Annotated in this window: 51 protein-coding genes (2 of these 51 only partly in view); 26 read left to right on the plus strand and 25 right to left on the minus strand. The window is 73.5% G+C overall.

Annotated elements, in window-relative coordinates; all coding sequences use genetic code 11:
- A protein-coding gene (locus ACIPAE_RS18135; protein ID WP_402446184.1) for an MFS transporter crosses the window boundary here: on the minus strand, positions 1–324 show its beginning. The gene continues 1461 nt to the left of window position 1, outside the view; 324 of the gene's 1785 nt are visible here — the first part of the coding sequence; its start codon is at positions 322–324; its stop codon lies beyond the left edge, outside the window.
- 171 nt (positions 325–495) lie between these two features.
- On the opposite strand from ACIPAE_RS18135, the gene ACIPAE_RS18140 reads away from it, so the two are divergent.
- A complete protein-coding gene (locus ACIPAE_RS18140; protein WP_328473349.1) occupies positions 496–1005 on the plus strand; it encodes a peptidylprolyl isomerase in 510 nt (169 codons plus the stop codon).
- A gap of 128 nt (positions 1006–1133) precedes the next feature.
- Here the strand turns inward: ACIPAE_RS18140 and ACIPAE_RS18145 are convergent, their stop codons facing one another.
- Positions 1134–2336 carry an alanine--tRNA ligase-related protein gene (locus ACIPAE_RS18145; protein ID WP_366413150.1) on the minus strand — a complete coding sequence of 401 codons (1203 nt, stop codon included), beginning with the start codon at positions 2334–2336 and terminating at the stop codon, positions 1134–1136.
- A 341-nt stretch (positions 2337–2677) separates the two neighbouring features.
- Here ACIPAE_RS18145 and ACIPAE_RS18150 point away from each other — a divergent pair, with 341 nt between their 5' ends.
- Together ACIPAE_RS18150 and ACIPAE_RS18155 are read left to right on the plus strand one after the other, a co-directional pair.
- On the plus strand, positions 2678–4813 hold the full coding sequence (locus tag ACIPAE_RS18150) for a SpoIIE family protein phosphatase (RefSeq protein WP_402446188.1): 2136 nt from the start codon (positions 2678–2680) through the stop codon (positions 4811–4813).
- Positions 4814–4976: 163 nt separating this feature from the next.
- Positions 4977–6134, plus strand: a complete 1158-nt coding sequence (locus ACIPAE_RS18155; RefSeq protein WP_366413152.1) for a PP2C family protein-serine/threonine phosphatase — start codon at positions 4977–4979, stop codon at positions 6132–6134.
- A 143-nt stretch (positions 6135–6277) separates the two neighbouring features.
- Here the strand turns inward: ACIPAE_RS18155 and ACIPAE_RS18160 are convergent, their stop codons facing one another.
- The gene (locus ACIPAE_RS18160) at positions 6278–7153 is read right to left on the minus strand and encodes an EI24 domain-containing protein (RefSeq protein WP_402446192.1); all 876 of its coding nucleotides are present in this window, start codon (positions 7151–7153) and stop codon (positions 6278–6280) included.
- A gap of 69 nt (positions 7154–7222) precedes the next feature.
- Entirely contained in the window at positions 7223–8284 is a 1062-nt protein-coding gene (locus ACIPAE_RS18165) for a zinc-dependent alcohol dehydrogenase family protein (RefSeq protein WP_402446195.1), read from the minus strand.
- Positions 8285–8483: 199 nt separating this feature from the next.
- On the opposite strand from ACIPAE_RS18165, the gene ACIPAE_RS18170 reads away from it, so the two are divergent.
- Both ACIPAE_RS18170 and ACIPAE_RS18175 read left to right on the plus strand, forming a co-directional pair.
- Entirely contained in the window at positions 8484–9659 is a 1176-nt protein-coding gene (locus ACIPAE_RS18170; protein ID WP_402446198.1) for a PP2C family protein-serine/threonine phosphatase, read from the plus strand.
- A gap of 85 nt (positions 9660–9744) precedes the next feature.
- Positions 9745–10275: an NUDIX hydrolase gene (locus ACIPAE_RS18175; RefSeq protein ID WP_402446201.1), complete on the plus strand. Its 531-nt coding sequence runs from the start codon at positions 9745–9747 to the stop codon at positions 10273–10275.
- Positions 10276–10966: 691 nt separating this feature from the next.
- On the opposite strand, the gene ACIPAE_RS18180 is transcribed toward ACIPAE_RS18175, so the two are convergent.
- Positions 10967–12262, minus strand: a complete 1296-nt coding sequence (locus tag ACIPAE_RS18180; RefSeq protein WP_328473365.1) for an enolase C-terminal domain-like protein — start codon at positions 12260–12262, stop codon at positions 10967–10969.
- Positions 12263–12419: 157 nt separating this feature from the next.
- On the opposite strand from ACIPAE_RS18180, the gene ACIPAE_RS18185 reads away from it, so the two are divergent.
- A complete protein-coding gene (locus ACIPAE_RS18185) occupies positions 12420–13256 on the plus strand; it encodes an NAD-dependent epimerase/dehydratase family protein (RefSeq protein ID WP_402446206.1) in 837 nt (278 codons plus the stop codon).
- A 63-nt stretch (positions 13257–13319) separates the two neighbouring features.
- On the opposite strand, the gene ACIPAE_RS18190 is transcribed toward ACIPAE_RS18185, so the two are convergent.
- From ACIPAE_RS18190 to ACIPAE_RS18210, 5 genes are all read right to left on the minus strand, one after another.
- On the minus strand, positions 13320–15392 hold the full coding sequence (locus ACIPAE_RS18190) for an ABC transporter ATP-binding protein (RefSeq protein WP_329361406.1): 2073 nt from the start codon (positions 15390–15392) through the stop codon (positions 13320–13322).
- Between the two features lie 64 nt (positions 15393–15456).
- Complete coding sequence (locus ACIPAE_RS18195; protein ID WP_402446210.1) at positions 15457–16488, minus strand: ABC transporter permease; 1032 nt, start codon at positions 16486–16488, stop codon at positions 15457–15459.
- On the minus strand, positions 16475–17428 hold the full coding sequence (locus tag ACIPAE_RS18200) for an ABC transporter permease (RefSeq protein ID WP_328473373.1): 954 nt from the start codon (positions 17426–17428) through the stop codon (positions 16475–16477). The genes ACIPAE_RS18195 and ACIPAE_RS18200 overlap by 14 nt, the downstream gene beginning before the upstream one ends.
- 46 nt (positions 17429–17474) lie before the next feature.
- Positions 17475–19322: a peptide ABC transporter substrate-binding protein gene (locus ACIPAE_RS18205; protein WP_402446213.1), complete on the minus strand. Its 1848-nt coding sequence runs from the start codon at positions 19320–19322 to the stop codon at positions 17475–17477.
- 505 nt (positions 19323–19827) lie between these two features.
- Positions 19828–20646, minus strand: a complete 819-nt coding sequence (locus ACIPAE_RS18210; RefSeq protein ID WP_402446215.1) for an MBL fold metallo-hydrolase — start codon at positions 20644–20646, stop codon at positions 19828–19830.
- A gap of 325 nt (positions 20647–20971) precedes the next feature.
- Here ACIPAE_RS18210 and wrbA point away from each other — a divergent pair, with 325 nt between their 5' ends.
- The 3 genes from wrbA to ACIPAE_RS18225 all read left to right on the plus strand — a co-directional run bounded on the left by wrbA (position 20972) and on the right by ACIPAE_RS18225 (position 22961).
- Positions 20972–21574, plus strand: a complete 603-nt coding sequence (gene wrbA, locus ACIPAE_RS18215; RefSeq protein ID WP_328473383.1) for an NAD(P)H:quinone oxidoreductase — start codon at positions 20972–20974, stop codon at positions 21572–21574.
- A 196-nt stretch (positions 21575–21770) separates the two neighbouring features.
- The gene (locus tag ACIPAE_RS18220) at positions 21771–22361 is read left to right on the plus strand and encodes a lytic polysaccharide monooxygenase (protein WP_329361396.1); all 591 of its coding nucleotides are present in this window, start codon (positions 21771–21773) and stop codon (positions 22359–22361) included.
- A 369-nt stretch (positions 22362–22730) separates the two neighbouring features.
- The gene (locus tag ACIPAE_RS18225; RefSeq protein ID WP_402446217.1) at positions 22731–22961 is read left to right on the plus strand and encodes a hypothetical protein; all 231 of its coding nucleotides are present in this window, start codon (positions 22731–22733) and stop codon (positions 22959–22961) included.
- A 24-nt stretch (positions 22962–22985) separates the two neighbouring features.
- On the opposite strand, the gene thrS is transcribed toward ACIPAE_RS18225, so the two are convergent.
- On the minus strand, positions 22986–24230 hold the full coding sequence (gene thrS / locus ACIPAE_RS18230) for a threonine--tRNA ligase (RefSeq protein ID WP_402446497.1): 1245 nt from the start codon (positions 24228–24230) through the stop codon (positions 22986–22988).
- Positions 24231–24585: 355 nt separating this feature from the next.
- Here thrS and ACIPAE_RS18235 point away from each other — a divergent pair, with 355 nt between their 5' ends.
- Complete coding sequence (locus ACIPAE_RS18235; protein WP_402446219.1) at positions 24586–26211, plus strand: protein kinase; 1626 nt, start codon at positions 24586–24588, stop codon at positions 26209–26211.
- Between the two features lie 17 nt (positions 26212–26228).
- Here ACIPAE_RS18235 and ACIPAE_RS18240 read toward each other — a convergent pair whose 3' ends face one another.
- The 3 genes from ACIPAE_RS18240 to ACIPAE_RS18250 form a co-directional block, all read right to left on the minus strand.
- Positions 26229–26702, minus strand: a complete 474-nt coding sequence (locus ACIPAE_RS18240) for a hypothetical protein (protein ID WP_402446222.1) — start codon at positions 26700–26702, stop codon at positions 26229–26231.
- A 403-nt stretch (positions 26703–27105) separates the two neighbouring features.
- Positions 27106–27327 carry a hypothetical protein gene (locus ACIPAE_RS18245; protein WP_402446224.1) on the minus strand — a complete coding sequence of 74 codons (222 nt, stop codon included), beginning with the start codon at positions 27325–27327 and terminating at the stop codon, positions 27106–27108.
- Between the two features lie 45 nt (positions 27328–27372).
- Complete coding sequence (locus tag ACIPAE_RS18250) at positions 27373–27951, minus strand: TetR/AcrR family transcriptional regulator (protein ID WP_402446226.1); 579 nt, start codon at positions 27949–27951, stop codon at positions 27373–27375.
- A 90-nt stretch (positions 27952–28041) separates the two neighbouring features.
- On the opposite strand from ACIPAE_RS18250, the gene ACIPAE_RS18255 reads away from it, so the two are divergent.
- Complete coding sequence (locus tag ACIPAE_RS18255; RefSeq protein ID WP_402446229.1) at positions 28042–28488, plus strand: anthrone oxygenase family protein; 447 nt, start codon at positions 28042–28044, stop codon at positions 28486–28488.
- 35 nt (positions 28489–28523) lie between these two features.
- Here the strand turns inward: ACIPAE_RS18255 and ACIPAE_RS18260 are convergent, their stop codons facing one another.
- The 6 genes from ACIPAE_RS18260 to ACIPAE_RS18285 all read right to left on the minus strand — a co-directional run bounded on the left by ACIPAE_RS18260 (position 28524) and on the right by ACIPAE_RS18285 (position 36803).
- Positions 28524–29573 carry an adenosine deaminase gene (locus tag ACIPAE_RS18260; RefSeq protein WP_402446231.1) on the minus strand — a complete coding sequence of 350 codons (1050 nt, stop codon included), beginning with the start codon at positions 29571–29573 and terminating at the stop codon, positions 28524–28526.
- Positions 29574–29712: 139 nt separating this feature from the next.
- Entirely contained in the window at positions 29713–30300 is a 588-nt protein-coding gene (locus tag ACIPAE_RS18265; protein WP_402446232.1) for a hypothetical protein, read from the minus strand.
- Positions 30301–30386: 86 nt separating this feature from the next.
- Entirely contained in the window at positions 30387–33659 is a 3273-nt protein-coding gene (locus ACIPAE_RS18270; protein ID WP_402446233.1) for an alpha-mannosidase, read from the minus strand.
- 98 nt (positions 33660–33757) lie between these two features.
- Complete coding sequence (locus ACIPAE_RS18275) at positions 33758–34570, minus strand: carbohydrate ABC transporter permease (protein ID WP_328473405.1); 813 nt, start codon at positions 34568–34570, stop codon at positions 33758–33760.
- Positions 34567–35523: a sugar ABC transporter permease gene (locus ACIPAE_RS18280; RefSeq protein WP_329361377.1), complete on the minus strand. Its 957-nt coding sequence runs from the start codon at positions 35521–35523 to the stop codon at positions 34567–34569. The genes ACIPAE_RS18275 and ACIPAE_RS18280 overlap by 4 nt, the downstream gene beginning before the upstream one ends.
- Entirely contained in the window at positions 35511–36803 is a 1293-nt protein-coding gene (locus ACIPAE_RS18285) for an ABC transporter substrate-binding protein (protein WP_402446237.1), read from the minus strand. Before ACIPAE_RS18285 ends, ACIPAE_RS18280 begins: the two co-directional genes overlap by 13 nt.
- 116 nt (positions 36804–36919) lie before the next feature.
- Here ACIPAE_RS18285 and ACIPAE_RS18290 point away from each other — a divergent pair, with 116 nt between their 5' ends.
- From ACIPAE_RS18290 to ACIPAE_RS18305, 4 genes are read left to right on the plus strand one after another with little or no spacing between them, the layout of a single operon-like run.
- Positions 36920–38842, plus strand: coding sequence for a class I mannose-6-phosphate isomerase (locus ACIPAE_RS18290; RefSeq protein ID WP_402446240.1), 1923 nt, complete (start codon positions 36920–36922; stop codon positions 38840–38842).
- Positions 38839–39861, plus strand: coding sequence for a LacI family DNA-binding transcriptional regulator (locus tag ACIPAE_RS18295; RefSeq protein WP_366411952.1), 1023 nt, complete (start codon positions 38839–38841; stop codon positions 39859–39861). The genes ACIPAE_RS18290 and ACIPAE_RS18295 overlap by 4 nt, the downstream gene beginning before the upstream one ends.
- A 6-nt stretch (positions 39862–39867) precedes the next feature.
- On the plus strand, positions 39868–40794 hold the full coding sequence (locus tag ACIPAE_RS18300; RefSeq protein ID WP_366411953.1) for an ROK family protein: 927 nt from the start codon (positions 39868–39870) through the stop codon (positions 40792–40794).
- A 47-nt stretch (positions 40795–40841) separates the two neighbouring features.
- Entirely contained in the window at positions 40842–41354 is a 513-nt protein-coding gene (locus ACIPAE_RS18305; protein ID WP_329361369.1) for an AAA family ATPase, read from the plus strand.
- 512 nt (positions 41355–41866) lie between these two features.
- Here the strand turns inward: ACIPAE_RS18305 and ACIPAE_RS18310 are convergent.
- Both ACIPAE_RS18310 and ACIPAE_RS18315 read right to left on the minus strand, forming a co-directional pair.
- A complete protein-coding gene (locus ACIPAE_RS18310; RefSeq protein ID WP_402446500.1) occupies positions 41867–42490 on the minus strand; it encodes a YdcF family protein in 624 nt (207 codons plus the stop codon).
- A gap of 53 nt (positions 42491–42543) precedes the next feature.
- The gene (locus ACIPAE_RS18315) at positions 42544–43335 is read right to left on the minus strand and encodes a GntR family transcriptional regulator (RefSeq protein ID WP_329361367.1); all 792 of its coding nucleotides are present in this window, start codon (positions 43333–43335) and stop codon (positions 42544–42546) included.
- 290 nt (positions 43336–43625) lie between these two features.
- Between ACIPAE_RS18315 and tgmA the strand changes: the two genes are divergently transcribed.
- The 7 genes from tgmA to ACIPAE_RS18350 all read left to right on the plus strand — a co-directional run bounded on the left by tgmA (position 43626) and on the right by ACIPAE_RS18350 (position 48684).
- Positions 43626–43880 (plus strand): putative ATP-grasp-modified RiPP, encoded by a 255-nt coding sequence (gene tgmA, locus ACIPAE_RS18320; protein WP_328473419.1) that lies wholly within the window; start codon positions 43626–43628, stop codon positions 43878–43880.
- 4 nt (positions 43881–43884) lie between these two features.
- Positions 43885–44853, plus strand: a complete 969-nt coding sequence (tgmB, locus tag ACIPAE_RS18325; RefSeq protein ID WP_402446245.1) for an ATP-grasp ribosomal peptide maturase — start codon at positions 43885–43887, stop codon at positions 44851–44853.
- Complete coding sequence (gene tgmC, locus ACIPAE_RS18330; RefSeq protein WP_329361363.1) at positions 44850–46013, plus strand: ATP-grasp peptide maturase system methyltransferase; 1164 nt, start codon at positions 44850–44852, stop codon at positions 46011–46013. Before tgmB ends, tgmC begins: the two co-directional genes overlap by 4 nt.
- A gap of 69 nt (positions 46014–46082) precedes the next feature.
- Positions 46083–46400, plus strand: coding sequence for a DUF6087 family protein (locus ACIPAE_RS18335; protein WP_402446248.1), 318 nt, complete (start codon positions 46083–46085; stop codon positions 46398–46400).
- 78 nt (positions 46401–46478) lie between these two features.
- Positions 46479–46805, plus strand: coding sequence for a hypothetical protein (locus ACIPAE_RS18340; RefSeq protein WP_402446251.1), 327 nt, complete (start codon positions 46479–46481; stop codon positions 46803–46805).
- A gap of 17 nt (positions 46806–46822) precedes the next feature.
- Positions 46823–47290 carry a MarR family transcriptional regulator gene (locus ACIPAE_RS18345; RefSeq protein ID WP_366411958.1) on the plus strand — a complete coding sequence of 156 codons (468 nt, stop codon included), beginning with the start codon at positions 46823–46825 and terminating at the stop codon, positions 47288–47290.
- Positions 47287–48684, plus strand: coding sequence for an MFS transporter (locus ACIPAE_RS18350; protein ID WP_402446254.1), 1398 nt, complete (start codon positions 47287–47289; stop codon positions 48682–48684). Before ACIPAE_RS18345 ends, ACIPAE_RS18350 begins: the two co-directional genes overlap by 4 nt.
- Positions 48685–48830: 146 nt before the next feature.
- Here ACIPAE_RS18350 and ACIPAE_RS18355 read toward each other — a convergent pair whose 3' ends face one another.
- Positions 48831–49739: an inositol monophosphatase family protein gene (locus ACIPAE_RS18355; RefSeq protein WP_402446256.1), complete on the minus strand. Its 909-nt coding sequence runs from the start codon at positions 49737–49739 to the stop codon at positions 48831–48833.
- A 288-nt stretch (positions 49740–50027) separates the two neighbouring features.
- Here ACIPAE_RS18355 and ACIPAE_RS18360 point away from each other — a divergent pair, with 288 nt between their 5' ends.
- Positions 50028–50573 carry a GNAT family N-acetyltransferase gene (locus ACIPAE_RS18360; protein ID WP_402446259.1) on the plus strand — a complete coding sequence of 182 codons (546 nt, stop codon included), beginning with the start codon at positions 50028–50030 and terminating at the stop codon, positions 50571–50573.
- A 79-nt stretch (positions 50574–50652) separates the two neighbouring features.
- Here the strand turns inward: ACIPAE_RS18360 and ACIPAE_RS18365 are convergent, their stop codons facing one another.
- On the minus strand, positions 50653–51003 hold the full coding sequence (locus ACIPAE_RS18365; RefSeq protein WP_328473434.1) for a DoxX family protein: 351 nt from the start codon (positions 51001–51003) through the stop codon (positions 50653–50655).
- A 245-nt stretch (positions 51004–51248) separates the two neighbouring features.
- On the opposite strand from ACIPAE_RS18365, the gene ACIPAE_RS18370 reads away from it, so the two are divergent.
- From ACIPAE_RS18370 to ACIPAE_RS18380, 3 genes are all read left to right on the plus strand, one after another.
- The gene (locus ACIPAE_RS18370) at positions 51249–52214 is read left to right on the plus strand and encodes a LysR family transcriptional regulator (RefSeq protein ID WP_402446261.1); all 966 of its coding nucleotides are present in this window, start codon (positions 51249–51251) and stop codon (positions 52212–52214) included.
- A 178-nt stretch (positions 52215–52392) separates the two neighbouring features.
- Positions 52393–53796 carry a glucose-6-phosphate dehydrogenase gene (locus ACIPAE_RS18375; protein WP_366411963.1) on the plus strand — a complete coding sequence of 468 codons (1404 nt, stop codon included), beginning with the start codon at positions 52393–52395 and terminating at the stop codon, positions 53794–53796.
- Between the two features lie 98 nt (positions 53797–53894).
- Positions 53895–56345: a PQQ-binding-like beta-propeller repeat protein gene (locus ACIPAE_RS18380; protein WP_402446264.1), complete on the plus strand. Its 2451-nt coding sequence runs from the start codon at positions 53895–53897 to the stop codon at positions 56343–56345.
- 85 nt (positions 56346–56430) lie between these two features.
- On the opposite strand, the gene ACIPAE_RS18385 is transcribed toward ACIPAE_RS18380, so the two are convergent.
- Positions 56431–56708, minus strand: the end of a protein-coding gene (locus ACIPAE_RS18385) for a glycoside hydrolase family 9 protein (RefSeq protein ID WP_402446267.1). 1432 nt of this gene lie beyond the right edge of the window; only the last 278 of its 1710 coding nucleotides appear in the window; the start codon falls outside the window, past its right edge; its stop codon occupies positions 56431–56433.

A 56708-nucleotide genomic window follows, 5' to 3' on the forward strand; every position in this document is an offset into this window, starting at 1 on the left:
CCAGGTCTGCGCCACGGCGCCCTTCGGGGTGAGCCCGCACAGCAGCGACGAGGTGGCGAAGACCAGCACACCCATCACCACCACCCGCCGGTGCCCGAGGGTGTCGGCGAGCCGCCCGCCGTAGGCGAAGAACGCCGCCAGCGACAGCAGGTAGGCGTTGACCGCCCACTGCACACCGGTGCTGGACAGCTTCAGCTCGTTCTGGATCTCCGGGACGGCGATCGACACGATCGTCTGGTCGATGAAGGTCATCGCGACGGCGAAGATCATCGCGGCCAGCACGAGGTTCTTCGATCGCCCGCCGCTGTGGGCCGTGACCGCCATCAGCTCTCCTCACCCGCTCCTGGGAGGACCGTTCCGCTCCACCTTGTGGCACGGCGGCAGGTCCCGCCAGCGACGGGAGACCGGACGTGATCGTCCGAAAGGGGACGGAAAGCGGGCGCCCGGGCCGCCCCCTGTGCCGGGGCGCGCGGCGGAGATGTCAGGATGGAGCCCATGGACAACAAGGACAACGTCTACTTCGACATCTCCATCGACGGTGCGCCCGCCGGGCGGATCGTCTTCCGCCTGTTCGACGACGTCGTGCCGAAGACCGCCCGCAACTTCCGTGAGCTGGCCACCGGCGAGCAGGGCTTCGGATACGCGGGCTCCGCCTTCCACCGTGTCATCCCGGAGTTCATGCTCCAGGGCGGCGACTTCACCAGCGGTGACGGCCGCGGCGGCAAGAGCATCTACGGCAACAAGTTCGAGGACGAGAACTTCCAGCTCCGCCACGACCGCCCGTTTCTGCTGTCCATGGCCAACGCCGGCCCGAACAGCAACGGCTCGCAGTTCTTCGTCACCACCGTGGTGACGTCGTGGCTGGACGGCAAGCACGTCGTGTTCGGCGAGGTCGTCGAGGGCCAGGACCTGGTCAAGCAGATCGAGGGCAAGGGCTCGCGCAGCGGCACCCCCAGCGCGAAGGTCGTCATCACCGAGTCCGGCACGGTCAAGACCCTCCAGTGAGCCACCCGCGCTCATCTGTACGGCCTTCCGCCTGACCCATACAGGCGTACGGCGCCCCCGCAGCGGAACACCCGCGGCGGGGGCGCCTTACGTTCGGGGGCCGGCCGGCCGCCTGGCGCTCGCCCCGCCTACCGCCCGGGCTCGGCACGCAGGGACGTGACCAGGTCGCGGGGCAGCCCGTGCGTGTCGTGCAGGTAGGCGTAGTCGTCCTCGCCGAGCGGCCCGGCGAAGCGGCGCTGGGACAGCACCCGCCGGCCCCGCTCCAGCTGGGAGGCGAACCGCCGCTCCTCGGCGAGCAGCACCTCGCGCACCCCGGGGCCCTGCTGCGGGCCCTGCGGGCGCAGGCCGAAGTGACGCAGCGCGACCTCGACCGGCTCCGGCGGCAGGTCGCCGAGGGTACGCTCCGGGTCGTCGCGCCACAGCAGCGTCAGCACCCGGCGGACCAGCCGCCGCAGGACGTACCCGTGCCCGGTGGCGGCCGGCCGTACCCCGTCGGCCACCAGCACGGCGGCCGAGCGCAGGTGATCGGCGACGACCCGGTGCGTGGCCAGGTCGCCGGGCCACAGTCCGGGCAGCACCTCGCGCCAGGCGTCGAAGACGTCCGAGTGGTAGACCGACGGCTTGCCCTGAAGGATCGTCACCAGGCGTTCCAGGCCCATGCCGGTGTCCACGCTGCCGCGCGGCAGCGGACGCAGGGTGCCGTCGCCCTCGCGCTGCCAGCGCATCGAGACGTGGTTCCAGATCTCCACCCAGCGCGGATCGGTGCCGGGGGTGCCGGCCGGTTCACCGTCGCCGGTCCAGACGAAGATCTCCGAGTCGGGACCGCACGGGCCGGTCGGGCCGTTGGTCCACCAGTTGTCCGGGCCGAGGCGCTCCACCGGCACCCCCAGCTCGCCCCAGGCGCGCTCGGCCCCGGTGTCCGGACCGAGCCCGTCGCCGGGGTGGCCGGTGTCGCCGCCGAAGACGGTGGCGTGCAGCCGGGCGGGCGGGATGCCGTAGCCGTCGACCAGCAGCTCGTGGGCCCAGGCGATGCTGCGGGCGCTGTCGTAGTCGCCCAGGGACCAGGAGCCGAGCATCTGGAAGGCGGTCAGGTGGGTGGCGTCGCCGACCTCGTCCAGGTCGGTGGTGCGCAGGCAGCGCTGCACGTCGGCCAGGCGCACCCCGGCCGGGTGCGGGCGGCCGGTGAGATACGGGGTGAGCGGGTGCATGCCCGAGGTCGTGAACAGCACCGGGTCGCCGGGCGGCCGCACCAGCGAGGCGCCGGGCAGCACATGGTGGCCGCGGTCACGGAAGAAGTCGAGGAAGGTACGGACGGTCTGCTCGCTGTCCATGGCGGGAGCCTTTCCGGTGCGGGCGAGCGGAAAGCGGCCGCCGGAGGGCTGCGAGCGGGAAGGAGCGCGAGCCACGCGCACCCGGCGGACCGTTTCCGGTCGCCGGGGGAGTGGGGTGAGGTCAGGCGGCGGCAACCGGCGAGCTGGTCGCTCGCGCGGTCGCGGAGGTGGTGCGTGGCGTGACCTTCATGCCTCGACCGTAACAGCACCGGCCCGGCCGGCGCCGCCGAATTTCACCGGCGTGCACAAACCTGGCATTTACCATCATTCGCCAACTATGGGACAGTGAAGTGCAGCGTGTGGTTTCGGCGTGTGCACCTCAGCGAGGGGAGCCGAGGACGATGACCGCTCACGGCGCCCTGGACGGCGGCGACCCCGAGCCGGACAGCCCGTTCGGCCGCTCCTCCGCCGTGTTCGCACAGTTCGACGGCCCCGACCACACCCTGCGCGGCGCCAACCCCGCTTTCCACGACGTGCTCGGCACCGACGCCGCCGCCCTCGGCCGCCCGCTCGCCGACAGCGTGCCCGAGCTCGCCGACCAGGCCCTGACCGCACTCCTGGACGAGGTCTACCGCACCGGCCGCCCCTACTCCGGCCAGGACATCCTGCTCCGCCTCGACATCGGCGGCCACCGCCACGAGGCGTACTTCGACCTCACCGTCGAGCCCCGCCACGCGAGCTCCGGGCAGGTCCGCGGGGTGCGGCTGCTCGGCGTCGACATCACCCCGGTCAAGCACGCCCAGGCGCTCGCCGCCGAGCAGCGCGCGCTGCTGGAGCAGATCGCCCGGCACGCGCCGGTGCGCGAGGTCCTGGAGGGCATGACCCGGGTCATCGAGGAGCTGTCGCCCGGGGTGATCGCCTCCGTGCTGCTCGCCGACCCCGACGGCCTGCACCTGCGGCACGGCGCCGCGCCCAGCCTGCCGGACTTCTACAACGAGGCCATCGACGGCCTCGCCACCGGGGAGGGCATGGGCTCGTGCGGCACCGCCGCGCACCGGCGCCGGCCCGTCGTCGTCACCGAGATCGCCACCGACCCCTCCTGGGAGGGCTACCGCGAGCTGGCCGCCCGCGCCGGGCTCGCCGCGTGCTGGTCCACCCCGATCTTCTCCGCCGGCGGCCAGCTGCTGGGCACCTTCGCGATGTACCACCGCGCCCCTCGCGCCCCGCGGGCATCCGACCGCGCGCTCAGCGCCGCCTTCGCCCGGATCGCCGCCCTCGCCGTCGAGCGCCACCGCGCCGAGGAGGCCAGAGCCGTCGCCGAGGCCAAGGAGAAGGCCGCCCGGGAGGACCTGGCGTTCCTGCTGGAGGCCGGCACCGCGCTCGGCCACGACCTGGACTACGAACAGACCCTCCAGCACCTCGCCCGGCTGTGCGTGCCCGACCTCGCCCCGGTGTGCGTGATCGACGCGGTCTCCGACGGGCGGATGCGCAGGGTCGCCGCGCACGCCGAGGAGCCGCGCCAGCAGCAACTGCTCGCCGCGCACGTCGACGGCGCCGACCTGCCCGGCGCCCCCGACACCACCCGGATCGCCCGCGGCGCCCCCGACACCCCCGGCCCCTGGGACGCGCTCGACGTCACCGGCCACGTACGCATCCCGCTGCGCGAGCGCGGCAGCGGCTACGGCACCCTGACCCTGCTCACCACCGGCGACCACCCGCTCGACTGGCGCCGGGTCGCCCTCGCCGAGGAACTGGCCCACCGCGCCTCCACCGTCGCCCGCAACGCCCGCCAGTACCACGACCGGGCCCGGCTCGCGCACGACCTCCAGGCCGGCCTGCTGCTGGCCGACATGCCCGAACTGCCCGGCGGCGAACTGGCGGCCTACTACCGTCCGGCCGGCGAGGGCCTCGACATCGGCGGCGACTTCTACGACGTGTTCCCGCTGCCCGGCGACCGCTGGGCCTTCATGATCGGCGACGTGTGCGGGCGCGGCGCGCCGGCCGCCACCATCACCGCGCTCGTCCGGCACACCGCGCGCGCCGTCGCCCCGCTGCTCGCCGACCCCGTCGCCGTGGCCGGCGCGATCAACACCGCGCTGCTCGAACGGGTCCCCGGCACCGGCGGCGACTTCGTCACCCTCGTCTACGGCCATCTGCTGCCGCGCGGCGACCGGCTCGACATCGACCTGGTCAGGGCCGGGCACCTCATGCCGGTGCACCACCGGCCCGGCCGCCTGCCCGCGACCGTCAGCAGCGAGGGGATGCTGCTCGGCGCGTTCGCCGAGGCCGTGCCCGAGGCGGCCACGCTGCGGCTGCACACCGGCGAGTCCCTGGTGCTGAGCACCGACGGCATCACCGAGTCCCGCGACTCGACCGGGCGGCAGTTCGGCGAGGCCGGCATCACCCGCGCGCTGGCCCGCGGCCGGCCGGTCGCCGCGCACGAGGTCCTCGGCAGCGTGATCAGCGCCGTCACCCAGCACACCGCCGGCGTCCCCACGGACGACGACCAGGCCCTCCTGGTCCTCACCGCCCGGTGACAGGGGGTGCCCCTGAACGGTCGGGGCGGCGCCCGGGAGGGGGCCGGGGCGGGCCCGAGCGGGGGCCGGAGGACGGCTCGAACCGTTTCCCGGAGGGAAGGGGCAGGCCGTATCGACGCTGTTCGGACGAGAAGTGCGCGGGCCCCGGAGTTAGGTTGGTGACATGGAATCGAGCGGCGCCGACGGGCAGCCGGTCGGTTGGCGGTCGCTCAAGTCGCCACCGATCCTGTTCGCCCTGGCGGTGGCGGCGCTGGTGCTCCTGCTCGCTGTCGACCTCGCGGGGGGTCGCGACATCCGCCTGGCCGGCTTGATGGTCGCCGTGCCGGCGCTCTCCGCGGTGTTCCTCGGCCCGGTGGCGGTCCTGGTGATCGCCGTCCTGACGATCGGCGGGATCACCTGGGCCTCCGACGACAACGCGGCCATCACCACCGCCAACTTCCCCGTGGTGATGGCGACCGTCCTCCTCGTCGGCGTCGCCTCCGTGCTCGCCGCCCGGACCCGCCAGCGCCGCGAGCGCCAGCTCGCCCAGGCCAGAAAGGTCGCGGAGGTCAGCCAGCGGGCCGTGCTGCGCCCGCTGCCGGACCGGCTCGGCCCGGTGACGATCTCCTCGATGTACCTCGCCGCCGACGAGGAGGCGGCGATCGGCGGCGACCTGTACGCGGCGGGGGTGAGCGACCGCGGCGGCACCCGGGTGCTCGTCGGCGACGTGCAGGGCAAGGGCCTGGCCGCCGTCGAGGTCGCGGGCCTGCTGCTGAGCGCGTTCCGCCGGTCGGTACGCGCCCGCGTATCGCTGCCGGCGCTGCCCGGTTTCCTCGACCGGGGGCTGCGCGCCGACCTGATCGACCTGGAGGACGACACCGACCTGTGCGCACCGGACACCCGGCCGCACCTGCCCGGCGAGTCCGACTACCTGGAGCGGTTCGTCACCGCGGTCGTCGTCGACATCGCCGCGGACGGCTCCGGCCTGCGGATCGCGAACTGCGGGCACCCGCCGCCGCTGCTCATCCACAGCGGCACCGTGCACCAGCTCTTCCCCGAGTTGCCCGACCTGCCGCTCGGGCTGGGCGACCTGGCCCGGCCCGACCAGCACATCGACACCCACGACCTGGCGCTCGGCGACATCCTGCTGCTCTACACCGACGGCGTCATCGAGGCCCGCGACGCCGACGGCGCCTTCTACCCCCTCGCGGACCGCCTGGCCGACTGGACCCGCGACACCCCCGAGGCGCTGCTGGAGGACATCCGCGCCGACCTGCTGCGGTACTCCGCGTCCGGGCTCGGCGACGACATCGCGATGGTCGCGCTCCAGCGGGTGACGTAGCGCCGCCGCGAGCCCGGCCGCTGTGCCCGGCGGCAGGGCGATCAGCGGGAACGCCCTGCCAGGCGTCGACACCCCTGCGGGGCGGCCCCTGTCGACGGTCCGGCCGACACCGGACCGCGTGCGGCGCGAGCCTTTCGGGCGGGTTACGCCCCCGCGCCTCCGCCGGCACTTCCGCCCGCGCCGCCGGACCGTTCGGTCGGGTACGGCCAGGGCTCGTGCGGGGGCGCGGTGCCGAGCCGGCCGGGTTCGGGCTCCGGGTGCGGTTCGGGCTCGGGGCGCGGGGGCGGCGGGAGGAGTTCGCGGACCAGGAGCGTCGCCCCCGCCACCGCGCCGGGCATCAGGACCACCGCGACGAACGGCACCAGGAAGACCACCGCCAGCGGCACCCCGAAGCCGAGCACCAGCGGCAGACGGCGCCGCAGCAGGCGCGTGCGCGCGGTGAGATCGACATCGCGCCGCTCGCACGCCACCGTGCACAGCTCCAGGGCGAGGAAGAAGCCGGAGACGCAGAAGCCGACCGCCGGCACCGCCGTCTGCCCGGCCACCGGGATGAACCCGGCCGCGAACAGCACGACCCCGAAGCCCACCGCCCACAGCAGCACCCGGACACCGTCGCGCACGGCGACCCACACCTCGCGCCACAGCGGCCGCTCGGGAGCCTCGGGGCAGTCGCCCTCGCTCCGCTCCACGCGCGCCGACAGCGCCTCGTAGAAGGGGTCGCCGACCAGCAGCGTCACCGCGGTGAAGGAGATCACCGACAGCAGCAGGCCGCCCCCGAAGAGCATCGCGGTCAGCACCCCGCGGAACGCGCCGGACCACGGCGACGCCCAGTGGTCGGCGAACGGCGTCGCCCAGTCCACCAGGTCCCCGGCCCACAGCACGAGCGCGACCAGCGCGACGACGTACCCGACCAGCGTGATCAGCGCCGGGATCATGCCGAACCGCCAGTCACGGCGGTGCCGCAGCACCCACCGCTGGCCGTCGACGAGCAGCCGTACGCCCTTGATCACGTCACCCATGCGGGGGATCGTACGGTACCGGCACGCCGTGCGGGGCAAGGGAATCGGGCCCGCGGCGCCGGTCCCGGTTCAGCCGGTGGCGCCCTCGCCGGTTCCCCCGGGGAGGATCACCGTCATGCCCGTGGGCGAACCGTCGCTCATCGCCGCCAGCGCCCCGGGCGCCTCCGGCAGCCCGATCTCCGAGCGGACCAGCAGGTCGGGCCGCAGCACCCCCGCCGACACCTGCCGCAGCATCTCCGGGTAGGCGTGCGCGGCCATCCCGTGGCTGCCCAGCAACTCCAGCTCCAAGGCGAGCACCCGGCCCATCGGCACCTCCACGGCGCCCGCCGCCAGCAGCCCCACCTGCACATGGCGGCCGCGGGCCCGCAGCCCGGCCACCGAGGCGGCACACGTCATCGCGGAACCGAGCGCGTCCAGCGACACGTGCGCGCCGCCGCCGGTCACCTCCCGGACCGCGGCCGCGGTGGCGTCCGCGGTCGGCTCGGGCGCCAGGCACACCGCCGCACCGATCGACCCGGCCAGCCACAGCGCCTCCGGCGACGGGTCGACCGCCACCACCCGCGCCCCGCCCGCCACCGCCACCATGACCGCGGACAGCCCCAACCCGCCGCAGCCGTGCACGGCCACCCACTCGCCCGGCCGCACCCGGCCCTGCGCCACCACCGCCCGGTACGCGGTCGCGAACCGGCAGCCGAGCGCCGCCGCGGTGGTGTACGGCAACCCCTCCGGCAACTCCACGAGGTTCACCTCCGCGCGCCGCACCACCACCAGGTCCGCGTACGAGCCCCAGTAGGTGAAGCCGGGCTGCTCCTGCCGCTCGCACACCTGCTGGTCGCCGCGTGCGCAGGCCGCGCACCGGCCGCACGCGTGGACGAACGGCGCCGTCACCCGCGCCCCGGCGCGCACGCCCCGCACCCCGGCGCCGACCGCGACCACCTCGCCGGCGAACTCGTGGCCCGGCACGTGCGGCAGCGTCACCGAGTCGTCGTGGCCCTGCCACGCGTGCCAGTCGCTGCGGCACAGCCCGGTCGCCGCCACGCGCACCACCGCACCGCCCGGCGGCGGTTCCGGGTCGGCCACCTCCCGGACCTCGGCGAGCCGCCCGAACTCCTCGAACACCACAGCCCGCACGGGCCGCACCGCCTTCCTCTCCCGCCGCCCCGTCGCGGGCGGTCCGGCCGCCAGCATCCCAGCCGGCCGCGCCGGGACCGCGCCGACCCGGCCGTACGGCGCGGCAGGGCGCTGTGTGCCACGGGGCCGGGCGGCACCGACGACCGTCCGGCGCCGTACTACCGTAGGAAAGGACGAACATGGCGATACGCTCGCATACGTGACGATCCCTCACCGAAGCCGCCGGTCCCGGGCGCCCGGGAGCCGGCGGCGCGGCCTCGCCCAGTGGTCGCCGCTGCTGCTGACCGTCGTCATCGGGGTGCTCGCGGTGGCCACGCCGAAGGCTTTCGCGGTCAGCCGGCTGCTGCCCGCCGCGCCCGCGCTGGCCGCGTCGATGTGGACGGTCACCGCCACCGTACTGCTCGGCGTGCTGACGCTGGCCGCGATGCTCGCCATCCAACTCGCCTTCGACGAGCCCGCGACCACCTTCACCGCGGTCGCGATCGCCGGCGTCACCGCCGCTGCCGCGTACGCCGCCCATGTGCGGTTGCAGCGCGAGCGCACGCTGACCCAGGTCCGCTCGGTCGCCGACGCGGCCCAGGCCGTGGTGCTGCGGCCGGTGCCGCGCCTGCTCGGCGGCGTCGGCATCGAGACGCTGTACCTGGCCGCCGCCGAGGAGGCCCGGATCGGCGGGGACTTCTTCGCGGCCGTCGACAGCCCGCACGGCGTACGGGTCCTGCTCGGGGACGTGCGCGGCAAGGGCCTGTCGGCGGTCGGGGTGGCCAGCGCCATCGCCAACGGCTTCCGCGAGGCCGCCTACGACGAACCCGACCTGGCCCGGCTCGCCCGCCGGCTGGAGAGGAGCGTCAACCGCTACAGCGACACCATCACCGCACCCGACGCGGGCGAGGGGTTCGCCACCGCGATCTTCGCCGAGGTCCGGCCGGCCCGGCGCGAGGTCACGCTGCTCAACTGCGGCCATCCGGCACCGTTGTTGCTGAGCGGCGGCAGCGGCTCCGGGGGTCCGGACGGCGGCTCCATCCGCGTGCTCCACCCGTCGGCGCCGTCCCCGCCGCTGAACATGGCCGCGCTGATCGGCGGGGAGTACACCCTCGACACCGTCGCGCTCGCTCCCGGCGACCGGCTGCTGTTCTACACCGACGGCGTCACCGAGACCCGTGACCGGGACGGCCGGTTCTTCCCGTTGACCGAGTGGATCGCCCAGCAGCCCGCGGTGTCGCCGCCGCACCTGCTCGCCCTGCTGCACCGGCAGCTCCTGAGCTTCAGCGAGGGAGCGCTGGACGACGACATCGCCGCCCTGGTGGTGCGGTGCGACGGCGCCACCGACCACCGGGCCGCGGCGCCGTCCGGTGCGTCGCCGGCCTCCGACCGCTGAAATCCGGCGGCGGCGCCGCCCAACCCTGTGCGAGGATCGCCCCTTTGACGTGGCGACGGCGCAACGCACGGGCGGAGGGCGGACGATGACGGTGACGGGATCGGCGGCGCGGGCGGACGACGGGCGCGGAAGCGGGGACGAGCCGGAGCGGCAGGTGCAGCACAGGCTGCGGGTGGCCGCGTACGGGGTGTGCGTGCGCGACGAGCAGCTTCTGCTGTCGCACGCGGTCGCGTTCGGACGGTACCCGGCGGGCTGGACGATGCCGGGCGGCGGCCTCGAACACGGCGAGGACCCGCTCGACGCGGTCGTCCGCGAGATCGAGGAGGAGACCGGCTACCAGGTCGCCGTCGACCGGCTGCTCGGCATCGACTCCTTCCGCGGCAGCCGCGTCCTCGACTCGGGCGTCGTCGACGACTTCCAGGGGATGCGGATCATCTACCGCGTCCATGTCATCGGCGGCGAGCTGCGGGACGAGGTGGGCGGCTCCACCGACCACGCGGCCTGGGTGCCGCTCGCGGACGTGCCCGCCCTCGACACGGTCGAGCTGGTCGGCGTGGCCCTGCGGCTGCACCGCGAGCAGCCCCCCGCCGGCCGGCTCACCCCGCAGGACCTCTGACCGGCGCCGATGGCCTGCCGCGGGCGAGCGGCGCCCGTATGGGGCGGTGACGCGGGCCGCGCACCGGGCCGATCCCGCGCTCGGGCCGGCAGGGGTGGGCCTGTTGGTGATGCCGGGGGGCGGCGGGTCTCGGAGCGGAGCTGGGGCTGGGCTGGGGCGGTTGCGGTCCTGCGGTTGGGCCGGGCGCCCCGAACTGCTTCCCGGCCAAGGAAGCGCCGGCCTTCGACGGGGACGACGAGTCGGAGCGCTCGCTGGTCGGGGCCGTGACCGGACGCGCGCCGGACCTGGCTGTTCCGGAGTCGTTGCGGCGCTGCGCGCGGGCGCGGGTCGGCACGCCCGACCGGTTCATCAACCTCTCGCCGGACACGCCCGCGCTGAGGGACCGCCGGCGCACGATCCGGCCGCGACACGTGCAGGCGCTCGCGGAGGCCGTCGCCGCGGAGCGCGGCCGGCCCGCCGACGACCTGGCCCGCACTGCCCCGGTCCACCTCGTCCCGGACGGCTTCTCCCTTGCGGTCCAGTCCGCCGACCCCGCACGGATGATCGGCGCGGCGTTCGCCGTCGTCGAGCCCGGTCGGCTCCCGATCGCCCGCTCCCCGCCCGCCTCCCGGCCGCCTGCCCCCCGGTCGGGCGGCCAGGGACCGACCCCCGGCCGCGCGGCGGGGAAGGTGACCCGGTCCGGTGCCGCCGCTCAGGGCGCGTTCAGGCTGCCGTCCGGGTGGCGGACGCCGGTCGCCCAGCGCTCGTGCAGGAACTTCGTCGGCGGGAAGCGGACCGCGGCCTTCTCGTCGAGGTCGACGCCCCAGCCCGGCGCGTCGGAGGGCGCGAGGTGGCCCTCGCGCACCACCGGGGTGCCCGGGAAGACCTCGTGGGTGGCGTCGTTGTAGGTGTGCGACTCCTGGTAGCCGAAGGCCGGGGTGGAGATGTCGACCGCGAGGTTCGCCGCCACGCCGACCGGGGAGATGTCGCCGGGGGAGTGGAACGCGGTGCGCACGCCGAGCAGTTCGGCCAGTGCGACGAGTTTGCGGGTCGGGGTCAGGCCGCCGACCGCGGAGGTGTGCAGCCGCAGCAGGTCGATCCCGCCGTCCTTGATCAGCCGTGCCGCGTCCGTGACGTTGCCGATCTGCTCGCCGACCGCGATCGGCACCGGCGACGCGGCGCGCACCTCCGGCAGCCGGTCATAGTACTCCGGCGCGATCACGTCCTCCAGGAACGACAGCCGGTACGGCTCCAGTTCGCGGGCGAGGACCACCGCCTGCTTCGGGGTCAGCCGGCTGTGCACGTCGTGCATCAGGCTCACCTCCGCGCCCAGCCGCTCCCGCGCCGCCGCGAAGAGCTCCGGCGTGGCCCGCAGGTACTGCGCGACGTCCCAGCCGTCCGGGTGCGGCGAGCGCGGATAGCCGCCGCGGGTGCCGGGCGCGCCGTACGTCCCCAGCCCCGGGCCGCCGACCTGGAGCCGCACATGGCGGTAGCCCCGCGCCAGCAGCTCCTCGGCCTCGGCGAGCGTCTCCTCGACGGTGCCGCCCGCCGCGTGCGAGTACACCTCGACGGCGGATCGGCTGCGCCCGCCGAGCAGTTCGTACACCGGCATCCCGGCGCGCTTGCCCGCGATGTCCCACAGCGCCTGGTCCACGCCGGACAGCGCGTTGCCCAGCACCGGGCCGCCGCGCCAGTACGACGAGTAGTGGATCATGCGGGTGATGTCCTCGATGTCGGCCGGGTGCCGCCCGACCACGAGCGGGCCGACGTGCTCCTCGACGGCGGCGACGACCGCGGCGTACCGCTGGGTGAAGGTCGCGCAGCCCAGCCCGTACAGGCCCGGCTCCGAGGTGTCGACGCGGACGACGACCAGCGGCATGCCCTCCGGCGCCGTGACGATCGCGCGGACCGCGGTGACCCGCAGCCGGTCCCGGCCCGGCCAGGGCGGCGCGGCCTGCGGGAGCGCGCCGGAGTCGTCGAGCAGGCGGTCGGGGCCTGAACCGGTCATGGGGATTCCCCTGTTCGCGGATAGAGCGAGCGGACGGGGTCATGTTACGTTTCCCGCACGGCAACGTCATATTGCTTTTGTCATCGCGCAAGAACGCAACATTCGTCCGGTCCGCGGGCGGTGTGACCGTCGGCGCCACCGAGAGGAAGAAGCCACCGTGAAGGTTCTGGTCACCGGCGCGGGCGGCCTGCTCGGCCGCGAAGTCGTCACGCACCTGCGGGAGTCGGGGCACACCGTACGGGCCCACGACCGCACCGCCCCGGGCCCCGCGACCGCCGACGAGGTCGCCGGCGGGGACCTGCTCGACCCCACCCGGCTGACCGGACTCCTCGACGGCGTCGACGCCGTCGTGCACGCCGCCGCGCTGCCCTCACCGGAAGCCGCGCCCCACGACGAGGTCTTCGGCAACAACGTCCGGGCCGCCTACCTGGTTCTGGACGCCGCCGGCCGCGCGGGTGTCCGCCGCGCCGTCAACATCTCCAGCCTGTCCGCGCTGGGGCTGGCGTTCTCCGCGCACGACGCGGCACCCCGCTTCGTGCCCGTCACCGAGGACCACCCCTACGTCGGCGACGACGTGTACGGCCTGTCGAAGTACGTCAGCGAGACCATCGCCGCCACCACCGCCCGCCGCTACGGCGGCACCGTCGTCTCGCTGCGCTTCCCCTTCCTCGGCACCGGCGAGCGGCTGCGCACCCACCTGGCCGCGGTGCACCGCGACCCCGGCTTCGACCGCGGCTCGCTGTGGGGGTGGCTGGACACCCGCGACGCCGCCCGCGCGATCGGTGCCGCGCTCACCGCACCGGTCGAGGGGCACCCGGTGATCAACGTCGCCGCGCCCGACACCACCGCCCTGGAACCGACCGCGGAACTGCTGCGCCGCTACCACCCCACCGCCCGCGTCGACACGCCCCTCGACGGTTTCGCCGTCCCCTTCGCCCTGGCCCGCAGCCGCGAACTGCTCGGGTTCACCCCGCGGTACACCTGGCGCCCGTAGCCGCCTCGGCTCTGCCGTGGCTGCCCGGAGCCCTGTTCGCGGCCCGGCCGGGACGGCGGGCGGTCAGACGGGCGCGGGCACCGGCTCCTCGGGGACCGGCTGCTGGAGCGGGAAGTGGCAGGCCGCGGTGTGGCCGGGGCCGAAGGAGCGCAGCGCGGGCTCCTCGGCCGCGCACAGATCGGTGGCCAGCGGGCACCGGGTGCGGAAGCGGCAGCCGGACGGCGGGGCGGCGGGGCTGGGCAGTTCGCCGGTGATCGCGGCGCCGCGCTTGGCGCGCTCGGCCGCCGGGTCCGGCACCGGGACGGCCTCCAGCAGGCCCGCGGTGTAGGGGTGGGCGGCGCGCAGGTGGATGTCGTCGGCGCTGCCGACCTCCACCAGCCGGCCGAGGTACATCACGCCGATCCGGTCCGCGAGGTAGCGGACCACGGCGAGGTCGTGCGAGATGACCACGTACGACAGGCCGTGCGACGCCTGGAGCCGCTTCATCAGGTTGAGCACCTGGGCCCGCACCGAGACGTCCAGCGCGGAGACCGGCTCGTCGGCGACGATCAGTCGCGGGTTGAGCGCCAACGCCCGTGCCAGGCCGACCCGTTGGCGCTGGCCGCCGGAGAACTCGTGCGGGAAGAGGTCCAGGCCGCGCTCGGGCAGGCCCACTTCGGCGAGCAGTTCGGCGACCCGGGCCTTCTGCTCGCGCGCGGTGCCGATGCCCTGGATGCGGAGCGGCTCGCGCAGGATGCCGCCGACCCGCATGCGCGGGTCCAGCGAGGAGAACGGGTCCTGGAAGACCATCTGCAGGTCCCGGCGGCGCCGGCGCAGCTCGCGGCCGCGTACCTTCGCGAAGTCGGTGCCGTCCAGGGTGACCGTGCCGGCGTCGGGCCGGTCCAGGCCGACCAGCAGGCGGCCGAGCGTGGTCTTTCCGCAGCCGGACTCGCCGACCAGGCCGAAGGTCTCGCCGTGTCCGAGCGTGAAGGAGACACCGGACACGGCGTGCACCACCCGCCGGCCGTGCCCGGGCAGCCGGGCCCCGCGCACCGGGAACTCCCTCACCAGGCCGTGCGCTTCGAGCAGCGGCCGGTCCGGGTCGGCCGGCTTCGTCTCGGGGGCGGCGGTCCTGGCCTCGGGCGCGGCGGGGCGCGGCACCACGGCGGTGGCGCCGGCCGGCCGGGGCCCGTCGGTGGGGTGCCAGCAGGCGTACCGGTGCTCGGCGGTACCGATGAGCACCGGCTCGTCGGTGCGGCACTGATCGGTGGCATACGCGCAGCGGTCGGCGAAGCGGCAGCCGGCCGGCGGGTCGGTGAGGTCCGGCGGCAGGCCGGGGATGGTGGGCAGTTGCCGGGCCGGGTCCTGGTCCAGCCGCGGCACCGAGGCCAGCAGGCTCTGGGTGTAGGGGTGGCGCATGCCGCGGAAGAGCCGTTCGGTGCGGGTGCTCTCGGCGATCCGGCCGGCGTACATCACGTTGACCCGGTCGGCGTGCCCGGCCGTGACCCCCATGTCGTGGGTGATGAGGATCATCGCCATGCCGAGCCGGGAGCGCAGGTCGGCGAGCAGGGTGAGGATCTGCGCCTGGATGGTGACGTCGAGCGCGGTGGTGGGCTCGTCGGCGATGAGCACCCGGGGCTCGTTGGCCAGCGCCATGGCGATCAGCACGCGCTGGCGCAGGCCGCCGGAGAGCTGGTGCGGGTAGTCGTCGAGGCGTTCGCGCGGGTGCGGCAGCCCGACCAGGCCGAGGACCTCGGCGGCGCGGTCGGCGGCCTCGGCCCGGGTGCAGCCGCGGTGCAGCAGGACGGGTTCGGCGACCTGGTGGCCGATGGTCTTGGTGGGGTCCAGGGAGGTCATCGGGTCCTGGAAGACCATCGCGATGTCGTTGCCGCGCACCCGGCGCAGCTCGTGGTCGGGCAGCCCGACCAGCTCGCGGCCGTCCAGCCGTACCGACGAGCCGTCCAGCAGCCGGCCGCCGGGCGGCAGCAGGCCCATCAGGGACAGGCCGGTCATGGACTTGCCGCAGCCGGACTCGCCGACCAGGCCCAGCGTCTCGCCGGCCTCCAGGTGGAAGGAGACGTCCTCCACCGCCCGTACGACACCGCGACTGGTGCGGATGTGGGTGGTGAGGTTCTGGACGTCGAGCAGGGGAGGCATGCCGTTCCTCGATTCGTCGCCGGCCCCGGCCGCCGGCCCGGGAGCGGGCGCGGCGGCGGAGCGGTCACGTGCGTTGCAGGCGGACGTCCAGCGCGTCGTGGAAGGCGTCGCCGATCAGGTTGAAGGCCACGACGGTGATGATGAGGACCACCGCGGGCGGGTACACCAGCCACCAGTACCCGTCGTACAGGTAGTCGAGGCCGCCGGTGAGCATCGTGCCCCAGTCGGCGTGCGGCGGCGGCAGTCCGAGCCCGAGGAAGCTCAGGGTCGACAGGGTGAGGATGGAGTCGGCGATGGTGAAGGTGGCGCTGACGATGATGACGCCGGCCGCGTTCGGCACCAGGTGGCGCAGCACGATCCGCCGGCCGGTGCCGCCCATCATCCGCGCCGCCTGGACGAACTCCCGGGTGCGCAGGGTCAGTACCTCGCCCCTGACCAGCCGGGCCGCGGCGAGCCAGGACAGCAGCGACATCACCACGATGATCAGCCACAGCGACGGCGTGAACATGCTGACCACGATCAGCAGCAGCACCAGGCCGGGGATGGCGAGGAAGGTGTCGACGGCCCGCATCATCACCGCGTCCACCACCCCGCCGAAGTACCCGGCGAAGGCGCCGTACAGGGTGCCGATGACGGTGGTGGCCAGCGCGACCGCGAAGCCGAGTTCCAGCGAGGAGCGGCCGCCGGCCATCAGCCGGCCGAGCACGTCGTAACCGGAGGCGTCGGTGCCGAGCGGGTGGCCGCCCCCGGGCGGCAGTTCGGCGAGGTCGAGGTGGACGGTGACCTGGTCGGTCCGGTACAGCAGGGGTCCGATGAAGCAGAAGGCGGCGACCACCGCGACGATGCACAGCCCGGTCAGGGCCCGGGGGTTGCGCAGGAACGCGGCGGCCGACAGCCGCCCGGAGCCGCGCCGGACGGTCAGGGCGCCGGCCTCGGGCGCGCCGGCCTCCTTCGCACCGGTCTCCGTCGCACCGGCTCGGGGCGCGCCGGTCCCCTTCGCATCGGCCTGCGGCGCACCTGCCCCCTTCGCACCGCCTCCCGGTGGGTCCGCCTCCGGTGAGCCGGCCGCGGCCGGCCCGGTGTCATGAGTGGTCATAGCGAATCCGAGGGTCGAGGAGGCTGTAGGCGATGTCCGCGAGCAGGCTGCCGACGACGGTGGCCACGCCGACCACCAGCGTCGAGCCGAGCAGCACCGGATAGTCCTTGCCGGTGGCGGCCTGGTAGAACAGCAGCCCCATGCCCGGGTAGTTGAAGACGGACTCGGCGATCACCGCGCCGGTGACGATGGCCGGCGCCGACAGGCCCAGCACGGTGATCACCGGCAGCAGGGAGTTGCGCAGCACGTGCCGGCTCAGCACCAGCCGGCCCGGCAGCCCCTTGGCGCGCGCCACCAGGATGTAGTCCTGGGCGAGCGTGCTGATGGCTGACGAGCGCATGTACCGGCTGAACCCGGCCACGGTGACCAGCGAGAGCGTCACCACCGGCAGCACCAGGCCGCGCGGGTCGGACAGGATGCCGGCGACCGACTCGGCCTGCGGCGCCTGGGAGGGCAGCACGTGCAGCTGCACCGAGAAGAGGGCGACCAGCAGCAGCGCGAAGAAGAAGTCCGGCATCGAGTACAGCACGAACGACACCACGGTGAGCACGTGGTCCACCGCGCGGTCCCGCCGTACGGCCTGGTAGATGCCCATCGGCAGCGCGACGGCCAGGGCGACCACGGTGGACAGCCCGAGCAGCACCGCGTCGCGCGGCAGCCGCTGCGCGATCAGCGTGGACACCGGCTGGTGCAGCGAGTACGACGTGCCGAAGTTCCCCTGGGCCGCCTGCTTGACGAAGTCCACGAACTGCACCGCCAACGGCCGGTCCAGGCCGTTGGCGGCGTTGAAGACCGCGATCCGCTCGGAGTTGGCCCGCATGCCGAGCGTGGCCCGCGCGGCGCTGCCCGGTTCGAGGTGGATCAGCGCGAAGGTCACCACCATCACGCCGATCACCACCACGACCGCCTGACCGGTCCGGCGCAGGAGGTAGGCCGTCACCGGGCGCCCGTCACGAGGTCCCCGCCCGTCACGAGGTGTACGCCCGTCACGAGGTGTACGCCCAGTCCTCGTAGGCGACCGTGCCGGAGAACGGGTTGAGCGGCACCACGCCCTGGAGCTTGCTCCGGTACACCAGCAGGCTGCTGCGCAACGGCACCCACAGCCACGGCAGTTGCTTGGCGGCGTAGTCCTCGTAGGTGGAGAACGCCTGCGAGGAGGCGCCGTACTCGGTGGCCTTGATCAGCTTGTCCATGGTCGGGTCGGAGTAGCCGCCGAGGTTGCCGGAGCCGCCGGTGTCGAAGAAGCCGGTGCCGTTGGGGTAGAGCGGGTACGGCTCGTAGCCGAAGTCCGACAGCTGCCAGCTGCAGCCGGACGCCGGGTGGGACTGCGCGGTGCAGGCGCCCATGGTGCCGAGCAGCGTGTTGAACGGCTCCGCCTTGAGGTTGAGGGTGATGCCCGCCTGCGCCTCGGAGGACTTGATGGCGGCTTCCTGCTCGTCGGTGGTGGCGCGGCCGGAGGAGTAGACCATCTGGAAGGTCAGCGGCTGGCCCGCCTTGATCCCCGCGCCGCACTGGGAGGCGCCGGTGCCGGGGCTCTGGCAGGTCGTGGTGCCGCCCGGCACCACCTTCCAACCGTGCGCCTGGAGCAGGGACTTCGCCTTGTCCGGCGAGTACGGGTACGGTCCGCCGGACTTCTCCAGCGGGGTCGCCCAGGTCTCGGTGGCCTTGACCGGCACCGGTCCGTTGCCCGGGTCCGCGTAGCCGTTGTAGACCTTGGAGACGATCTGCGGGCCGTTGATCAGGTACTGCATGGCCTGGCGGACGTAGAGCTGCCGCAGCACCGCGCCGACCTTGGCGTTGTACAGGTTCGGCAGGATGCCGGCGACGCCGGGGATGGGCACGCTGGCGATCGAGTAGCCGCTGGAGCGCAGCGCCTGCGCCTGCTTGACGTCGTTGAGCGGCAGTCCGGCCACGTCGAGGGAGCTGCCGGAGCGCAGCGCGTTGAGCTCCGGGGTGTCGGTGGTGAACGGCTGCATCACGAGCTTGTCGACCGACGGCTTCGCGGAACCGGAGTACGCCGGGTTGGGCACGTAGCTGTAGTAGCCGTTGCTGCGGAACTCCTTGAGCTTCCAGGGCCCGTCGACCACCTGCCACAGCGGGTTGGTGGCGAAGCTGCCGATCTTCGCCCCCTCCTTCTGCAGGTAGGAGTAGACCGCCTTCGCGCCCGCGGTGGTCGTGTCGTGGTCGCCGACCGCGCCGCCGGCGGAGGTCTTGTCCCAGGCGTGCTGGGGGAGCAGCGGGATCGTGCTGAGCACGTCGTCGGTGTAGAAGTCCGGGTTGTACGACCGGGTGAGGTCGAGCACCACCGTATGGGCGTCGGGGGTGGCCACCTTCGCCACGTCGTCCGGGAAGAGCCCGGGCAGGTGCGCGGCCCAGTTCTTGGAGTTCGCCTTGAGGAGGTTGTAGACGAAAGTGAAGTCCCGGCTGGTGAGGGGCTTTCCGTCCGACCAGTTCCAGTCCTTGAGGTGGATGGTCAGCCGCTTGTCGCCGTTCGAGTAGTCGAGCGAGGTGAACAGGCTCTTCTCCTTGTTCACCTCCGCCTTGGCGCCGTCGCCGGGGTAGACGAGGTACGGCCACAGCGCCTCGGTGAGGTTGGCGTTCCAGCCGTTCTGGTTGGTCGCCGGGACCAGCGGGAAGATGAAGTCGGGTACCGCCGCCACCTCCGCGACCGTGAGGGTGCCGCCCTTCTTCACCGGGCGCTTCGTCGCGGTCGCGTGCTGGCCATCGGAGATCGAGCCGTGGTCGCCCCCGCCCCCGCCGCCGGTGCACGCCACGGCGGCCATCGCCAAGGCCGCCGCCACCGCGACACCTCTGGTACGTCGGATCACGCGCATGCGTGTCATCGCCCTCCCCACTCGTGCGGCACCACATCGGGACCGATGAAGACGTGGCATACGGCAGGTGCACGACAAGCATCGGCTTGAAAGATCTACCCGGGCCCGCGTGGGCTGAAGCGCCACGAACGTCGATGTCCCGAACTCCCGCCGCTGCGGGAGGGCGCTCGTTGATCAACGACCAGCATGGTGGGCGAATGTTGCGGGAGTACTGCGACAGTGTGTCACTGTCCCGTCCACCTCGACCTGCTCGTGCGGCACGCGGGTCCCGGCGCTCTCGGCATTCCCGGGGGTTCCCGACATTCCCGGGGTTCCCGGCGCCCCCGGGGTTCCCGTCGGGCGCGGCACGGTCGGGAATCCCGCGCGGCGCCGAGCCGTTGGCCTGCTGACGACGCGTGACCTGTCGCCCGCTCGGCGGAAGTTACGGGCGCGGGCGCCGGCGGCGGGGTCGTAGGGCGGCTGCCGCCTCCAGCCGACGGAACGAGGGCGCGCGGGCGGTGAGGAGTCAGGCGATCGGCGGCGCGAGGTATTCGAGCGCGTAGCCGGCGGCGCCGTCGCGGGTCACGCGTCCCACGCCGGGCGAGTCCAGGTGGGCGCCGGCCACGAACTGTGCGGGTGCGGCCAGTTGGTCGAGGAGAGCGTGTCGCGACGCGCGTGCCTGCGCCTGGTCCTTGTCGAACTCCCATGACACGTCCGGCCGGGCGAACTGCAAGGAGGGCACGTGAACGGTGTCGCCCCACACGAGCAGCCGACCGGCGTCGCTCCTTGCCTCGTAGACGGTGTGACCGGGTGTGTGCCCGGGAGCCGGAACGGCCGTGACGTGGTCGGTGACGGCGGCCGGGTGGGTGACGGGGACGGCGCGGTCGCGGAACGGTTCGAGCCGCCCGGTGAAGACGGAGGTGTCGCCCGCGCCGATCCACACGCGCCGGAGCTCGGGGAACGCTTCCGCGCCGTCGGGGGCGACGAGGCCGCCCACATGGTCTTCGTGGCGGTGGGTGATCGCCACGTCCGTGATGCCGTCCCGGTCGACTCCGGCTTCGTCCAGGGCGTCGAAGAGCGATCCCATGGTGGAGTGCCAGGTGTCGGACGCGCCGGTGTCGATGAGGACGGAGGTGGGTCCGTCGCTGACGAGGAAGGCGTTGACCGACAGCCGCAGGTTGCCGTCGACCAGCGGGACCGTGTCCGGCAGCGTGTCGAACGGGCCCCCGCTCTCGTCGCGAAGCAGGGTCGGCGGCATGTCGAGGTGGCCGTCCCGCAGGGAGATGACCCGGAGGTCGCCGAACTCGAAGGTGGCGTGGAGGGGACCGCTCGAAGTGAGGCGCATGAGATCTCCGTCAGGTAGTCGTGGCCGCTCGGTACGCGGGGGGCAGCCCGCCCGGGCAGCAGGGTTGCGGCGAGGGGCGCGACAGCGGTCGTTCCCGCGCCGGTGAGGAGGGGAAGCCGCCGTGTGAGGTGCCGCTCGACGATCTTCCTCTCTCCCGGCCGCGTCGCGCGGCCGTACGGGTGAACCGGGGGCGGCGCGGGCCGCCGGTCGCCGCCGGAGGCGGTCGGGGCGCGGAGAGTTGGGGGAGTGCGACCGGGCGGCGCCGTAGCGGCGCGCGGCAGGCGCACGCACACCGCATCACTGTCGAGCGGGCGGAGAAACGCACGTGGCTGTCCGAGTTGCCGTCATCTACTACAGCGCCACCGGGAACGTCCATCAGCTGGCCCAGGCCGTCGCCAAGGGGGCCGAGAGCCGGGACGCCGAGGTGCGTCTGCGCAGGGTCCCCGAACTCGCGCCCGACTCGGCCATCGACGCCAACCCGGCCTGGCGCGCGCACGTGGACGCCACGAAGGACGCGGTGCCCGAGGCGACCCTCACCGATCTGGAGTGGGCCACCGCGTACGCCTTCGGCACGCCGACCCGCTTCGGCAACGTCACCGCCCAGCTCAAGCAGTTCATCGACCAGACCGGCGTGCAGTGGCAGGCGGGCGTCTTCCACAACAAGCCCGCCACGAGCTTCACTTCGGCGATGAACGCGCACGGCGGTCTGGAGTCCACGCTGCTGTCGCTGAACAACGTGTTCTACCACTGGGGTTGCATCATCGTGCCGCCCGGCTACACCGACCCGGTGCTCTTCGCGGCCGGCGGCAACCCGTACGGCACGAGCTGGGCGAGCGGGGGCGGCCAGGGGCCGGACCAGGCGACGTTGGACGCGGCGCACTACCAGGGCAGGCATCTGGCGGACATCGCGGGGCGGTTGGAGGGCTGAGTGTCCGTGCGTGCGAGCTCCCGGGCCGGGCGGTCCGGGAGTTCGCGCGGTCCGGGAGTTCGGGCGGTTCGGGCGGTTCGGCCGGTTCGCGCGGGGGATTGGCCGAGAGTTGATGTGGACATGGCGAATCACCGACGCTAGCGTGCGAGTTGGTCTAGACCTGACCTGGACCGTACCCCCACCTCTGGAGTCCACCATGCGCAAGAAGATCGCCACCGCGGTGGTCGGCGTCGGCGTCGCCTCCGCGTTCGCGCTGAGCACCGGCAGCGCCAGCAGCCACGGCTACATCAGCACCCCGCCCAGCCGCGCCGCGCTCTGCGCCGCCGGCACCGTGACGAACTGCGGCGACATCCAGTACGAACCGCAGAGCGTCGAAGGCCCCAAGGGCTTCCCGGCCGCCGGCCCCGCCGACGGCAGCATCTGCAGCGGCGGCAACGCGCGCTTCTCCCAGCTCGACGACCCCCGCGGCGGCGCGTGGCCCGCCACCCACGTGACCGGCGGCCAGAGCTACACCTTCACGTGGACGCTCACCGCCGAGCACTCCACCACGGACTTCTCCTACTACCTGACCAACAGCAGCTACGACCCCACCAAGCCGCTGACCCGCTCCGAGATCAACACCACCCCGTTCCTGACCGTGCCCTACAACGGCGCCCAGCCGCCCGCCACCGTGGTCCACCAGGGCACGATCCCCACCGGCCACACCGGCAAGCAGCTCATCATCGGCGTGTGGACCATCGCCGACACCGGCAACGCCTTCTACTCCTGCGCGGACGTCCAGTTCTGACCCGCCGGGCCGCCCGCGCGACGGCCTCGCCCGGGTCGCGGGCCTTCGCGGGGTCGGCCGGCCTGCCTGCGGGTGGGCCGCCCGACCCCGCTCGCCCACGGCTGCCTGCCCACCGCCCCGGCAACCGGCTGCGCGCCACCGGGTACTACCCGCTGGAGCGCTACGGCATCGACGCCGTCGTGGTCTTCCCCCGGCTGCGCCCCTTCCTGCCGGCCGACGCCGTCGCCCGCGTCACCTCCGCCCGCACCGCCTTCGACGGGACGGTCGGCGGGCTCGGCCCGTCCGCCGCCTTCGGCACCGCCTGGCCGATCGCGCTGCTCGCCTTCGGCCCGCCCCTGGCTCGCGGTCCGGGCGCTCGCGGCCTGGCCGGTGGCCTGGGTCGCCCACCGCGCCGCCCTCCAGGCCGCGGTCGCCTACGGCCAGGAGGCGCGCGTCGTCCTCGACCTGCACCGGGGCGCCCTGCTGCACCACCTCGGGCTCGAGGTGCCGGGCGGGGCCGGCGCCGAACGCCGCGTGTGGGACGACCTGTCGCAGTTCTACCTGCGCAACCTGCCGCTCACCGCGTACGTTCCCGCGCCGGCCGCGCACCCGCCGTCGTAGCCGAGGGGCACGGCCGGCGTGCCCTCACCCCGCCGCGGCGTCCGCCTCCGCCCCCTCGTCCCACAGCCGCGCGCCGTGACCGCCGACCACCGCGGCGACCCGCGCCGCCAGCTCAGGACCGGGCAGCGGCGCGGGCCGCCGACCGTCCCGCAACCGCACCGCGACCAGCCCGGCCGCGGCCTCCCGGGCGCCGATCACCGCCTGGTACGGCACCAGGCGCGCCTGCCGCACCCGGGCGCCGAGGCTGCCCTGGTGCGGGTGGGACACCTCGGCCCGCAGCCCGAGTGCCGCACAGCGCGCGGCGAACGCCTCCGCGTCCGCCGCCTGCTCCGCCCCGACCGGCAGCACCGCCACCTGCACCGGCGCCAGCCACGCCGGGAACGCGCCGCCGTGCACCTCGACCAGGTGCGCCACCGCGCGCTCCACGCTGCCGACGACGCTGCGGTGCACCATCACCGGCCGGTGCTTCGCCCCGTCCGCGCCGACGTAGCGCAGCCCGAACCGCTCCGGCTGGTGGAAGTCGACCTGCACGGTGGACAGGGTCGACTCCCGCCCGGCGTGGTCGGCGACCTGCACGTCGATCTTCGGGCCGTAGAACGCCGCCTCGCCCTGCTCCGCCTCGTACGGCAGGCCCAGCCGCTCCAGCACGCCGACCAGCGCCTCGGTGGCCCGCTGCCACGCCTCGGGCGCGGCCGCGTACTTGCCGCCGGGGCCCGGCAGCGACAGCCGGTAGCGGGCCGCGCGGATGCCCATCGCGGCGTAGGCGCGCCCGATCAGCTCCAGCGCGCCCGCGGCTTCCTGCTCGACCTGCCCGGGGGTGCAGAAGATGTGCGCGTCGTTGAGCTGGATGGCCCGCACCCGGGTCAACCCGCCCAGCACCCCCGACAGTTCGGCGCGGAACATGCCGCCCAACTCCGCCATGCGCAAGGGTAGTTCGCGGTAGCTGCGGGACTGCGAGCGGTAGAGCACCGCGTGGTGCGGGCACAGGCTCGGGCGCAGCACCATCTGCTCGCCGCCGACCTCCATGGGCGGGAACATGTCCTCGCGGTAGTGCGCCCAGTGCCCGGAGATCTCGTACAGCTCGCGCTTGCCGAGCACCGGGGAGTACACGTGCCGGTAGCCGGCCGCGCGTTCCTCGCCGCGGATGTACTCCTCCAGCGCGTGCCGCACCGCCGCGCCGTCGGGCAGCCAGTACGGCAGGCCCGCGCCGATCAGCGGATCGGTGCCGAACAGGCCCAGCTCGCGGCCGAGTTCGCGGTGGTCGTGCACGGCGTCGGGTGCGGCCGCGTCGTGGTGGTCGTTCCTGGGGACGTCGTTCATGGTGTCGCCTCTCCGCGGTGGTGGGGCGGCCCGCGGCAGCACGAAGCCCCGGGGCGATCGCCCCGGGGCTTCGGACTCAAGACATCGGTCAGCGCGCCGGGACACTCTCCGGCGTCGTCGTCATCGCGATCATCGCGGCGCGCTTCATGCGGAGGACCGTAACAGGGTCCCGGTGCGGTACGCCAACGGTTTCCGCCACCGTTCCCACCACGGTTTCCGCGCCGGATTCCGCGCCGGGGCCGTCCCGACACGGGCGGGGACGCCGTACCGTGGGAGCGGCACGGGAGCGGCGTACGGGGGTCGGGTGGGGACAGTGGCGGGTGAGGCGCAGCCGGGCCAACTGGTCGGCGGGCGTTACCGGTTGGTGCGGAGGCTGGGGGCCGGGGGGTTCGGGCGGGTCTGGCAGGCGCACGACGAGTCGCTGCGCGTCGAGGTCGCGGTCAAGGAGGTCTGGCTGCCGCCGGCGATGAACGGCGCGGAGCGGGCCGAGCGGGTCGTACGCGCCGAGCGGGAGTCCCGCAACGCCGCCAGGCTGCGCAACCATCCGAACATCGTCACGGTGCACGACGTGGTCGTCGAGAACGGGGTGCCCTGGACGGTCATGCAACTGGTCGACGGGACCTCGCTGGCCGATCACGGTACGGCGCGGGGGCCGCTGCCGGTGGCGGAGGCCGTGAACGTCGCGGCGGCGCTCCTGTCGGCGCTCGGCGCCGCCCACGACGCCGGGATCGTGCATCGGGACGTCAAGCCGGACAACGTGATGCTGGCCGACGACGGCCAGGTGCTGCTCACCGACTTCGGTATCTCGGTCCACCAGGCCGACACCGCGCTGACCGCGGCCGGCGGGTTCATCGGCTCGATCGAGTACATCGCGCCCGAACGGGCCCGAGGCGCGGACGAGCAGGCGGCGAGCGACCTCTTCTCGCTGGGGGTGACGCTGTACCAGGCGCTGGAGGGCGTATCGCCGTTCCGCCGGGGCACCCCGGCCGCGACGCTCGCCGCGGTGCTGCTGGACGAGCCGCCGGCGCCAGGCCGAGCCGGTGAACTGGCGCCGCTGATCGCGCAGTTGATGGCGAAGGACCCGGAGCTGCGGCCCACTGTCGCGGCGGCGCAGGCCATGCTGGAGGGCATGCCGCGCGGCAGCGGCCTGACCGCCGTGGGCACGGTGCCTGATCTCGCGGCGCCTGCCCCTGCGGCGCCGGATCTCGCGGCGACGGATCTCGCGGTGGCGGCGCCGGACACCGGGTCGGCCACGGTCCGGGACCCTGCCGTGGCGGCTGATCCCGCGGGGGACCCTGCGGTCGCCACCGTGGTGGAGACCGCGTCTGGGACCACACCCGCACCCGAGCCCGGAACCTCACCCGAGCCCGGAACCTCACCCGAGCCCGGAACCTCACCCGAGAGCGGGGACGCACCACGTCAGGAGTCCCGCCGGCCGAAACCGGGCCGGATCGCGGCCATCGCCGTGGGAGGCATCGTGGTGGTCGCCGCCGTCGTGGTCCCACTCGTGCTGTGGGCACCGGGGCACCATGCCGCCGACCCGCTGAGCGGCCTGCGTGACCCTTGCGCGGCAGTGCCGCACTATTACTTCGAACAACTCGGGTTGCCCGAGCCTCCGACCCGCCACACGGACGACGTTCGTGGGCGCTCCCGGTGGTGCGAGTGGGGGGCGGGCCAGGACCGGGACCTCACGGTCGGCTACGACACCGAGAGCATGGCGGACACGCGGGCCGGCGACCCCGCGGCGAAACCGTACGCGGGCATCAAGGGCGCCTATGAGGTCTATCGCGCCGACCAGGGCATGTGCGTGGTCACATGGCCGACGTCATTCGGGACAGCGGACCTGACCTACGCGCCCGGTCAGCAGCAATCCGACTGCTCGATCGCCGAGGGGTTGGCCCGCGTGGCCTATCCGAACCTCTCCCGCTGACCGTGCCGGCGTCGGCGTCAGCACGTTCGTCGCGGCGCGCTTCCTACGGGGGACCCCGGCGGGGGCGCATCGCGGAGGTGGCGCGCGACGAAGTCCCGCCAGTACGCGACGGCTTCGGGCTCGGTCTCCGTGTGGGCGCCCGCGTAGCCGAGCAGTTGCTTGTCGGGCGATCCGAGTTCCTCGAAGAGCGCCAACTGGCCCTCCCTGGGGAAGATCTCGTCGTACCACTGGAGGTGGAAGAGGGCCGGCGCGGTGATCCGCCGCGCGTCCGCCACGACGCGCCGGGGGACGTTCAGGCCGGCGGGCATGCCAGGTGCCTGCCGGAGGCCGAACTTGCCGAGGACGACGCAGCGCATGCGGTCGTCCAGCGCGGCCGCCAACGGAAGGCCGAAGCGTGTCCCCATCGACAGGCCCAGGTAGCCGAGGCGTGCGGTGTCCACGAGGCCCAGGGCCCCGAGGGCATCCACCACCGCCAGCCAGTCGCCCGTCATCCGGTCGAGAACGGCGTCGATCCCCTCTTCGACGATGCGGGGCTGGTACTCCTCGGCCGGCAGCGAGGGGGACCCGGTCGCCGTGATACGGCCCGTCGACGGCGAGCGCGGCGATTCCCACCTGCGAAGCGAACCAGCAGGCCAGGCCGGTGACCCGCGCGCTCCTCTTGTGCCCGCTGCCGCCGTGTCCCAGCAGGACCAGAGCGGGGGGTGCGGAGGACGGGGTGGGCGGCAGCCAGAGCACACCCGGCACGGTGCTCCCGTTGCGGGGCAGACGGAACACCGCCTCCCGGACACCGCCCTCCAGCACGCGACGACCGACCCACGCCACTGTGCCATCCACCTCGTCCACGCAGCCATTGAACCAGCGGCCCCGTAGCCGTCGCGTGGAAGTGACGCTCCGTCAGTTCGCTGCGCGTACCGGCACGTCGGCGCCGAGCGCGTCGAGGACGGCCAGGGGGGCGAGACAGTCGCGCCAGTGCGTGATCCCGTGGTCCCGGATGGTGATCGCCGACGCGAAGTGGTTGCTGTACCGCTTTCCGGTGCTGCCCTGAGCGGCGCCACCCTGAGGGGACCGGACGGTTCGGGACCGGCGCTCGCACTGGGCGACCATCCGACCACGCACGGCGGTACCGTTGGGACGGGGGCAGGAGTTAAGAGCGTTAAGCGGTCAGAGCTGGGCGAGGCGGTCGACCAGGAGGGCCACTCGCGGTTCGGCGTCCTGCGGGAGGAGGCGGCCTGACCGGGTCAGCGTCGCCAGGCCGTGCAGGGAGGCCCAGAAGACCTCGGTGAACAGCCCTGGGTGGACGCCGTCCCCGGCGACCTCGCCCAGGCTCTCCAGCAGTGCGGCGAAGGCGTCCTTGAGTGGCTCGGGGGTCTCCTCCTGGGCGAACGCCAGGCCGCCGTCGAGCTGGAAGATGGCGTCGTAGACCGCCGGGTTCTGCTCGGCGAAGTCGAGGTAGGCGCGGGCGAGGGCGGTGACCCGCTCGCGCGGGCCGTTCGCCCTGGCGGCCGCGGCCCGCACCGCCGCCGCCAGCTCGGCGGCGCCCTCCAGGGCGACGGCGCCGATGATCTCCCGTTTGCCGCGGAAGTGGCTGTAGAGGACCGGCTGGCTGTACTCGATGCGCTCGGCGAGCCGGCGGGTGGTGACGGCGTCCCAGCCCTGCTGCTCGGCGAGTTCGCGGGCCGTCGCCAAGATCAGGCGCTCGCGGGCCGCCCGTTCGCGCTCCTTGCGTTCCTTTACCGACATGATCCGATCCTAGCAGTGCTAGACAAGCAAGCTCTAGTAGTACTAGCGTTGACTCATCACCTAGCAACACTAGATTCTCAGGGGGTCGTCATGGTCAATGCGCTCGAGGTGCTCACCACCGTGGTCGTCGGCGTGATGGTGGGGGTGGAGTTCTCCGTCGCCTTCGTCATGAATCCGATCCTCAACGCGCTCCCCGAGGACAGCAGGCAACAAGGCCACGCGCACGGGGGCCGGATGCTCGGCGCCGTGATGCCGGTCTGGTACATCACCTCGCTCGTCCTCACCGCCGTCTGGGCCGTCGTCAGGTGGCACCACCACCACACCGGGCTCGTCGTCACGGCCGGCGCGCTGCTGATCGTCAGCGTGGTCATGTCGATCCTGCTGCTCGTCCCGATCAACAACCGGAACAAGAACTGGACCCCCGACAACCGGCCCGCCGACTGGAAGGAGCAGATGGACCGCTGGCTCCTTCTCCACTACGTCCGCGTCGCCGTCATCATCGCCGCCTTCACCCTGCTGGTCGCGGCCCTCGTCTGAACCGCCGCCGCGACCTCGTGGGGGACGGACCGTGCTCACCGAGCGGCGGACGCCGCTCGGTACGCGCGTCCTGGATGCTGGTTCGCGCGCACGTGGGCGTCGACCGCGGCGAGGTGGGCGGCGATGCGGTGGGGGTCGTCGAAGGAGGCGCGGAAGCTGTTGCGGGCCAGGTCCGCCAGCGCGGGCCGGTCCAGGCCGAGGTCGGTGTGCACGGCCTGGTAGTTGTCGTTGACGTAGCCGCCGAGGTAGGGCGGATCATCGGAGTTGACCGTGACCAGCAGGCCGGCCGCCATCATCGCGGGCAGCGGATGCGCTGCCATGGACGGCACGACGCGCAAGGCGACGTTCGACAGCGGGCAGACGGTCAGCGGGACCGCCTCGTCGCGGAGGCGGGCCATCAGGTCCGGGTCGGCCGAGGCGGCGACGCCGTGGTCGATCCGGTCGGCGCGGCAGATGTCCAGCGCCTCGCGGACGTACTCGGGCGGGCCGTCCTCGCCCGCGTGGATCGTGGTGCGGTAGCCGCGGGCGCGGGCGGTCGCGTAGTAGTCGGCGAACTTGGCGGGCGGGTTGCCGCGCTCGGCCGCGCCGAGCCCGATGCCGAGGAGCCGGTCGCGCCACGGCTCGATCAGCTCCAGCACCTCCAGCGCGGCGGCCTGGGTGCGGTGGCGCTGGCTGGTGACGATCAGCGCGCCGTCGATGCCGAGGTCGGTGCGCGCGTCGGAGATCGCGGCCAGGACCGCGTCGAGCTGGTCGCCGATCGGGGTGCCCGCGTCGAGGAACGTCTGCACCCCGAGGAACATCTCGGCCCGCCGGACCCCGTCGGCCGCCGCGCGGGTCAGGTAGGACCGGGCGAGGTCGTAGAAGTCCTGGCGGGTACGCAGCACCGAGGCGGCCCGGAACAGCAACGGCAGGAAGTGTTCCAAGCCGGTGAACGTGTAGGCGGCGCGCGCCTGTTCGACGTCCGGCCAGGGCAGTTCCACGTGGTTGCGCGCGGCGAGCGCGAAGAGCATCTCCGGTTCGAGCGTGCCTTCCAGGTGGACGTGCAGCTCGGCCTTGGGCAGTGCCGCGACGAACGCGTCGGTCATGGTGGGACTCCGTACAGTTCCGTGCGAGGACCAGCTCCCGCGGCAGCACAGGCAGGCGGGCCCGCTCGCCAGGGCCACCGGCCACCGGCCGAGCATAGTCGGGGGCGGCTGAAAGGCACCGTCGGGGACGGCACCGCGCTCAGCCGCGCTGCCGGGCCTCCATCGTCACCGCCAGGGCGAAGAGCAACTGCCGGTCGACGGAGTCCTCGTGCACGGTCAGGCGGTACCAGTCGTCGAACACCTTGGGCTTGTCGATGCTGAACACCGGCTCGCCGTCCCGTGTGAAGTCGAAGTGGTACTTCACCAGGGCGCCGGCGATCTCCCCGGCCGTGTCGAGCAGCGTCAGCAGCCGCCGGGCCCGCGCGGTGGTGGCGCTGCGCTCGGTGCCGGTGAGCCTGCCGAGGCCGGGCTGCTCGAACTCCCAGGTGGTGCGGTCGACCGACTTCCTCGGCAGCACCCCGAACGAGCCGAGCAGCCGGTCCTCGGGGTCGAACGCCTCGTATCCGGTCAGGGCGGCGAGCCAGCCCTTCGAGCTCTCCCGGACGGCCACCAGCTTCTCGCCGCGCCGCTCGTCCGTGTAGATGTCCAGCGCGTCGGACATCTTCAGCTGCTTCTCGGCGTAACCGAGCTGCTTCCCCGGTTTCCCGGTCCCGTCGTCCGCGGAGATCCGGTACTTGCGCTTCAGCCCGAGGGAGGTCTTGCGTACGTGGTAGGTCGAGGTCGGCACGCTCCCCAGGGTAGGCAGGTCGGGGCGGAGCGCGGGCCGAACCGCCCGGGGGCGGCGGCGCCGTGGCGGCGCCGCCCCCGAACCGGTCAGCCGCCTGCCCGCGGGCGCAGGCGGACCGCCGTGCTGCCCAGGCGCGGGATCTCCACGTGCACGTCGGCGCCGTCGCGGGTGGCCTCGCCCGCGTGGTCGCCGAGGTAGGTGGCGCGTTCGGCGTGCGCGACGGGGAAGCCGCAGCGCAGCCGGACGGTACGGGGCTCGTCGGCGTAGGACTGGAGGCGGACCAGGAGGTCGGCCGGCTCGGAGCCGCCCTCGTCCGCCTCGCGCCCCTCGCCCTGACCCTCGCCCCGCGCCGGGACCGGCGCCGCGTCGACGACCCGCACGTACGGATCGTCGAGGGCGAGCAGCGCCCGCTCGCCCGGGTCGTCCGCGGCGGGCTCGCCGTGCGCGGCGACGCCCACCAGCGGGTGGTCGATCTCCTGGGCGGTGCGCAGGCCCAGCGCCTCGGCGGCGATGGTCTCGCCGCTCCGGCGGACGCCGACCGCGTAGCGGAAGGTGGTGTCGAACGCCTGCTGGGCCGGGAAGTTGGTGTCCCAGAGGTTGTTGTGGACCCACGAGTAGAGGGTGCCCGGCTGCCGGGGCGCCGTGGAGTCGGGGAACGGCGCGTACGGCAGCGGGATGGTCTCCGGCTCGACCAGGGGCGCGTCGCGCGTCACCCACGCGACCGGCCCGCCGGCGTCCCCGAGCGCGACGAACGACCGTACGGCGCGCATGTGCTGGGGAGCGCCGGGGACGTGGGCGAGGCCGGTGCCGGTCAGGGCGCCGGTGATCTCGTAGCGGACGGCGGGGTCGGTGAGGGCGAACGGGAAGGCCAGGTAGGCGCTCTCTTTCGCCATGGTCGCGGGCTTGTCGAAGCGGTTGTCGAGGACCACGTGGGCGTCGTCGCGGCCCAGGCTGACCGTGGTGCGGGCGAGGTGGACCCCGTCGGCCGCGTACTCGTAGGTCAGACGCGCGCCGAGGGCGTCGTCGACGCGTTCGAGCAGGACGGCGGGCCGGGCCAGCGAGCGCGAACCGAGGAGTTCCAGCTCGTCGGACGTGGTCGTCTTGTTGGCCTGGTGGTTGTAGCCGGGCGCCGAGGTGTAGGTGTCGTAGACGTAGCCGTTGAAGCCCACGACGGCGTCCTGGTCGACGAGTTCGCGGCCGGTGGCCTTCTCGGTGATCGAGGCGACGCAGGCGCGGGCCAGGTCGACCCGCACCGTGAGGTGGTCGTTCTCCAGCACCAGGTCCTCCGCGGTCGGCAGCGGGACCCGGCGGTCGCTGTCCTCGGCGTGGCCGTCGGTGCGCGGGGCGACCGCGGTGCCCGGCTCGCCCGCCGTGAGGTCCAGCCGGACCAGCCCGAGCGGCGGGACGTCGGGCACCTCGACGTGCACCCACCGGCCCGCGTCCCGGTGCACCGGGTTGACCTGCGGCGTCACGACGGTGGGCAGCGGCTTGCCGGTACGGCCGTCGGTCACCGCCAGCGCCCGGTCCAGCGGGACGCGGCTCTCGCGTACGAACAGCGCGACGACCGAAGTGCGCCGCGCCGACGTGGTGTTGACCGCCCAGAAGGTGGCGTCGGCGCCGGCCGCGGTCGGCAGCGCCGCGCCCAGCGCGGCCGACGCGTGGTCGCGGAAGGTGTCGGCGTCGTTGTCGCCGTGCAGGGCGTAGCCGTACTTCCAGTGCCACTGCTGGTCGCCGGAGGACATCCCCTCGTCGCCGTGGGTCCAGGGGTCGGCCGCGCCCCACGTGTGCTCGTTGAACAGGGAGATCGACCGGTAGACGCCGGCGGCGCCGACCCGGGCGTCGGCGGCGTGCGCGGGGGCGGGGCCGGCGGGTTCGGCAGAGTCGACGGGTTCGGCGGAGGGGGCGGTTCCGGCCCGGCCGGCGAGGTCGGTGAGCGCGGCCATGCCGTACAGCGTGGTCGCGTCGGCCACCTTCGCCTGCGCGCGGCGGACCATCGCCTGCGGCCGGGCGCCGGAGCCGACGCCCTCGACCCACCAGTCGCCCCAGTCGCCCTCGAAGACGGGGACGGCGTCGCCCAGCCGCTGTTCGGCGTCGGTGAAGAAGTCCGTGTTGGTGGACAGCCGCAGGGTCGGCGCGGCCCAGGTCTCGTTCCAGCGGCGCACCGTCTCCGCGAGGATCAGCCGCGGCGGCGCGTTGTCCCCGAAGTGGCCCTGGACCCGCAGGTGCAGCAGGTCCCACGGGTACGGGTCGCGGTGGCCCGCGGTCGGCCCCGGCGAGCCGAACAGCTCGGGCGGGATGGGGTAGGGGTTGGTGGCGAGCGCGGTCAGGTACGCGGGCAGCAGGTCGTCGACCATCTCGTAGGAGGTGTCGAAGCCGAGCACCGGGCCCTCCATGTAGGCCAGGCCGTGCGGGCTGTCGGTCATCCAGGTCAGCAGCTCGTTCCCGGACGGGGCGCGCCAGCGGAACAGCCGGGGGAGTTGCGCGCCGCCGTTCATGTTGGGCACCGAGCGGCCGGCCCAGTTGTGCGCCACCGACAGGTAGCGCACGCCGAGCGGGGTCAGGGCGTCGGGCAGCCCGGCGACGGTGCCGGGCACGTCGGTCTGCATGGCGCTGCGGAAGTCGATGCCGTGGGTCTGCTTGACGCCGCGGGCCAGCCGCAGCAGTTCGTGCAGCTCGTCCGTGGAGCAGGTGTCGGTGTGCAGGTTGTACGGCATGGCGGTCAGCTCGATCTGGCCGGCCTTCACCCGCTGGATGAACTCCGCGACCCGTGCCGCCGGCCGGGCGGCCGCCCACTGCTCGAACGACCACAGCGACTCCACCGCCCAGCGGAACTTGGCGTTGTCCGGCCAGTCGTCGGTGGCCCGGGTCAGGTCGAGGCAGGAGTCCAGGAACGCGACGTGCTCGCCGAGCACCGTGCCCTGCGGGTCGGTGTACCCGATGTCGAGGTGCGAGTGGTGCACCAGGTGGATCGTCCACTCGCGCGGCGGCTGGAGGACGAAGGCGAGCACCGCGGAGGTGCCGTGGCCGGTGGCGGTGATCCGCAGGTCACGCGGGGCGCTCTCCAGGGGCAGCAGCAGCCGCTGCCCGCCGGGTGCGGGCACGGCCTGCACGGGTATCGACCCGCCGCCGGCGGCCTCGGCGGTGAAGGTCCACCCGCTGTGGTCGGACCGGTCGCCGTCGATCAGTATCCGTACGCAGCGCAGCGCGCCGGACGGGGAACGCCGGACCAGGTGTTCCGGCATGGCGCGGAGCCGGGTGCCGCCGGCCTGGGCGGTGGCGGCGACCGCGAGGCCGACCATGCTCGTCCGGGCCTTGTCGGTCGACCATCGGCGGTCGCGTACGAGGGCACGCGTCGTCATGAGCTGTCTCTCCCAAGGTGGTTCGGTCAGGACGTCGGTGGTGCGGTCCGCGGGTGCCGGCGTCGGGACGCCGGTGGTGCGGTCCGGAGGTGCTGACGTCAGGACGTCAGGCGCAGGCTGTTGACGAAGAAGCGCTGGAAGACGAAGAAGAGCACCACGGTGGGCACCGACGCGACCAGCGCGCCGGCCAGCACGACGGGCGGGCCCACCGTGGAGTAGTTGCCGCTCAGGTCCGCCAGGGTGGCCATCACCGGCCGCACGTTGGGGCTGAGCGAGAGCGTGATGCCGAACAGCAGGTCGTTCCAGATCCAGGTGAACTGGAAGATGAACGCGGCCAGCAGGGCGTTCCTGGCCAGCGGCAGGTGGATGGAGAGGAACATCCGCAGCCAGTTGACGCCGTCGAGCTGGGCGGCCTCGGAGATCTCCCGCGGCACGGTCATCATGAAGTTGCGGTTGACGAAGAACGCGAAGGGCACGGTGAGCGCCACGTAGATCAGCACCATGCCGTACTGGGTGTCGTACAGGCCGGTGCGGGCGTACCCGGTGAACAGCGGGGACAGGAAGGTCTGCAACGGCAGCACGGTGCCGATGAAGATGGCCCAGAACCAGATCGCCGGGCGGCGGACCGGCATGACCGTGACCGCGAAGGAGGCCAGCGCCGCGATCACCACCGCGATCGCCGCGCCCACGACGGCGTACAGGAAGGTGTTCAGCAGGCCCCGCCCGACGTCGGCGCTGGAGAACGCGGCGCGGATGTTCCGGGTCAGGCCCCAGGAGCCGAACCACCACCGCGGCGAGCCGGTGTACTGCTTCGACGGGGTGAACGCGTTGACGACCACCAGCCAGGTCGGCAGCAGCCACAGCACCGAGACCAGGGCGACCAGGACATGGCGTACGGCCCGGCCGGTCATGCCACGCCTCCCCGCTGCGGCTGGACCTGCCGGCGCAGGTAGAGCCAGGACGCCGCGACGACCACCGCGGTCAGCACGACGGACACGGCGGCGCCGTAGCCGTACCGGTTGAGGGTGAAGGTCTGCCGGTACATCGTCAGGGCCAGCGTCTCGGACGCGGTGCCGGGGCCGCCCTGCGTCAGCAGCCACACGATGTCGAAGGTCTTGAGGCTGTTGACGATGGACATCCCCACCACGACCACGGTCATGGGCCGCAGTTGGGGCACGATCACCTTCAGGAACAGCTGCAGGCCCTGCGCGCCGTCGATCTTCGCGGCCTCGATGGTCTCGGTCGGGATGGTCTGCAACCCGATCAGGAACAGCAGCAGGGCGGCGCCGGTGGACTGCCAGGTCGTCGCCACGATCATCACGATCGTGTTCAGCGGCCAGTGCAGCAGCCAGTCGTGCTGCCAGCCGCCGAGCCCGATGGCGTGCAGCGTCTGATTGACGGCGCCGTCGGACTTCAGCAGGTACGTCCACAGCAGGGCCGTCGCGGAGCCGGACAGGGCGTAGGGGATGACCACGGCGGTGCGGGCCACCACGCCCCAGCGCACCGAGTGGGTCAGTACCGCGAGCACCAGGCCGAGCAGCACCGGCAGGACCAGCGTGCCGACCACCCACATGACCGTGTTGAGCAGCGACCGGCCGAAGTCGGGGTCGGTGAGCAGCGCACGGTAGTTGGCCAGGCCCACGAAGTGGGCGGTGATGCCGTTGTCGTCGAACAGGCTGCGGTAGGAGGTGACCGCGAACGGCACCACCAGCAGCGCCGCGACGAGCGCCACGGCGGGCGCGAGGAACGCACCCACCCATGCGGCGCGCCGGACGCCGCCGTGCCGGGGCACGCGGGCCGGGTTCCCGGATCGGCGGGCCGTCGTGCGGGGGACCGTCTTGGCTCCAGAGGTCAGGACTTCCACGCCTTCCACTCCTTTTCGGCTCGGCGCTGCATGCTCGCCAGGGTCCGCGCGGCCCGGGCGGCCGTGGGGTCGATCATGAAGGCGCTGAGATCCTGCACGTTTCCCTCGATCAGCACCGGTGGGGACGCCTCCCAGTAGCGGATGGCCTGCGCCGGCCGCTGCGTACGGACCTGCGCGGCGACCTCGCGCACCGCTCCCACGTCCGGCACCACCGACGGGTCCGCGGAGGTGTCGCGCAGGAAACCGGTCCACGCCCGCTGCACGGCCGGGTCGAACCAGGTGCGGGCGGTGTCCAGGGCGCCCTGGCGCTTGTGGGCCTTGGCCGACACCGCCAGCACGCCGCTCTCCACCACCACCGAACTCGTCCCGCCGGGCGGCGGGGGCAGCAGGAACGCGCCGAGGTCCGCGTTCTTGATGCCGGCGGTGAGGAACGCGCCGGTGTTCCAGGTGCCGTGCAGGCACATCGCGGTGGTGCCCTGCGCGAAGCGTCCCGGCAGGTCGGAGACGGACGCGTCGGGCGAGGAGAACGCGCCGCGCCGGTACAGGTCGCTCCACACCCCCATCGCCTGGCGGCACTCGGCGTCGGTGTACGACCGCTTGCCGGCGGCGAGGTCGAGGTAGAACCGGTGGTCCAGCCCGTTGACGAGCTGCTGGAACCAGATCGACGACTCCCAACTGGTCGCGCCGCCCGACGAGATGGGCGTGATGTGCCGCGCGTGCGCGGTGTCCACCACGTGCAGGAACTCCTGCCAGGTGGTGGGCACCCCGACGCCGAGCCGGGCGAAGACCGGTTTGCTGTAGAAGACGGCGTAGTACGACTTGTACAGGGGCACGCCGTACTGCCGGCCGTCGGCGGTGAACGTCTCGCGCAGCGCCGGGTCGTCGCACCAGCCGCGGCTCTTCGCCTCGTCCCACGCGCCGGTGACGTCGGCGAGGATGCCGGCGCGGGCGACGTCCCGCAGCCGGTAGCCGTTCCACCACTTGACGAGGTCGGCGGTGGAGTCCGTCTGCGCGGACATCCGCACGATCTGCTGGTAGTTGCTGACGTTGGGCACGGCCTGCGGTGCCAGCCGGTAGCCGCCGAGCCGGCGCAACTCGGTTCCGGCGGCGTGGTATCCGGGCGTCCAGCTCGGGTTGTCGTTGAAGAGCGAGAGCGTGTCGGCCGGTGCGGGCTTGGTGAGTGTGCCGCGCTCACAGGCACTGAGCGCGAGGGCGGCGGCCCCGGCGAACGACGCGGCCAGCGCCGTGCGCCGGCTTACCGTCCGGGTCGTGTCGATCATCCCCATGGGACCCCCTCGTCACGGGTTCAGCGGCCTGCTAAGTTATCGGTAACGTACAGGTGTGCTCAGGGTTTGAGAAGACTTAACGTTGACGTTATCTCGATAAGGTTGGTGACATGGTCGACCGTCCACAGGCCACAGTGCAGGCGTCGCAGTACGACCCCCGGCCGCGCTACCCCGTGAGCGACGGCACCGTCATGGTGGGATGGGCCGACGCGGCGGACGCCCTGGGCACAACCGTCCGGCTGCTCGCGGTCGATGGGCCCGCGGCCGTCGAATGGGAGTCCGTCGCACGCGAGTTGACGGCGGCCCTCGCCGCCACCCGCCCCCGCGTCACCGTCGCGGACGTCCGCGACGCGGCGCGCGACTGGGCCGACATCCGCCGCCTCACCGAGTCCGAAACGCTGCGCGACGACCCGGACTTCGCGAGACTCGCAGGTGGCAGCCTGTCCGACCTGTTGGACCCGGGCGCGCTGGCGGCGCTGGCGTCGCCGGCGTCCGGGCCGGAGAACGGCGGGCCGGAGGGCGGCACGGGCGGCGGGAGCGGCGGCGCGCTCCGCGTCCTGGTCGGTCCCGGCGCCGCGTCGGCGCCCGGCGTGGACGCGGTGTGGTGGGCCGACGTCCCCAAGCGGTACGCCGAAGCGGCCGTCGGGCGCGGCGCCGGCCGCAACCTCGGCGCACCGGCCGGCCAACTCCCCAGCCTGCGGCGGCTGTTCTACATCGACTGGCCGCTCCAGGACCGGCACCGCGACGCGACGGCCGACCGGATCGACCGCTGGTTCGACGTTACCGATACCTCAACGCCGGCCTCGATCAGCGGGCACGCGCTGCGGGCCTCCTGCCGCCGTCTCGCCCGGCAGCCCTTCCGCACCCTGCCGACCTTCAACTCCACGCCGTGGGGCGGGCATTGGGGTCAGGAGGAGCTGGGCCACAATCCCGGCGCCGCCAACACCGCACTCGGCTACGAACTCATCGCGCCGGAGAGTGGTGTGCTGCTCGGCGACGACAGTTCCGGCACCAGCTCCGGCACTGACTCCGGCACCGGCACCAGCTCCGGCCCCGGCACCAGTTCCGGCACCGGCCCCGGCACCAGCTCCGGCCCCGGCACCGGCCCCGGCACTGACTCCGGGACCAGCTCCGGCACCGGCCGCAGCGTGGAGGTGCCCTTCCAACTCGTCGTCGCCCTCGCCCCCGTGGACATGCTCGGCGCCGACGTGCACGAGACCTTCGGCACCTCCTTCCCCATCCGCTTCGACTACCTGGACACCGTCGGCGGCGGCAACCTCTCGGTGCACTGCCACCCGCGCGGCGACGAGATGCGGACCGTCTTCGGCTGGCCCTACACCCAGCACGAGAGCTACTACCTGATGCGGACCAGCGCGCACAGCAAGGTCTTCCTCGGGCTGCGCCAGGACGCCGACGTCGACGCCTTCCACGCCCGCGCGCACGCCGCCGACGCGCACGGCGAGGAGTTCGACATCGAGAGCTACGTCCAGACCTTCCCCGCCGAGGACGGCCAGCTCTACCTCGTGCCGGCCGGCACCCCGCACGGCAGCGGCGAGGGCAACGTCGTCCTCGAAGTCAGCGCCACGCCGTACCTGTACTCCCTGCGCTTCTACGACTGGCTGCGCAGGGACGCCGCCGACCGGCAGCGCGCCGTCCACGTCGAGCACGCCTTCCGCAACCTGGACCCGCGCCGTTCCGGCGAGGCCGTGCCCCGCGACCTGGTCCAGCGGCCCCGCACCCTGCACCGGGGCGACGGCTGGCGCGAGGAACTCCTCGGCGCGCTGCCCGACATGTTCTTCGAGGTGCGCCGGCTCGTGATCGACCCGGAAGGCACCGCGGAGCAGGACACCGCCGGGCGCTTCCACGTGCTGACCGTCGTCGACGGGCAGGGCGTGCTCGTGACGACCGCCGCGGGGGACCGGCACTTCGTACACTATGCGGAGACTCTCGCGGTTCCGGCCTCCGTCACCGCATACCGTGTGCAGAACCAGGGGCCGGACCTGGCTCGCCTGGTCAAGGCGCAGGTGGCATGAGTACCGAACCCGATCCCGTGACGTCCCTGACCATGCGGGACGTCGCCGAACGGCTCGGCGTCAGCACGATGACGGTCTCCCGCGCCCTGCGCGGGCAGCGCGGCATCGGCGAGGCCACCCGCCAGCGGGTGCTCGCCGAGGTGGCCGCGCTCGGCTACCGCCCGAACAAGCTCGCCAGGGGGCTGCGCTCCGGCGGCCCGAACGAGCTGATCGGCCTGGTGGTCACCAACCTCGCCAACCCCTTCTACTCCCAACTCGCCGTCGGCGTCGAGGAGGTGTGCGTCCGCTACGGGGCGCGCGTCATGCTCGGCAGCACCAGCGAGGACCCCGACGTCGAACGCGACGTCGTCACCGACCTGCTGGACCGCGGGGTGGACGGCCTGGTGGTCGTGCCCGCCAGCCACGACCACAGCCACCTCGGCGGCGAACGGCTCCGCGACACCCCCGTGGTGCTCGCGGCCAGCCCGCCGATGGACGTCGACGTGGACTGCGTGCTCGTCGACGACTTCGGCGGCACCCGCGCCGCGTGCCGCCGGCTGATCGAGCGCGGCCACCGGCGGATCGGCTTCCTCGGCCTGCCCCCCTCGCTGTGGACCGGCTCCGAGCGCTTCCGCGGCTACGCCCTGGCGCTGGAGGAGGCCGGCATCGCGGTGGACGAGCGCTACGTCAGCCGGCACCGCGGCGACAGCGCGCTCGCCCAGGAGGCGGCCCGCGCCATGCTCGCCCTGCCCGACCCGCCGACCGCGCTGCTCACGGCGAACAACCGGAACACCGTCGGCGCGCTGCTGGCCCTGCGAGACCGGCCCGCCGACCAGGAGCCGGTGGCCCTCGCCGGCTTCGACGACATCGAACTCGCCGACCTGCTGCACCTGCCGCTGACCGTGGTGTCCTACGACCCGGCCGAGGTCGGCAGGGCGGCCGCGACGCTGCTCTTCGAACGCCAGCGCAGCACCGTGCCCCTGCACCCGCGGCGGGTGACCATCTCGACCACGCTCATCGACCACCCGGTACCCCGGTAGGCCGCCGTGACCTCCACCCAGGCGCCCGGCGCCATACCCGTGCTCGAAGTCGGCGGATCGCACGTCACGGCCGCCGCCGTCGACCCCGACCGGGCCGGTGTCCTCGACGGCACCCGGCAGCGCCTGGCGCTGCGGCCCGACACCGGCGCGGAGGACTTCCTCGCCGCGCTCGCCGACGCGGCCAACCGCGTACTGGCCGCGCCCGCCCTGCGCGGCCGGACGGTCGGCGGCACGTGGGGTGTCGCCGTGCCCGGCCCGTTCGACTACGCCACCGGGACCGCCCGCTACCGGGACGTCGGGAAGTTCGCCGCCCTGGACGGCCTGCCCGTCGCGGACCGCCTCGCCCCACGGCTGGGGTGCGGGCCGGCGCGGCTGCGCTTCCTCAACGACGCCCACGCGTTCGGCCTCGGCGCGTGGCGCGGCACCGGCGGGCGGGGGCGTCGGCTGGTCGCCATCACCCTCGGCACCGGTGTCGGCTCGGCGTTCCTCGACCGCGGCACCCCGGTGGTGGCGGGGCCCAGCGTCCCGCCCGAAGGCCGCGCCGACCTGCTGGCCATCGGCGGCCGGCCGCTGGAGGACGCCGTCTCGACCCGGGCGCTCGCCGCCCGCTACACCGCGCTCACCGGCGCGCCGGTGGACGGGCTGCGCGGGCTGTCCGCCCGGGCCGCGGACGGCGAGGCGGTCGCCCAGGTCGTCATCGACGACGCCTTGCACGCTTTGGGCGGCGCCCTGGCACCCTGGCTGGCGGCCTTCGAGGCGGACACGCTGGTGGTCGGCGGCTCCGCCACCGCGGCGTGGGACCGGCTCGGCCCGCCCTTCACCGCCGGCCTGACGGCCCGCCACCCCGCCCTGGCCGCACTGCGGTTGGCGGTGCGCCGGGACGGGGAGGACCTGGCGCTGCTCGGCGCGGCGGAACACGCGGTGCGGGCGTGAGCGGGCAGGCGCGTCGGCGGGCCGGTCGGACGTGCGAGGGTGGCGGCATGTTGATCGCGATGGCGGGGCTGCCCGGTGCGGGGAAGAGCACGGTCGCGCGGGCGTTGGGACGGGAACTGGCCGCTCCGGTCGTGTCGGTCGACCCGATCGAAGCGGCGATGTGGCGTGCGGGGGTCTCCCGCGGCCAGCCCACCGGCCTGGCGGCGTACGTCGTGGCCGAAACCGTGGCCGGCGATGCGCTGGCCCTGGGCCAGACGGTGATCGTGGACGCGGTCAACGCGGTGGACGCGGCGCGGGGGCAGTGGCGGTCCCTGGCCGAGCGGCACGGCGTGCGGGCGGCGTTCATCGAGGTGGTCTGCTCGGACCGGGCGGTGCATCGCCGGCGCCTGGAAGCCCGATCCCGCGGGATCGAGGGTTTCGCCGAGCCGACATGGGAGGCGGTGGAGCGGCTGCGGGAGGAGTACGCCCCGTGGACCGACCACCGCTTGGTGCTGGACGCGATGACGGCCCTGCCGTCCAACCTCGCGACGGCCCTGGCGTTCCTGGCCGCGGCCACCTGATCCGCGGGCTACGGCGCCGCGCACCTGACGTACGGGGCTGGTGGTCGGACTGGGGCAAGGAGCGCTTCCGGGGCGACGATCGGCGCGGTGAGCGTGACGTCGAGCGACTGTAGGGCCGCCAGCCGACGGCGCGCGGCCGTCAGGATGGCGTCCACGGCGCTCTCGGGGACCTCGCCGACGAAGCCGATGTCCTGCATGGTGAGGTGCAGTCAGCGGTCGGGGACGAGGTCGAGTCCGTTCAACCGGGCGAGGACCGACCGGTATTCGGCGGCCAACCGCTTGACGTCGGCCATGCCGCTGAAGGTGGGGTGCGAGGTGTGGAAGGACCGGGCGTGGCGCCAACCGGGCCGTCACCAGCAGGGGTTGGTCAGTGCTCGGTGTCCGTGGCCACGGGGACGAATCCTGTCAGGCGCCTTCCGTGCCTGACGACAGCGCGAGTCTGCGCGGGGGCTGATCCAGACACCGGTCCGCCACGCTGTACTCCGACGGACTCAACCGGCTGTGCGATCAACTCACACGCGCCGCGGCTCGGTTCGCGGCTCGTCACGAACCAGGCGGCCGGTGAATCCGCGGTCGCACAACCGGCCGTAGGCAGCGTGGATTTCGGCCGGGACATGTTGGTCGATGATGAGTCCTCGCTCGGGGTAGATGATGATCCGCTGTGTAGCGCCGACCATCATGGCGACGACCAGGTCTTCGTCGCCGATGGCGGAGACGTAGTCGTCGTAGGTCATGGGCGCCGATGCGCAGACGGCGTCCACGGACGGCCAGAGCTTCCGCAGCGTCGCGTAGGCCCGTCGTTCCTCGTACGGCTTGCTGACCAGGAGGAGTGACGTAACCTCGACGCCGGTGGATTCCAGGAGCGCCCGGGATTTCGTGATGTTCTCCCCGGTGTTCCTCGCCTCCGACTCCAGCAGGACCGCTGACTCCGGTACGCCCAGCTCGAGTGCCCGCCTGCGGTAGTGCACAGCCTCGCCAAGTGGCATGCGAGCAGCGGACGTTGGACTGGTGGCTCCGGTCATCACCACGAGAGGTGCCATGCCGCGCGAGTAGAGATCCGCCGTGGTGTCCGCCACGGTGAGGTCGTGACTGCCCAGTGCGATGGCGACCGAGCACGGGCGCGGCGCGTGGTGCATCCGCAGGTAGTCCCACAGCAGCAGGGCATCCGCGTGCGCGGTCGGTGAGAGGGTCACGCACGCTCCCCGTCCTGCGCCGAGTCCGGCACATCGAATTCGTACTCCCACGCGAACCGGGATGCGGCGTGGAGCCCGAGCGCGAACTCCACAACCGTGCCGTCGGCGGTGTAGGTAGTCCTGTGCAGTTCCACAACGGGCTCACTCGCGGGAAGTTTCAGCAGCTCTGCTTCCTCGGCCGTCGGCATGCGAGCGAAGAGTTGCTCCCGCATGTGGTCGATCTCGTACCCCGCGTCGTAGAGGACACGGAACCCACCGCCACGGCCGGCCGGCCCGGGACTGGGATCGACAATGCGCGTGCCCTCGACATGCTCGGGGCGGTAATAGCTGGTCAGAGTGTGCGTCGGCTGGTGGCCCTCCTTGACGAGCCGGGCGCGGGCGTACACGTCCGCTCCGTCCGAGAGCCCCAGCGCGCTGGTGACCAGGTGGCTTCCCTTCACCAGGCCCACGGTCTGCGTTTGCTCGCCGCGGTTGTACGGACGGCCCGATGCGACTCGGTCGGCAATGAACGCAACCTCGTCCCCGTCCCGCCACTTCGCCTTGTCATATCGCGCGATGCCGAGCCGCTTGAGCGGTGTCCGGTGCCGCACCACCGTGCCATGGCCGCGCGACGACGTGACCAGTCCCTCCGCTTCCAGCGCCTTGTACGCCATGTGGACGGTGGACTTGGAGCCCTCACCTGCCTCCACCAGCGCGCGGATATGCGGCAACGGCTGGCCCGGTCCGTACTTGCCGTTCCGGATCTGCTCCGCGAGACGATCCGCGAGTTCCCGCCACTTCGACGCCATCGTGCCTCCTCTCAAGGGGTCCAGTGAAACACAGTCCTAGGACTGTTGACAGTCCTGGGACTGTAGCGCCATTCTCTTCTCAAGCGTTTGCAGTCCCAGGACTGATGACGGGCTCACGGAGGTCGCCCTCGCCCCCGCCCACTCCCTCACCCCCCTCCACGCCCCCCGCGTCATTCCACCGCCCCCTGAACAACCCGGGGACGGTGCAGCCCTCCACAACACACCCCACGGACAAGGACCGAAACATCAGCCATTCCGTTGCCCGCCCGCCCACAAGAGGAGAGCACCCTGTGAAGACCATCGCCGAACAGCCCACCGCGCCCTGGGGCTCCCGCCGACTCGCGCCGTACCCCACCACCATCCGCCGCCCGCACTCCACGGTCGCTCTCGACCCCGCCACGCAACTCGGCGTGTTCCGCGACCGGACCGGCCAGGTCGTCGAGATGGGCGCGCACGGCACCAGCAAGGGCACCGAGACCTCGACAATCACGAACTCGGACTCGAAGAACGATCAGGGCCACGACCAGGACTCGCAGCAGGACTGACGACGTGACCGAGGACCGGCCGGTGTTGGTGGTCACCGAGGCGGACGACCTGACCGCCGACATGGTGATCACCGAACTCAATCGGCGGAACGTACCCGTGGTCAGGTTCAACCCCGCCGACATCGGCGCCGACCTGACGGTCTCGGCTCGGTTCAGCACCCGCCCGGCCGCCATGACCGGGCGGGTGCGCACCCCGTCGAGGAGCGCTGATCTGACCCGTGTCCGTGCGGTGTACTGGCGCCGCCCCCAGTGGCCCGCCTTCGCCCACCTGCAACCGGACGACGCCCGCTTCGCGGCCACCCAGGTCCGCTTCGGACTCGGCGGCATCCTCTACGCCATGGACCGCCCGCTGTGGGTGAACCACCCCCTTCAGGTCGCCGCCGCCGACTACAAGCCCGCCCAGCTCGCCCTCGCACAAAGCCTCGCACTATCCGTCCCGCCCACACTCATCACCAACGACCCGGACGAGGCACGCGAGTTCATCACCAGCACCCCAGGCGACGTGCTGTTCAAAACGCTGCGCTGGACCCCGTACACGCGGGACGGCGTACCGGTCACCGGTTGGGCCGAACCCGTGTCCGCCGGCGAGATCGACGAGAGCATTCGCGTCGCCCCGCACCTGTTCCAGGCCCGCGTGGACAAGATGGCCGACATCCGCGTCCTGGTCGTCGGCCGGCGGACCTTCGCCGTGCGGATCAACTCCACCCTCCTGGACTGGCGCAGGGACTACAGCGCCCTCACCTACACCGTCGAGCACATCCCCGACCGGGTGACCACAGCCCTGCACGCCTATCTGGAAGTCCAGGGTCTGGTGTCGGGGAGCTTCGACCTCGCAGTGGACCGGGCGGGCGACTACTGGTGGCTGGAGCTGAACCCGAACGGCCAGTGGGGGTGGTTGGAGACAGAGACCGGCTTGCCGATGTCCGCGGCCTTCGCCGACCTGCTCACCGAAGCCCGAGGAGAACGCCGATGACCGACTCGACACGCCAACGCCGCCGCCTGGCCGAGCGGCTCGCGGCCGACGGGGTACTCGTATCACCCTTACTGCGGGCGGCCGTTGAGGCCGTACCGCGCGAACTGTTCCTCCACCCCGGCGTGTTCCTCGACGAAGGCCCCGTGTGGAGGCCCGTCACGGCCTCCGGTGCCGCCCCGGCCGCATGGCTGGAGTGCGCGTACCGCTACGACACCCTCACCACCCAACTCGACGGCCACCTCACCGCCGACCAGATCATCGAACCCGTGGCGGGGGTGCCCACCTCCTCCTCCACCGCCCCGGCCACCGTGATCCGCATGATGGAGAGCCTGGACCTGCAACCGGGCCACCGGGTACTGGAGATCGGCACCGGCACCGGCTATTCGGCCGCCCTGATGTGCCACTACCTCGGTGCGGGCAACGTCACCACCGTCGAAGTCGACCCGCGGGTAGCGCAGCGCGCGGACACCGCCCTGGAAACGCTCGGCTACTCCGCCTGGACCGTCACCGGCGACGGCCTCCTCGGCCACCCCCGCAACGCCCCCTACGACCGTGTGATCGCCACCTGCGCCGTCCGCCGCATCCCGCACACCTGGGTCCGCCAGACCAAGCCCGGCGGCACCATCCTCGCCACCATCGGTTCCTGGCCGTACGGAACCGGCCTGGCCAAGGTCACCGTCGACGACGACGGCAACGCCGAAGGCCGCATCATCGCCCGTTCCTCCTTCATGCAGGCCCGCGCCCAAACCGTGGTGCCGATCGCCGGCGACCTGTCCGCCCGGACGGCCTACGTCGACAGCGAGCGGAAGACGACGGTGCCGCCGACCCTGCTCGACGACTGGATGCCCGCGTATGTCGCCCAACTCGCTGCCCCCGGTGCCCAACTCGTCCGCGCTGCTCGCAGTGACGGGACCAAGCTGCTGTACCTCTTCGACCCGGAGCGCGAGTGCTTCGCCGAGTTCACCGCCGACGGCAACAACTGGACGGCCCGGCAGGGCGGCCCTTTGCCCCTCTGGGACACGATCGAACAGGCGCTCCTCGCCTGGCAGGCCGCAGGCCACCCCGAGATCGACTCGGTTCGCCTCCGCGTCACGCAGGCGGCGCACCGCTACTGGATCGACGGAGCCCCGGACCTGCGCTGGGAGCACCGCCTCGACTGAGACGAGAAGGGCCTTCTACGGAGGCACTACCCTCGTGCGTGAGTAGCCGTCGCATCATGGAGAAGCGGAATGGACGACGAACCGCTGACCGAGTGGGCGGAACGCCGTGACGCCAAGATCGGACGGCTCCGCGCGCTCCCGCTGCTCCCCGGCGACGGCCCACGAGCAGGGCACGTGAACCCCGGGGCCCCTCGCCTGATCCAGCGGTGGAACGGCCACGCCTGGGAGCCCCACGCCTTCGCGGCCAACCTCGCGGAAGCGAGGCGCATCCTTCATGCCGCGGCCCACGAACCACCCGCCCAAGCCCCGGTGCCGACACCGAACCCCCTCCGCGCCGGCACCGGAAAGCACCGCAAGCCCCAGACGCCGGGGCCCAACGAGCGCTGACTCCCGCCCGCCGGAGCCGCGTGTCGAGCAGCGGTGGCGGAGGTCTTGTCCCAGGCGTGCCGGGGGAGCAGCGGGGTCGTGCCGAGCACGTCGTACAGCGCGGTGAAGGTGCTCGGCATCCCGCGACTGGTCCTGGCCCGGGGGCGGATCGTGGCCGTGGTGGGGGAGAACGGGGTGGGGAAGTCCGCCCGCCCGCCCGACGCGGTCGAGGCGGGGATCGGCCTCGTGCCGGAGGACCGCAAGGTGCAGTCGCTGCTGCGGCCCACTCGGTGCGGTGGAGCGCCAGGTTTCCCACCCCGCGCCGGGTCGGCACCCGGGACGTGCTGCGGCCCCCGGGCGGACAAGGAGCACGCGGCCCACCGCGTCCAGCCCTGCGCGCTCGGGGGTTTTTGCTATGTGGGATAGCTATGTAAAATAGGGGTATGGAGGATCGCGAGGTGTTGCGGCTGCGCGCGCAGTTCAAGCAGCTTCAGCGGCGGTTGCGCCGCGAGGCGGGGCCGACGCATGGGGTGTCGAGGACGGCCCGGCAGGTGCTCGCGGCGGCTGAGCGGCTGGGGGGTGCGCAGCCGCGCGGGCTCGCGGAGGAGTTGCAGATGACCAGTTCGAACGTGGCGGCGGCGCTGCGCGAGTTGGAGGGCGCCGGGTTCGTGCGGCGCAGCCGGGACGAGGAGGACGCGCGGCGCGTGCTGGTGGCGGTCACCCCCGCCGGGAGCGCGGCCGTCGCGGACGCGCGCAGCCAGCGCGACACGTGGCTGGGGCGGGCGGTCGAGGCGCTGCTGGACCCGGAGGAGCAGCGCGTGCTGGTTGCCGCGGGCGAACTGCTGGAGCGGCTCGCCGAGTTCGAGCTGCCCGAAGGTGCGACGCCGGGCCGGGCGGCGGGCCCGACGTGACGGGCGCGACCGGCCCGCCGCCGTCCCAGCCCCAGCCCCAGCCCCCGTCGCCGGGACCCGAGCCGAGTGGCCCCCGTACAGCCGCCGCACGCGTCACCGGCGACGGGCCCGACCACGGCGACCGCGGCGGCCTCGGCGACGACGGCAAGGGCGCGGCGCGGGCACACCGGCTGCCGCGTGCCTTCAGCTCGCTGTCGATCCGCAACTACCGCCTCTACTTCTGGGGCTACGCGGTGTCGATCGCGGGCACCTGGATGCAGACGCTGGCGCTCGCGTTCCTGGTGCTGCGGCTGACCGGCAGCGGTGCCGACCTCGGGATCGCCACCGCCGCCCGCTACCTGCCGCTGGCGCTGCTCGGCCCGTTCGGCGGCCTGATCGCCGACCGCTACGACCGGCGCCGCCTGCTGTACGTCACGCAGTCCGCGTCCGCCGCGGTCGCGCTGGCCTTCGCGCTCATGACGGCCCTGGGCGCCGCGAGCTTCACCGGGGTCGTCGCGCTGTCGCTGGCGCTCGGCGTGCTCACCGTGGTCGACAACCCGGCCCGGCAGAGCCTGATCGGCGACCTGGTGCCGCGCGAGCGGCTCGCGAACGCGGTCACCCTCAACTCCGTGTCGGTCAACCTCGCCCGCGTGCTGGGCGCGGCGGCCGGCGGCGCCCTCGTCGCCGGGGTCGGCCTGACCACCTGCTTCGTGCTCAACGCCGCGTCGTTCGCGGGCGTGCTGGTCAGCCTCGTCCTCATGCGGCCCGCCGAGATGAACCCCGTCGACCGCCCGCCCCGCGAGAAGGGCCAGGTCAGGGCCGGCCTGCGCTACGCCTTCCGCACCCCGGCGCTGCTGCTGCCGCTGGTGATGATCACGGTCACCGGCGCGCTCGCCTACGAGTTCCCGGTCACGCTCCCGCTGGTGGCGCGCGGCGCCCTGCACGGCGGCGCGGGCACCTACGGCGCGATGGCAGCCGTCATGGGGGTGGGCGCGGTGATCGGCGGCCTCGTGACCGCCAGCCGTGGCAACCCCCGGCGCAGCAGCACCCTCGCGTTCGCCGCCGCCGGCTGGGGCGTCGCCATCACCGCGGCCGCGTTCGCCCCGACGCTGCCCTGGGAACTGCTCGCGCTGCTCTTCGTCGGCTACGGCAGCATCAGCTTCAACTCGCTGTCCAAGACCGCGCTCCAGCTCGCCGCGGCACCCGCGATGCGCGGCCGCGTGATGGCGCTGTGGGCGCTGGCCTGGGGCGGCACCACCGTGATCGGCGGGCCGCTGGTCGGCTGGGTCGCCCAGGACTTCGGCAGCCGCTGGTCGCTCGTGATCGGCGGCGTGCCCACCATCGTGCTGGGCATCCTGATGCTCCCGGCGCTGCGCCGCATGGACCACTCGGCCGGGCAGGGGGCCTCCGCGTAACCGATGACGTCGGGACGGCGGTCACGCGGAGCGCGTGCGGTGACGCGGAAGTGCCGAGCGCGGGCGGTGACGCGGAAGTGCCGAGCGCGTGCGGTGACCCGGAAGCCCAAGCCCCCCGCGCGCGGGGACCCGGTGACCCCGCTCGCTCAGGCCGCCCCGCCCTCCGCCGCCAGCAACTCCCACAGCGCGTCGTACACCCCCGGCGCCGCCACGACGACGCCCGTGCCCGACAGGTCGGGTGGCAGCGGGAACGGCTCGGGCAGCAGGTTCCCGCGCCGCGCCCCCGCCTCCGTGGCGACCAGCCCGGCCGCGGCCACGTCCCAGGGCGCCAGGCTCTCGGTGTGCGCGTCGAGCATGCCCGTCGCGACCAGCGAGATGTCCAGCGCGGGCGAACCCGCGCGCCGCACGTCACGGCAGTTCAGCAGCAGCCGCCGCACCCGCTCCAGCACCGCGTCCAACTCCTCGCGCCGGTGCGGGAATCCCGTGCCCACAAGGGTGTCACCCAGCACCGACGTGTCCGCGACCGCCAGCCGCGACCCGTTGCAGCGCGCCCCGCCGCCCTTCACCGCGGTGAACGTCTGCCCCAGGAACGGCGCGTGCACCGCGCCCGCCCGCACCACACCGTCGACCGCGAAGGCCACCGACACCGAGACGTACGGGTAGTCGTGCGCGAAGTTCGCCGAGCCGTCCATCGGGTCCACCACCCACACCGGACCGTCGAACATGCCCTCCCGCCACCCGTCCCAGGTCTCCTCGCTGACCATCCGGTGCGCGGGGAAGCGCGCCGCGAGCACGTCCCTGATCAGCGCGTCCGCCCGCAAGTCCGCGTCGGTGACGACTCCGTGGCCGTCCTTCGGGCGTCCCCGCGCCGCCTGCGTCCCGCGCAGCCGCCGCAGCAGCCCGCCCGCCGCCCGCGCGGCCCGCTCGGCCACCACGGCGGCCGTCGCGTCGTCCGCCCCGGCCGCCGGGTCCGCGGAGCCCGCCGCGTCCGCCGATCCCGCTCCACCCGCGCTGCCCGCTCCACCCGTTCTGCCCGCGCTGCCCGTCCCGGCCATCCCGACCTTCCCCCTCGTCCCGTCCCGCCCGGCCGGCCCCGGCGGAGCCGCGGACCGGACCGTGCCACCACGTCCTCATTGTCAACGACTCGACCGCATCGTGAGATGCCGCCTGCTGTGTATGCTGCGGGCGCGGCGGGCCCGGACGCGGGAAAGTACAACCGGGAGCCGTACGGCCCGCACCCGCGTACGAATCCGGCGGGGGTGGCCCGCGACCACCGCGTCCGGGTCCACAGACACCCCGAGGGCGGACGCCGCCCGACCGGACACCGCAGAAGGAGCAACTACGTGGCGATCGACCGGGCCCGCGCCGGGCGCCTGGCCCCGCTGCCGTTCGCGACCGGCGGCCTCGACCTGCTGCCATTGGAACCCGGGCACGGCGGGGAGATGGCGAGGGTGCTCGCCGACCCCGCCCTGCACCACTACATCGGCGGCGAGCCGGCCACCCCCGAGGCGCTGCGGTCGCGGTACGAGCGGCTGGCCGCGGGTTCGCCCGACCCCGCCGTGGACTGGCTGAACTGGGTGATCCGGCTGCGCGCGGACGGCTGCCTGGTGGGCACCGTCCAGGCGACGGTCGGCATCGAGGACGGCGGGCAGGTCGCCGAGATCGCGTGGGTGGTCGGCACGCCGTGGCAGGGCCGCGGCATCGCCACGGAGGCCGCGCGCGGGCTGGTGGACTGGCTCGCCGGGCAGCGCGTGCCGACCGTGATCGCCCACATCCACCCGGACCACGCCGCCTCGGCCGCCGTCGCCACCGCGGCCGGGCTCGCACCCACCCGCCAGTGGCACGACGGCGAGGTGCGCTGGCACGGGACGACGGCCGCCGACAGCTAGGACAGGCGTACGCCGGAGGGCGCGCGTGCCGTGCAGGGCGCGCGCACCACCCGGCGTCGCTCCGGGGCGGGCGCCGCGCTCAGCGTGCGACGGCCAGCGCGAGCGAGGCGACGGCCAGCGCCAAGTAGGCGGCGGGGAAGGCGATGTTGGCGAAGACGCGGGTCTTGATGTGCACTGCCATCGCGCCGACGAAGTACAGCACGAGTCCGATCGCGGCGGCGATGCCGATGGGCAGCACCCCCAGCAGTCCGAGCAGCAGCCCGACCGCGCCGGCGCCCTTGAGCGTGCCGAGCGGGCGGGCCCAGGACGCGGGCACGCCCACCCGCGCGGAGTTGGCGAGGACGAAGTCCGCCTTCGCGAGGTCGGCGACGGCCATGCCGCCGTTGATCGCGATCGTGACGGCGGTGATGGTCGCGTAGGCGAGGTACACGTACGTCTCCTGTTCGGTGGGTCCGGTACGGGGGTCCCGTCCGGTGCGGCGATAGGGCGCGGGGCAGTGGGGTGCACGGCGGCGGACGGCCACCGGGCGCGACCGACCACACGGGCACGCGGGGGTCGCGGGGAGCGTCGGCGGCGGCGGGCTCCGCTCCTGCGCCGGAGCCCCGTCCACCCGCACGACCCACCCTGGTCGAACCCCCGGTTGCCGTCCAATACCTGCATCCATAACCTGGCGGAATGGATGTGGACACGCGGTTGCTGCGCTATTTCGCAGCCGTGGCGGCCGAGGGGACGCTGACCCGCGCCGCGGAGCGGCTGTACGTGTCGCAGCCGGCGCTGACGAAGCAGATCAAGCAGCTGGAGAACCAGCTCGGGATGCGGCTGTTCACCCGCTCCCGGTCCGGTATGGCGCTGACCGAGGCGGGCCGCGCGCTCGCCGAGCGGGTGCCCGCGCTGCTGGCCGACTGGGACCGCGTGCTGCGCCAGACGCAGGCCGCGGAGGGACGTGCGGCGCGCGTGCTGCGGGTCGGCTTCCTGGCCAGCGCGGCCAACGAGGCGACGCCGTCCATCGTCGCGGAGTTCGCCCGCCGCCGGCCCGGCTGGCGCGCCGACCTGCGGCAGGCGTCCTGGTCGAACCCGACCGCCGGGCTGGCCGCGGGCGAGGTGGACGTCGGGCTGCTGCGGATGCCCTTCCCGGAGCAGGACTCCTACCGGTGGGAGGTGCTGTTCACCGAACCGCGGTGCGTCGCGCTGCCGTCCGCCCATCCGCTGGCCTCGCGCGCCTCCATCGCCTTCCGCGAGTTGTGGGACGAGCCGTACGTGGCGGCGAAGGCCGAGACCGGTCAGTGGCAGGAGTACTGGACGGCGGCCGGTGAACGCGACGGCCGCCCGGTCCGGATCGGCGCCGTCACCGACCAGCCCGACGAGTGGCTCAGCGCGATCGCCAACGGCGACGGCATCGCGCTCGCCCCCGAGTCCGCGGCCCGCTTCTACGCCCGGCCCGGCGTCACCTACCGCCCGGTCACCGGCGTGAGTCCCAGCCGGGTCTGCGTGGCCTGGGCGCCCGCCGACGACGGCGATCCCGTCATCCAGGACTTCGTCCGCTGCTGCCTCGACGCGATACCCGACGCACCCGAAGAGCCGGACCCCGGTCCCTCCCCGGACCCCGGTCCCTCCCCGGACCCCGGTCCCGACCGTCACTGAACGCCGAAACGTCGGAACGCCGGAACCCCGCACGCCGTCCCCGTACCGGCCGCCCCGCTCCCCGATCCCCGGCGAGCCTTCCTGGTGATCCGCCCGGCCAGGGCGCACCCTGGAAAAAGGGCGCGCGTGTGCCCGGCCCGGCGCGCGCCAGGCTCCGCAGCACCGGGAGGACCGCGACATGACCCCCACCGAGCAGCCGAGAGCCGCGGACACCCTGGTCGTGTTCGGCATCACCGGCGACCTCGCCCGCAAGATGACGCTGCGCGCCCTGTACCGGCTCGAAAAGCGCGGCCTGCTCAGCTGCCGCGTCATCGGCGTGGCCAGCAGCGAGATGACCACGGCCGACTTCGTCGCGCAGGCCCGGGACCGTATCGCCGCCACCGGGCAGCAGATCGACGACGGCGTCTTCCGGCGGTTCGCCGAGCGCGTCACCTACCTGCACGGCGACGTCACCGACGCCGCGCTCTACACCCGGCTCGGCGCGGAGATCGGCCCCGGCCACTCCGCCCTCTACTACCTCGAAATGCCGCCCCAGCTCTTCGGCCCCATCGTCGAACAGCTCAGCGTCGCCGACCTGTTGTCCGACGCACGGGTCGCCGTCGAGAAGCCGTTCGGCCACGACCTCGCCTCCGCGCGCGCCCTCAACACCCGCCTGCGCGCCGTCCTGCGCGAGGACCAGCTCCTGCGCGTGGACCACTTCCTCGGCAAGGAACCGGTCATCGAGCTGGAGTACCTGCGCTTCGCCAACCCCGCGCTGGCCGGCCTGTGGGACCGCGACAGCATCTGCGCCGTGCAGATCACCATGGCCGAGGACTTCGGCATCGAGGACCGCGGCGCGTTCTACGACCCCGTCGGAGCGCTGCGCGACGTGGTCCAGAACCACCTGCTCCAGGTGCTCGCCGCCGTCGCCATGGACCCGCCCGCCGACGCGGGCGCCGACAGCCTCAGGGACCGCAAGGCCGAGGTGCTCAAGGCCGTACGCGCCGCCGACCCCCGCCACAGCGTCCGCGGCCAGTACGCCGGTTACCGCGACACTCCCGGCGTGGCCGCCGACTCCGACACCGAGACGTACATCGCGTTGCGGCTGGAGGTCGACAACTGGAAGTGGATCGACGTCCCGTTCTTCCTGCGTGCCGGGAAGAACCTGCCGGTGCGCAACACCGAGGTGCGGCTCGTCCTGCGCCGCGCCCCGCGGCTGGCGTTCCTGCCCACCCCCCACCAGGCCGAGCAGAACCAGATCGTGCTGCGGATCGACCCGGACCCGGGCGTGCGCCTGCAACTCGTCGCCCAGGGCGAGCAGACCTGGCGCCCGCTGACCTTGGACGCGTCCTTCATGCGGGAACTCGGCGAGCCTTTCGAACCCTACGAGCGCCTGCTGCACGGCGCCCTCATCGGCGACCACAGCCTGTTCACCCGGGAGGACGGCGTCGAGGAGGCGTGGCGGATCGTCCAGCCCCTCCTCGACGACCCCGCCCCGCTGCACCCCTACGAACCCGGCACCTGGGGACCCACCGAGGCCGACGCGCTCGTCCACGGCCGCCCGCCGTGGCACGAGCCCTGGACCGCCGGCTTCGACTCCTGACCCCACCCCGCGGGCCCGGTCGGCGCAGGACGCCGATCTGACATGATGCGCTGTCAAGTACCCGGGGGCAGCTGTCGTGTCGCAAGGAGGAGCGGGCCGTGTTCGACGTCCTGGAACCAGAGGACCCGCACCAGGTCGGGCGGTACCGGATCGTGGCGCGGATCGGCGCGGGCGGCATGGGGCAGGTGTACCTGGGGCGTTCGCCCGGCGGGCGCCCGGTCGCGGTGAAGGTGGTCCGGCCGGAACTGGCCAGGGACGGTGACTTCCGCCGCCGCTTCGCCCGCGAGGTGACGGCCGCCCGGCGCGTGAACGGGGCCTTCACCGCGGGCGTCGTCGACGCCGACCCCGACGGGGCGCCCGCGTGGCTGGCGACCGTCTACGTCTCCGGGGTGTCGCTGGGCGAGGCGGTGGCCGAGCACGGTCCCTGGCCCGCCGAGCCGGTCCTGGCGCTCGGCGCGGGTCTCGCCGAGGCGCTGGAGGCCATCCACGCGGCGGGTGTCGTCCACCGCGACCTGAAACCGTCCAACGTGCTGCTGGCGCCCGACGGGCCCCGGGTGATCGACTTCGGCATCTCGTCGGCGAGCGAGGCCAGCGCGCTGACCCACACCGGCATGACGATCGGCACACCCGGCTTCATGTCCCCCGAACAGCTCACCGGGACGCTGGTCGGCCCGGCCGGCGATGTCTTCGCGCTCGGCGCGGTCCTGGCGTACACCGCCGCCGGCATCGGCCCGTTCGGCACCGGCACCCCGCACGCCCTGCACTTCCGCGCGGTGTACGAGGAGCCCGACCTCTCCGCCCTGCCGGCCGAGGTGCGCGACCTGGTGGCGGCCTGCCTGGCGAAGAGGCCCGAAGACCGGCCGGAGGTGGGGGAGTTGCTCCGCCTGATGGGCACGCGAGAGGACCGGGCGGCGTCCGACGCGACGCTGCTGCTGACCGAGGGCTGGATGCCGGACGCGGTCAACCGCTTCGTCCGAGAGCGGAGCGCGGCCGCGCTGCCCCGCAGCCAGGGGGCCGAACCGGCCGCGGTTCCCGAGCCGGCGTCGCCGTCGACCGGGGACGCGCCCGCGGCGCACAACGAGGCCCCGGCCGCGGGGACGACCCCGACGCCCCGCCCCACCCCGACCGTTGCGGACGCCGCCTCCGCGCCACCGCGGGGTCCGGCCGTACCTCCCGCGGCGCCCGACATACCCCACGCGCCGACTCTGCACGCTGCCGCCGGGTCGCCGGCCGCCCCCGTTCCTGCCCCCTCCCCGGTTCCTGCCCCCGCCCCCGGCCTGCACGAGGCGCTCACCCAGCCCGGCGACCGGGCTGCCCCGGGCCTCGTCCCGCCGCAAACTCCGGACGACGAGGCACCCGAACCGGCAACCGAGCCGGCGCCACCGGTGATTCCGTACCCCGGCGCCGTTCCCGGCCCCCTCTCGCGGCGCAGCGCCCTGCTCGCCCTGACCGGCGTCGCGGTCGCCGCCGGAGCGGGCATCGCCCTGTGGAAGGCCAACGACGACGGTTCCGGCTCGGCCGGCTCGCCCTCCGCCGGAGGGACCCCCACCACCGGGCCGACCCCCTCCACACCGAAGCGCACGTTCCGACCCGGCCAGAAGCGCTGGCAGTTCCCCGCGCGCGACCAGGTGGAGACGACGCCGACCGTCGTCGGCGGGGTCGTCTACTTCGGCAGCAACGACCACGACTTCTACGCCCTCGACGCCGCGACGGGCAAGCCGCGCTGGACCTTCGCTGGCGACGGCCTGATGCGGTCGACGGCGGCCGTCGCGAACGGCATGCTCTACGCCGGCAGCGACGACGGCAACCTGTACGCGCTGGACGTCACGACGGGCCGGAAGCGCTGGGTCTTCCGTACCGGCAACCTCATCGACTCGTCGCCCGTGGTGGTCGACGGGGTGCTCTACTTCGGCAGCGCCGACGCGAACCTGTACGCGCTGGACGCCGTCACCGGGAGCAAGCGCTGGAGCCACCACTTCCCGCACGACGGCCTGATCACCCAGTCGCCCGCCGTGGCCGGCGGCCTGGTCTACATCAGCACGCTGGACCACTACCTCTACGCCCTGGACGCGGCCACCGGCAAGGTGCGCTGGTCCTTCCGGACCGGCCACGTCGTCGGCTCGTCGGCCACGGTCGCCGGCGGCACGGTCTACTTCGGCAGCCTCGACAACCACCTGTACGCGCTCGACGCCGTCAAGGGGAGCAAGCGCTGGTCCTTCGAGGTGATGGGGGTGAACTCCACGCCCACGGTCGCCGGCGACGCGGTCTACTTCGGCGCCGACGACCAGCGCCTGTACGCGCTCGACGCGAGGACGGGCGCCAAACGCTGGGCCTTCCGCACCGGCGACCTCGTCGACTCCCAACCGGCCGTGGCGGACGGCGTGGTGTACACCGGCAGCGCCGACAGCCACCTCTACGCGGTGGACGCCGCGACGGGCAAGCAGCGCTGGGCCTTCCCCACGAACGGCCCCGCCTGGTCGCCGACCGTGGCGGACGGCGTCGTCTACGTCGGCAGCAAGAGCGGTCTCCTCTACGCCGTGCAGACCTGAGCGCGGCCCCTGCGGAGTCGTTCCCGCCGCCCGCCGCCCGCCGCCTGCCGCCTGCCGCCTGCCGCCCGCCGTCTGGCGCCCGGGGTCAGCGGGCGGCTGCCACGGCCAGGAGGAACCAGCCCGTGTGCGGAATCCACTGCTCGGCCCACCGCCACGACTCCTCCTCCGGGGCGTTCGCGGGGAGGAAGGCGATGTCGTCCTCGTCGCTCCAGCCGGAGGTGATGCCGTTGACGATGCCGCCGGGCAGGTTGGGGAAGTCCGAGGCGTAGTCCACGTTGCCGCGGCCACGGCCCTGAAGCATGCACGCCTGGAAGGGATTTCGGCCGGTGATCCACGCCAACTGGTCGTCGGCGAAGTCCAGCA

Origin of the sequence: Streptomyces sp. NPDC087270, from assembly GCF_044744625.1 — a bacterium.
Taxonomy (GTDB): domain Bacteria; phylum Actinomycetota; class Actinomycetes; order Streptomycetales; family Streptomycetaceae; genus Actinacidiphila.

Bases quoted from the DNA above. Each gene is read 5' to 3' on its own strand.
- tgmC (WP_329361363.1), top strand. From the start codon at position 44,850: ATGACCGACTCGACACGCCAACGCCGCCGCCTGGCCGAGCGGCTCGCG.
- ACIPAE_RS18150 (WP_402446188.1), top strand. From the start codon at position 2,678: ATGACCGCTCACGGCGCCCTGGACGGCGGCGACCCCGAGCCGGACAGC.
- ACIPAE_RS18240 (WP_402446222.1), bottom strand. From the start codon at position 26,702: ATGACGGGCGACTGGCTGGCGGTGGTGGATGCCCTCGGGGCCCTGGGC.
- ACIPAE_RS18145 (WP_366413150.1), bottom strand. From the start codon at position 2,336: ATGGACAGCGAGCAGACCGTCCGTACCTTCCTCGACTTCTTCCGTGAC.
- ACIPAE_RS18155 (WP_366413152.1), top strand. From the start codon at position 4,977: ATGGAATCGAGCGGCGCCGACGGGCAGCCGGTCGGTTGGCGGTCGCTC.
- ACIPAE_RS18295 (WP_366411952.1), top strand. From the start codon at position 38,839: ATGAGTACCGAACCCGATCCCGTGACGTCCCTGACCATGCGGGACGTC.
- ACIPAE_RS18210 (WP_402446215.1), bottom strand. From the start codon at position 20,646: ATGCGCCTCACTTCGAGCGGTCCCCTCCACGCCACCTTCGAGTTCGGC.
- ACIPAE_RS18275 (WP_328473405.1), bottom strand. From the start codon at position 34,570: ATGACCGGCCGGGCCGTACGCCATGTCCTGGTCGCCCTGGTCTCGGTG.
- ACIPAE_RS18180 (WP_328473365.1), bottom strand. From the start codon at position 12,262: ATGACCGGTTCAGGCCCCGACCGCCTGCTCGACGACTCCGGCGCGCTC.
- ACIPAE_RS18285 (WP_402446237.1), bottom strand. From the start codon at position 36,803: ATGATCGACACGACCCGGACGGTAAGCCGGCGCACGGCGCTGGCCGCG.
- ACIPAE_RS18310 (WP_402446500.1), bottom strand. From the start codon at position 42,490: ATGCACCACGCGCCGCGCCCGTGCTCGGTCGCCATCGCACTGGGCAGT.
- ACIPAE_RS18220 (WP_329361396.1), top strand. From the start codon at position 21,771: ATGCGCAAGAAGATCGCCACCGCGGTGGTCGGCGTCGGCGTCGCCTCC.
- ACIPAE_RS18375 (WP_366411963.1), top strand. From the start codon at position 52,393: ATGACCCCCACCGAGCAGCCGAGAGCCGCGGACACCCTGGTCGTGTTC.
- ACIPAE_RS18335 (WP_402446248.1), top strand. From the start codon at position 46,083: ATGGACGACGAACCGCTGACCGAGTGGGCGGAACGCCGTGACGCCAAG.
- ACIPAE_RS18175 (WP_402446201.1), top strand. From the start codon at position 9,745: ATGACGGTGACGGGATCGGCGGCGCGGGCGGACGACGGGCGCGGAAGC.
- ACIPAE_RS18355 (WP_402446256.1), bottom strand. From the start codon at position 49,739: ATGGCCGGGACGGGCAGCGCGGGCAGAACGGGTGGAGCGGGCAGCGCG.
- ACIPAE_RS18195 (WP_402446210.1), bottom strand. From the start codon at position 16,488: ATGACCACTCATGACACCGGGCCGGCCGCGGCCGGCTCACCGGAGGCG.
- ACIPAE_RS18205 (WP_402446213.1), bottom strand. From the start codon at position 19,322: ATGCGCGTGATCCGACGTACCAGAGGTGTCGCGGTGGCGGCGGCCTTG.
- ACIPAE_RS18370 (WP_402446261.1), top strand. From the start codon at position 51,249: ATGGATGTGGACACGCGGTTGCTGCGCTATTTCGCAGCCGTGGCGGCC.
- ACIPAE_RS18315 (WP_329361367.1), bottom strand. From the start codon at position 43,335: ATGGCGTCGAAGTGGCGGGAACTCGCGGATCGTCTCGCGGAGCAGATC.
- ACIPAE_RS18190 (WP_329361406.1), bottom strand. From the start codon at position 15,392: ATGCCTCCCCTGCTCGACGTCCAGAACCTCACCACCCACATCCGCACC.
- ACIPAE_RS18250 (WP_402446226.1), bottom strand. From the start codon at position 27,951: ATGTCGGTAAAGGAACGCAAGGAGCGCGAACGGGCGGCCCGCGAGCGC.
- ACIPAE_RS18305 (WP_329361369.1), top strand. From the start codon at position 40,842: ATGTTGATCGCGATGGCGGGGCTGCCCGGTGCGGGGAAGAGCACGGTC.
- ACIPAE_RS18270 (WP_402446233.1), bottom strand. From the start codon at position 33,659: ATGACGACGCGTGCCCTCGTACGCGACCGCCGATGGTCGACCGACAAG.
- ACIPAE_RS18255 (WP_402446229.1), top strand. From the start codon at position 28,042: ATGGTCAATGCGCTCGAGGTGCTCACCACCGTGGTCGTCGGCGTGATG.
- ACIPAE_RS18260 (WP_402446231.1), bottom strand. From the start codon at position 29,573: ATGACCGACGCGTTCGTCGCGGCACTGCCCAAGGCCGAGCTGCACGTC.
- ACIPAE_RS18140 (WP_328473349.1), top strand. From the start codon at position 496: ATGGACAACAAGGACAACGTCTACTTCGACATCTCCATCGACGGTGCG.
- ACIPAE_RS18345 (WP_366411958.1), top strand. From the start codon at position 46,823: ATGGAGGATCGCGAGGTGTTGCGGCTGCGCGCGCAGTTCAAGCAGCTT.
- ACIPAE_RS18160 (WP_402446192.1), bottom strand. From the start codon at position 7,153: ATGGGTGACGTGATCAAGGGCGTACGGCTGCTCGTCGACGGCCAGCGG.
- ACIPAE_RS18290 (WP_402446240.1), top strand. From the start codon at position 36,920: ATGGTCGACCGTCCACAGGCCACAGTGCAGGCGTCGCAGTACGACCCC.